Origin of the sequence: Rheinheimera sp. WS51 (assembly GCF_050936095.1) — a bacterium.
GTDB lineage: Bacteria > Pseudomonadota > Gammaproteobacteria > Enterobacterales > Alteromonadaceae > Alishewanella.
The window spans coordinates 115,343-173,013 of the sequence record NZ_JBOTRC010000005.1; the positions used below are offsets into that span (position 1 = coordinate 115,343).

Sequence of the window (57,671 nt, forward strand, 5' to 3'; positions counted from 1 at the left end):
TAAAGGTATAGCTACAACAATATCCCGCCGTGCGGCGGTTAACGCATCTGCCACTTTTACCTGATCGGTCGGCCACTTTTGAGCTGCACTCGCTGCGTGCAAAAATAACGAATATGGCACTACACTAGTGCCAATTAAAGCCGCAACCGTTAAAGTGGCGCCGGTTGGGATATTTGGAATTAATGCACCTTGTAATAGACCTAAAATATCAGGCTTAGTTAGTAACATAGTACTGATAAAAGCCAGGCTCATTAAGAGTACTAAGCCAATTAAAAAACGTTCAATTATTTTATATTTACCAAACCATAAAACCGAGGCTGCAATACTACCTAAAATCATTGCCCACGGGTTCAGCGACGTTATCATTGACCAACTTTGTATCCAGTCACTTTCTCCCCAAAGCGTTTCAGCGCCCATAGAAGCGCCAGTTATATTGCCGCCCTGATAAGCACTATTACCTATAACAATGGCAGCGGTAACTAACAGCAGTAATGGCCAGCGCAATAAAGGGTGCTGCACTAGAGTACGTAAGTTCTCACCTAGCCCTTTACCCGTTACTATGCCTAATCTTGCAGCCATTTCTTGTAACACCATAGTGGCACAAACCGATAACACTAACGCCCATAGCAAAGCATAACCAAAATTAGCCCCTGCTAATGAAGCAGAAACAACAGTACCAGGCCCAATAAAGGCAGCTGTTACTAAAACGGCAGGGCCTAAAAACGTTGTTTTATTAGCTGAATTTTTTGCCATTTTCATTACCCTATTTAGCTGCTATTGTTTATTAGCTTAAAACTTTAAATTTACGTTACTTTAGCACAGGTTTTTCAGTTTATATTTGATAGTTTAAGTAGCAGTTGCTAGGACGCTTTCTCGCGATTAAATGCTATGATTAGCAAATATTAGAACAATGCTCTCTAGGACTTTACATGTGCTTTTCTCGATTTTTATGGTTAGTTACAATACTTACTACCACTAGCCTTAGTGCCGCTGAAGGCAGTCGGTTATTACGGCAACCTGATATTTCGGCCGATAAATTAACCTTTGTTTATGGTGGCGATATCTGGTTAGCCGAACGCGATGGCCAAAACCCTAGGCAACTTACTAGTCACCCAGCTGATGAATTTGCTCCACACTTCTCTCCTGATGGTAAGTGGATCGCTTTTTCTGCCAGCTATGACAAAAATACCGATGTTTATGTTATGCCAAGCACAGGCGGCACGGCTCAACGTTTAACCTGGCACCCGTCAGCAGATACCGTTAATGGTTGGAGCCCAGACGGCAAAAAAGTGTTATTTGCCTCTAATCGCGAAGTGGCCAATAGTCGGAGCAATCAATTATATGAAGTTGCCATTACTGGCGGCTATGAGCAAAAAGTTATGCCAGCCGTAGCCTTTGAAGGTAAATGGTCTGCTGATGGTAAAAAATTAGCCTATCGTCCTAATAATATGGCTTATAGTGGTACTAGTGGTTGGCGGTTACATCGCGGTGGTAGCACTCCTCCAGTATGGATAATTGATATAGCCAAGCAAAAGCTAGAGAAAATCCCTCACCCTAATGCGAATGAATTTAATCCATTTTGGCTTGGTGATACGGTATATTTTTTATCTGATCGCGATAACCAAGCCGTCAATTTATTTAGCTATTCGGCCAAGACTGTCAACCAGCTTACTCAACTTACAGAGTGGGATATAGATTCTGCAGCGGGTTATGGTAATGATATTATTTACGCTGCTGGGGGCTACTTATATCAGTTAAATATCACAAACGGCCAAAGCCAGCCAATACCTGTTACTATTAATAGCCAATCTGCACAGCGCCGTCCGCAATGGAAAGACGCAAGCAAAACTATCACTTCCGCACAATTATCTAGTACTGGCCAACGATTAATAATCAGCGCTCGTGGTGATATTTTTACTGTGCCGGTAGATGAAGGTTCAACCCGCAACCTTACTCAAACCTCAGGTATTCGGGAGTTTTCAGGCTTGTGGAGTCCAGATGGCAGTCAGGTAGCTTATATTTCAGATCAGGGTAATAAGCATCAACTTATTATCCGTAGCCAAGACGGCTTAAGCGCTGGCAAAACTTATGATTTAAACAATAATGGCTATTTAACTTTGCTAAGCTGGTCACCTAATGGTCAAAAATTGGTATACCAAGACAATCATTTAAACCTTTATGCCTTTGATATAAAAGCTAAAAACACTCAAAAGCTAGATACATCTTTGCGCAGAGCTGATTTTAAAGTTAGCTTTTCTGCTGATAGCCGCTACTTGGCTTATACCGTTTCTGGTGAAAACTATTTTAGTCAAATTAAGCTATTCGACTTTAGCAATAATAACAGCACTTTAATTACTGACGGCATGAGCCATGTTGATGATCCGGTTTTCGCTCAAGATTATTTATACTTTACCGCTTCAGTTAATACAGGTCCTTCTCAAGTTGGCTTAGACTTATCTACCCGTGAAAGACCTATACGCCAAGGTATTTATGTTGCGGTACTAGCCGCAGATGGTAAATCGCCTTTATTAGCAAAAACAGGTGATGAACCCAAAACAGCAGCAAAAGCCAAAGAGACAGCTAAAACCAATGCAGCAGTTAAAGCTGTAAAAATAGACTTAGCTGGTTTGAGCAATCGTATCGTGGCGCTACCGATAGCAGAGCGTAATTACGACAGCTTAGCCATTGCAGATGATGGTGCATTATTTTACTTACAACACAGTCAACCAGGCAGCAGTAACGAATTACCTCAGGTTCACGCTAACAAGGGCGCTAGTTTATATCGGTTTGATTTTAAAGATAAAACCAGCAATAAAGTTCAAGATGATTTAGCTAGCTTTAGTTTAAGTGCCGATGGTAAAAAAATATTACTGGTTGCTACTGATAACAGCTATAAGGTTGCAGATGCCGTAGCCGAGCCAAAACCGGAAGTTATTAGTTTGGCTGACGTTAAAAGCTTTATTGATCCGATGCAAGAATGGCAGCAAATTTTCAATGATGCTTGGCGGATGCAAAAAGAGTATTTTTATGATGCCAATATGCACGGTATTAACTGGCAATCTATTTACGATAAATACCAACCAATGCTTGCCCATGTCCAGCGCCGTGAAGACTTAAATGATGTTTTAGTGGCAATGATTGCTGAACTACAAGTTGGCCACAACCGTATTGGTGGTGGCGACACCCATCAAGAAAAATCTAGCCAAGTTGGATTATTAGGCGCTGACTTTACCATTAGTAATAACCGTTACCAATTTAGTACAGTTTACCAAGGTGATCGCTGGGCGCCTTTTGTAATTGCTCCTTTGGCCGTTCCTGGTACTGCTGTTAAAGCTGGTGAATATTTATTAGCCATTAATGGCAAAGAATTATTTGCTGAGCAAAATATTTATCAATTATTAGAAAACACTGTTGGTAAACAAGTCGTGCTAACCATTGCCGACAACAGCAAAGGTAAAAACAGCCGTAATATCACAGTTGAGCCCATTGCTAATGAAAGCCAGTTACGTTTATGGCATTGGGTAGAGCAAAATAGACAATTAGTTGCCAAAAAATCAAATGGTAAACTGGCTTATGTGTATTTACCCAATACAGCAGATGGCGGTTTTTACTACTTTAACCGAATGTTTTTTGCTCAGGTAGATAAAGCCGCATTAATTATTGATGAGCGTAAAAATGGTGGTGGCCAAGCGGCTAACTATATTACTGAGATCTTAAGTCGGCCATTTTTATCTGGCTGGAAAGACAGAGATGGCTTAGGCTTCACTACGCCAGGTGGCGCTATTTATGGCCCTAAAACAATGCTTATTGATCAAGATGCCGGCTCTGGTGGTGACTTTTTACCTTGGGCATTTAAGCGCTTAAACTTGGGCAAAACTATAGGCACTAGAACTTGGGGGGGGTTAATAGGTATTTCTGCCAACCCAAGCATGATAGATGGCGGCTTTCATGTTGTACCTTTCTTCCGTTTTTATACCCCTGATGGCGAGTGGCGCATAGAAAACGAAGGCGTCAGCCCTGACATTGAAGTTGAGCTTGACCCTATAGCCGTAAATAAAGGTATAGATGTGCAATTAGAACGGGCAATTGAGCATACCTTACAACAATTAAACGCTAACCCACCAGCGGATCATAGCCAAGCCCCAGCTATGCCAAAACAACTAGGCCTATAGTATTAACCAAACAAAGGCTGCTTAATGCAGCCTTTGTTTAATCTAAAAATTCACATATAAAATAGTTAATAAGACCATACTATAAATAACTGTAGCAATTAACACCGCAGCAGAACCAAGATCTTTAGCTAAGCCAGATAAGGGGTTTATTTCATAGCTAATTCTGTCTATTGTCACTTCAATGGCAGTATTAATCACTTCGGCAAAAAGTAAAAATAACACGGCACAAAGCAAAAGTAACTTTTCATAAACACTAATAGACCAGATACTAATTAATACTATATTTATAACTAACAAAATAATTTCTTGCCTAACAGCCGCTTCATTTTTTATTAGCCAATTAAAAGCACGACAAGAGTTTTTAAACGCTAACAAAATTCGGCTTAAACCTATCGGTTTTTTACTAGGTTCAAAATTCATTACTACCTCTTTTTATGATTATCCTTGTGCCACTAAAGCTCTCTGGCAAGGTTGCAAAATATCTAACTCAGGACGATACAGCTTAGAATCAACGTGACTAAGACCTAGTAAAGTATCAAAGATATTATCATGCGAAAAAGATAACGCAGTTTGCTGAACTACGCAGTCATTGTAAGTATTATTCGTTAGCAAATTGCTCCAAAATATCATCGGAACCTGGGTTTGCTCTTTAGGCGCTAACCGATAAGGAAAGCCATGCAAATATAAACCGTTCTCGCCTAAAGATTCACCATGATCAGAAATATATAGCATATTGATATCCTCAATAGGTTGCTTTTTTAGCACATCAATAACCCTGCTTAAAATATAATCGGTATAACTGATGGTATTGTCATAACTATTTTCTAGCTCTAGTGCTGAGCAGTTCTGAATATCGCTGCGTGAGCAATCAGGTGAAAAGAGTCGATGGCTAGTTGGGTAGCGGCGATAATATGTAGGGCCATGTGAACCTATCATATGTAGCACAACTAATTTATGTGGACCTTGCAGGTTATTTAATTTTGCTGCTAATTGTTCCACTAATATTTCATCATAACAAAATTGGCCATCACATAATGGCTGTTCGCGGTTTGTTGGAATGTTAATGCTCTCTACCCGTGCGCATACACCTTTACAACTAGAATTGTTATCAAGCCATAACACCTCTACTCCAGCACGATGAATAATATCTAACACATTCTCTTGGCTTTGAGCCAAACGCTGATTAAATTGCAAACGGCTTAAGCGTGAAAACATACAAGGCACTGATACCGCTGTTGCTGTGCCACAAGCGCTAACATTAGGAAAATATTTCACCCCTAAAGCAGGAGTATAAGTATTAGTTTGCTTTGTATAGCCGCCAAGAGAAAAGTTTTGTGCTCTGGCCGTTTCTCCGACAATCAAAACCGTTAGAGCGCTGTGTTCCGCCTGTAATAATTGCGGCTTTTTATCTAAAAGTTGAAAAGGTAATGGTGGTAAAAAATATTTATCTCGTAAGAATTTATAACTAGAAGTATAAAATGCAAAGGGGGTAATATAACTAGTTAGCTGCCTGTGATTGCGGCCTACAGTAACATAATCTTGATAAAAGCTAGCTAAAATAGCACTACTGATAACAATGCAGCTTATAGTAAGTACCACACAGCTTTTAAGCCTAGCTTTAAAGCTGTGTTTTATCTGTGCTCGAGATAATATCAAACTAGGAATAACACCAAGCAACACAAAATATAATATTACTGAATAATTAAGATAACCCAAGGCTTCGCCTGTATCTGTTTCGATAATATTACGTAGCATATCTCTGTCAAAAATAGCGCCATAATTGATGGTTGCATAAAATAGTACTGCAGAAACTAATACACTAATGACAGCTAAAGGCTTTATAAAACTAATTAACGAACAACAACTTAAAAATATACAGCTAAGCAAAAATAATAATAGCGGAACAGACAGTAAAAATAGAACATGGCCAAAACCGGTTTCCACTACAGCGCTATAGGTTTTATATAAAAACAAGCTATTAAAAACCAAGGTTATATAGGCCGCCGTTACCATCACCAGGCTAACGTAAGATTTTGGCGCCAGTTTATCTAACAACTTAAACATTTTAGTGTTCCACTCTGTTTTAGAACGCTAATGTTAAAATCTAAACCTTTAGATGAACTGAAGATAAACTGACCTTTGTTTTTTACAAAACAGAGCGTCGAAATAACTGTTGTTGATAAGCCATAGAGCTAAATAAAACATGCGCTAAGGCTTTATCTTTTAACTTTATAAGGTCGGCATTTTTGCCTAGCTCACTTTGATCTTGTTCACGCTGTACTTTATGCTTAGCATCATAGTAACCGTAACTTACTTTCCCACCCGGCATTAATATCACTACCTGCTCATTTTCAATATAAGCAAAGTTATCATAATACTGCATCATGGCGCGCTGTATCGGATACTGCTTGGTTAAATCTAGACCTGTCATCGGTGTTGCTGCTGAACTACCAATTAACGATAATAAAGTAACAGGTAAATCAATTTGACTAACTAAACGCTGATCTAACCTATGATCAAAATCTGAATTAAGGATAACTGCAGGAATATGGAATGATTTAATAGGCACAGGCTCAGAGCCATAGACTCGTACATCATGATCAGCCACGATCAAAAACACTGTATCCTGCCAATAAGGTTGGGTTTTAGCCTTAGCAATAAACTTTCCTAATGCATAATCAGCATAGTTAATTGCCTTATCCCGCTTAACGTTATCAGAGCTATAATCTTTTGCCAAACTAGATGGATAAGACGGGATATCAAAAGGATCATGATTGCTAGAGCTAAATATTAAACTAAAAAAAGGGTGTTTTTGCTGTTGTAATGCTACTAGTTCTTTATCGGCCTGATTAAATAAATCTTCATCACTTGCCCCCCAAGAGGCAACATAGCTTGGATTTTCAATATCCTTAAAATCAACAATATCAGTAAAACCATTGCCTAAAAAAAAGCTTTTCATATTGTCAAAATGGCTTTCACCGCCATAAATAAATTGAGTATTATAGCCTTCAGCCGCTAAGACATCTGCTAAGGTAAAAAACTGTTGCTGTGATTTAGACAACTTAACCACCGACCGAGACGGTGATGGTAGAAACCCGGTTATAACCGCTTCAATACCACGTACAGAGCGAGTGCCTGTTGCGTATAACTGAGTAAAACCCCAGCCTTGCTCGTAAAGTTTGTCTAATTCAGGTGTAATGCCTACTCCATTTAACTTACCTACAAAACGGGCACCTAAACTTTCTTCTAAGATAATAACGAGATTCTTTCGCTTGTCGGTATTATAAGCAGGGTTTATCGCTAAAGTAGGTAAAGCGTCATTATCAAACTGATTACGAAAGCTAGCGGCCCTAATTAAGTTGATAATTTGCTGCTTGTCTAAATTACCATATAAGCTTGCTGCACTTTTTTCATTAGCCATATTTTTTGCGGCAAAAGCTACGCTATATGTGGAATTAAGCACTAGCGAATTAATTAAAGTATCGTTAGAAAAATAAACTAAAGCAGGGTTTAAAGGCCGATGACTAAAAGTGCCTCTTGCTGCAATAAATAAAATTAAAACACTCAATAGTATGGCTACATTCGTTACGACACCGCTTGCGTCTGCACTAGCATTATTTGTCTTAGGGTAAAAGCGTAATAAACAATAAAAGGTAGCTGCAGCACTAAATAAGGTTATTATTAATGTGAATAAATGGCCACTTAACAGCATTGAAAAAACCTCTTGTGGGTAAGTTATATATTCAATAAATAACCTATTCGGTCTAACGTCATATTGGTTAATAAATGCCGGAGTTGCCGCTTCCACTAACACAGCGAGGCTAATAATACTAATGCTGTAAGCGCGGCTTAATGTTTTGAGCCATGCCTTACATTTTGTACTACCCCATATTGCACTATAAGTAACTATGCACAATGGTAGCGTTAGGTAGGCAGCCGTACTTAAATCAATTCTGATGCCGCCTAATAATAAATGCCCTACTTTATTTAAGGGTAATCGCTCTATTTGCCAAGCAGCTAAACCTAAACGGCTTAGCGTAAAAATAATTAGCAGTAAGCTAAAAAAGGTGATTATCGATTTAAACTGATTAAAGTATTGGCTGAATACACGCATTAGCTAGCCTTATTGCAACGCAAATAAGCTAACTTATGCCAGAAAACTTAAGAAAGACTTAAGAAAAACTGAATTTAGGCCTCAATACATTATATTCAGTAGATCTAAAGCTAATCTTAAGATTATATTTTTATACTCTTACTTCTAAAGTATAACTAGGCAGTATTTAATGAATTTATTATTAATAGAAGATTCCGTTTCATTAAGACGCAGCCTTAAAGTAGGCTTAGAAAACCTTGGCTACACAGTTGATGATACAGGTGATGGCTCTGATGGTTTAAGCATGGCCTTACTGGGCGATTATGACTTATTAATTTTAGATATTATGCTACCTAGCTTAGACGGTTTGACCTTATTAAAAACACTTCGTAAACAAAACAAAGATATTAGGGTGATACTGCTATCTGCAAAAGTACAACCTGATGATCGCGTACTCGGTTTATTATCAGGTGCAGATGATTACCTAACAAAACCTTTTTCATTTGATGAGCTACATGCGCGTTTGCTGTGCCTTATGCGCCGAGGTAGCCTAACTGCAAATGAAGATATTATAGAGTTGGCTAACTTATCTCTTAACTTACAACTTAAAACGTTAATGGCAGCTAATATCAGCATCGATTTGACCCCTAACGAATATAAAATAATAGAGTGTTTATTTATCAATCAAAATAAAGTGATTACTGCAGATAAACTAAGTACTTATTTAAGTGGTCAATATGATGCGGTGTCAAAAAATGCCATTGAAGCACATTTATCATCAGCTAGAAAAAAAGTACGTGCAGCAGGTTATGAGCTTCCTATTCATACCAAACGCGGCTTTGGTTACGTTGTAAAGCCTACCCTATGATATCAATTCAGAAAAAGCTAGTTCGTACTTTATCTATTAGTATCACTGCCGTTGTACTTATTATTTTGTTAGCTATTGATATTGCCGTCGATACTTGGATAGATAATCAATTTAATCGTGCAATGCAGGCAAAAGCGGGCATGTTAATGACACTAGTAAGCGTTGATCAACAGCAAATTGACTTTCATTTCTCTAGTCGTTTTCTTCCCGAATTTGATGGCAGTGCAGAGCCTGAATATTTCCAGCTTTGGAGTAATGGCACTGCTTTACAACGCTCTAAAAGCTTAGATTTATTTACCACCGCCACCCTGCCTTTTCGCAATGTTAAAATAGCTGAGCCAATGATTGAAGAAATTACTCTGCCAGATGGTAGAGCAGGCCGAGTTATTTATAACCGCTTTATGCCACAAAATAACAACCAAACCCAGCAAAGTACTAGCATAGATAATAATGATAACCCGTCTTTAGTGCTGGCTTTTGCTACCTCAGCAGAAAGCATTAATTTTGTTCTTTGGTTTATCGATATCGTATTTATTATTACAACCATCAGTGTCATTATTTTTATTCGTTTATTTGTTCGAAAAGCCGTTGAACATGGTCTTTCTCCTTTAAATAAACTAAATGAGCAAATTAATAACTTAAGCTTAACCGCTGATAGCCAACCGATTAAACTTGATGAGCCAGTACAAGAGCTAATGGCTGTTAAAGCCAGTTTAAATAGCTTTATTAAAGAAAATAGAGACTTATATTTTAGAGAGAAACGCTTAACCTCTGATATTGCTCACGAGCTCAGAACGCCTGTTGCCGAATTAATTAATTTAACTGAGGTAATACAAAAGTTTCCAGATAACGAACTAAAGCAAGATTACTTACCGAATGTACTAAAAATAAGTAAACGGTTAAAAGATATTGTCGATAATATTTTGCTGCTACATAAATACCAACATACTAAACTTAGTAAAAATGATGTTTTTGATTTAAACCAAGTTATTCAGCGTTTGCTAAGCCATAAAACTGATCACAACATTCAGTTTGCTGCAGACGAATCAGTGCCTATGCTAGTGTCAAACTTATCTGCTGTAGAGTCTATTATTACTAACCTTATTAGTAACGCTATAACCCATAGCCCAGCTAATACGCCTATTTTTATTTCTTTACATAGCACTGATTCAAACGCAATTAAATTAGATATTAGCAATACTTGCGCAACAAAACTTAGCAACGACGATTTAAAGCAATTATTTGAACCTTTGTGGCAAAAAGACTCAGCCAGAAGTGCAAGTGGTAACTATGGGTTAGGTCTTTCCATCGCGGATACTTTTGCTAAAGCTATAAATAGTACATTAACCGCTCAGCTGCATCAGCAACAGATCACGCTAACTCTGCTTATTCCTTTAAAAAATAAAACAACTTAGCTTGTTCAAGGCGGTTAATAAAACCTTTTTTATTTAACCAACTAAGGTTTTAATCGCCTGATTAATACCATTTAAGGTTAATGGATACATTCTATTTTCCATTAGCCTCTGCATAATACTAATGGAATGATAATGCGGCCAATACGGCTCTGGCTGTGGGTTTAACCAAACAGCTTTAGGGTAATGGCTTAATAGCCGTTGCATCCATACTTTGCCTGGCTCAGGGTTCCAATGCTCGACACTACCTCCTGGGTATTCAATTTCATAGGGCCCCATAGTCGCATCCCCTACCAGTATTAATTTATAATCACTGCCGTACGTATGAATAATATCGTTAACGCTAATCAGTTCGTTATGGCGGCGTTTATTGTTTTGCCACACCGCTTCGTATACACAGTTATGAAAATAGTAAAAAGCTAAATGTTTAAATTCAGATTTAACAGCGGCAAATAACTGCTGACATTGCACAATATGGTCGTCCATAGAGCCACCAACATCAAACAGTACTAATAGCTTAATGGCATTATGCCGCTCGCGTATAAAATGTAAGTCTAACCAACCGGCTTGAGCCGAAGTTGCTTGAATGGTAGTGGGTAAATCAAGCTCAGTTTCAGCGCCTGTTCTGGCAAATTTTCTTAGCTGCTTTAGGGCTAATTTAATACTGCGATTATTCAGCTCGGTATCAGTGTCGAGATCTTTAAACTCGCGCTTATCCCATACCTTAACGGCCCGTCTAGCCCCACTGCCTTGCTGACCAATACGAATACCTTCAGGGTTAAAACCATAAGCACCAAAAGGCGAAGTGCCGCCAGTGCCTATCCATTTATTACCACCACTATGCTTTTTTTGTTGCTCGGCTAAGCGCTGTTGAAATTGTTCTAGTAACTTATCTAAACCGCCTAAAGCTTGTAACTTAGCTCTTTCTTCATCCGTGAGCTGTTTAAGAATACTTGGCACTAGCCACTCAGGAGGAATACTAGCGGCAATATCCACTTCGGCTACGCCTGTAAAATACTCGGTAAAAGCGCGATCAAACTTATCGTACTGAGTTTCATCTTTAACTAAACATAGCCGCGATAAGTGATAAAAGGCGTCAATATCAGCAAAGACCACTTGTTGTTTAAGCGCATTAAGTAAATCAAGTAGCTCGGTAATACTGACTTTTAAGCCATAGTTCCTAAGAGTGAAAAAAAACGCAATCAGCATTACGCTACCTGCCCTGCCGCTTAGCCATAAAGGCTAACTTTTCGACTAGCTCAACATCTTGTTCATTCTTTAATAAAGCCCCAAACATGGGCATTAAACCGTTTTGATGATTTTTATCATGCAATGCTTCTGGCGAAATATCTTCAGCTAATAATAACTTTAACCAATCAAGTAATTCTGAAGTTGAAGGCTTTTTCTTCAGTCCTGGCATTTGGCGTAAATTAAAAAATATCTCTAAAGCTGTATTTAATAACTGCGCTTGGATTTGTGGGTAATGTACAGCGACAATGTCTCTTAAGGTATCAGCATCAGGAAAGCGAATATAGTGAAAGAAACAACGGCGTAAAAAAGCATCCGGGAGTTCTTTGTCATTATTCGATGTAATAATAACAATAGGCCTTTGCTTGGCTTTAATTTGTTCGCCAGTTTCATAAACATGAAATGCCATTTGATCTAGTTCATGCAGCAAATCATTGGGGAACTCAATATCCGCTTTATCAATTTCATCTATTAATAACACCGGTCGTTTTTCAGCCGTAAAGGCTTGCCATAATTTACCAGGGCGAATGTAGTTGGCAATATCTTGCACTTTATCACTACCTAGCTGGCTATCACGCAAACGTGATACTGCATCGTACTCATATAAACCATGCTGAGCCTTAGTGGTTGACTTTACATGCCATTGAATTAAATCGGTGCCTAGGCTTGCGGCTAATTCTTCTGCTAAGCGAGTTTTCCCTGTACCTGGCTCACCTTTAATTAATAACGGTTTTTCTAGTGTAACCGCAGCATTAACAGCTAAGGCTAATTCATCTGATACGATATAGTGTTCTGTACTTACAAATGCCATTGTATCCTCTTTGTTTGTAGTAAAACGGAATATGATATAGCTAAAAATTTGGGTGTTTTAGGCTTAAGTGGCGTATTCTTATAATAATTTATATTTTATGGAGCGCATTTAAATGGCAAACGTTTACGCTGATAACTCATTGTCCATTGGCAACACCCCTTTGGTCAAACTAAACCGTACTATTGCAGGCACCAACAAGGGTGGTGCTAATGTTTACGCTAAAATTGAATCTCGCAACCCCAGCTTCAGTGTTAAATGTCGTTTAGGCGCCGCGTTAATTTGGGATGCCGAGAAACAAGGTAAACTAACAGCTGAGCAAGAGATTGTCGAACCAACATCTGGCAATACGGGTATTGCTTTAGCCTTTGTTGCTGCCAGTCGTGGTTATAAGTTAACCCTAACCATGCCAGAAAGCATGAGTTTAGAGCGGCGTAAATTATTAAAAGCTCTAGGCGCTAATTTAGTGTTAACTGAAGCGGCCAAAGGCATGAATGGTGCTATTGCTAAAGCCAAAGAAATTGCGGCTTCAAATCCCACTAAATATATTTTATTAGGCCAATTTGATAACCCTGCTAACCCACAAATTCACTTTGATACCACAGGGCCGGAAATTTATACCGCCTTAGAAGGTAAAGTTGATGTATTTATTGCCGGCGTAGGTACTGGCGGCACTATTACGGGTGTAAGCCGTTATTTAAAACACGAGAAAAATTTAGATGTAGTAACCGTTGCGGTTGAACCAACAGAATCACCTGTTATTAGCCAAGCGAAAAAAGGCGAAACATTAACTCCTGGACCACATAAAATTCAAGGAATAGGAGCAGGCTTTATTCCAGGTAATTTAGACTTAAGCGTTATTGATCAAGTTGAAACCGTATCCAGTGAAGACGCCTTTGCTGCAACGCATCGCTTAATGCGTGAAGAAGGTATTCTAGCTGGTATTTCTTCAGGAGCCGCTTTAGTTGCAGCCCAGCGTTTAGCTGAACAACCAGAATATGCAGGTAAAAATATCGTTATTATTTTACCCAGTGCCGCTGAGCGTTACTTATCAAGTGCCTTATTTACTGATGTCTTTACCGAGCAAGAACTGAGTGTTTAAATTCAATAACAGCTTATAGCTAAACGGAACTTGTCTGTTGTTAAACATGCAAAGGGCGGTTTTTACCGCCCTTTTGCTTTACTTCATGCCGCACTAAAGTCACACTAAGTCGTAAAAATCCTATTGGTATATATTTTAATGTTAAGTTGGAAACCTTATCTGCTTCTCTTTTTATTACTTGCTCTTAATGCCTGTAATGAACCAGCACCCGCAATAGCCACTCAGTGGGGAACCCCAGAAGCTATAGCTACAGAGTTTTTTGATGCTTTATATAATGCAGATGACCTAGAAAAAGCAAAGAGTTTTAGCACCGAAAGTTACGCCAAACTACTAGATAGCTATGGCACAACTCGCCAAGTCAGCCGTATTTTAATTAATGTGTCTTTTGATGAGGTTGTTATTACGATAAATCCGAGTAGTCGTAATGTTCGCCAGCAGTATGATAATGAGGCTGTGATCTCGGTGGTACTTACCGGCCTACATCGTGGTAAAAAAATAGCAGAACTGCGCTCTGTCACACTGATAAAGCAAGGTGGTCGCTGGTTAGTTAAAGCTGTGAAAACCGAAAGTTTTAAAAGCCCAGCCCCTGAATAATAGAAGCTAACTAGGCTTTAACTTGACACAGTGATATCTGGCTACCCGACTATATTTAGCGCTTTTTTCGTCTAGACTTTTAGCTAAGAGACTGTAATGACCGTTTTCAGCTCGTTTTGCGGCTAAAAAAGTTATTAATTCGTTGCTGGCAATCTTCACTGGCTAAAAGCTGCTCAAACGCCGCCAGCTCTGTTGCTATCGTTTCTAAAGTAATAGGCTCTGGCTGTTTTCGAAGTAGCTTCTTCGTTTGTTGAACCGCAGCACTAGGCAGTTTAGCCAATGCCTGTGCTTTTTCTGCTGCTAATGCCTGTAAATTATCTGTTGTTGTGATCTGATTGATCATCCCCATTTGCAAAGCCTCGTTAGCACCAAACGCTTCACCTAGCATTAAATACTGCGCAGCACGTTGATAGCCAGCTAATTGTGGTAGTAGTACACTAGAGCCAGCCTCAGGGCATAAGCCTAGAGCAGTAAAAGGTAACTGAAATCTTACCTTTTCAGTGGCGTAAACTAAATCACAATGCAGTAAGGCTGTTGTGCCTATGCCTATGGCTAAGCCATCAACCGCAGCAATAATCGGCTTAGAAAAGCGTGCTAATTGATATAAAAAGATCACTGTTGGATGCTGTTTATTTAACTCTCCAGCCCCTAAAAAATTTTGTAAATCATTTCCTGATGAAAAACACTCGCTAGTGCTACCCAGTAGCACGACCTTTATCTCATCGTCTGCCTCAGCGTCTTGCAACGCAGAAACTAAATCTCGATACATTTGCTGGCTAAGGGCATTTTTTTTGTCAGGCCGGTGCAATCTAATCGTTAGCACACCTTGATTACGTTCAGTTAAAATCATCAGAGTCACCTTTATTTGTCTATCCTATTAACCTAATAGCCATCCGCTCGCCCTTCACGACGAGGGTCAGCTGCGCCTTGTAAGCCCTGCTCTGTCAGCATAATACCATGTAAACCACTATTTAAATCTTGCACCTTAACCTGATACCCCAACTGCTCTAATTCTGCTTTATAGTTCTGTAAAACGGTGCCTTTTTCTAAAGCCAAATAATCATTACGATGGGTAAACTTAGGTAAAGCAATCGCATCAAGCATATTCATTCGCCAGTCTAAAACGGCAATAATGGTTTGGGCAACATAGTTAATAATTCGACTACCACCGGGTGAGCCAATCACAAGCACTAAGTTATTATCTTGATCAAATACCATCATAGGTGCCATAGATGAGCGAGGTCTTTTATTGCCTTGCACCCTATTCGCGACAGGCTTCCCATCTACTTTAGGCTGTAAACTGAAATCGGTTAGCTGATTATTCAATAAAAACCCAGCAGCCATTAAGCCAGATCCAAATACATTTTCAATACTGGTTGTCATGCTAACAGCATTGCCCTTTGCATCAACAATAGATAAGTGGCTTGTATTAGCAAATTCAATAGCCTCACTAGAAGCTAAATTAGGAGCTTGCTTGGGTACACCTGCTTGCGCTTTGTCACTAGGCTTATTTACACTAATTAATTTGCCACGCTGTGCTAGGTACTGTTTATCAATTAAGCCCTGCAGCGGAATAGCAACAAAATCGGGATCAGCCATATAACGCTCGCGATCAGCAAAAGCTAATTTAGCCGCACCACTTAATAATTCAATGGCTGGCAAGCTATTAGGCGCCAATTGAGCTAAATCATATTGCTCTAACATGCCTAATATTTGTAACACAGCAACACCACCTGAACTGGGCGGCGCCATACCACAAACTTTATATTCGCGATAATCCATGCAGACAGCATCACGCTCTACTGCCTGATAATTAGCAAGATCACTCAATTGTAACTGACTTGGGTTAATACTCGCTTCTTGCACCGTTTGTACAATTTGTTGCGCTATTTCACCACTATAAAAACCAGCTGCGCCTTTATTAGCAATAATTTGCAGTGTCTTAGCATAAGCTGGGTTTGTTAACCGCTCCCCTTGCTGTACAGCTTGGCCTTGTGGATAGAAGTAGTGACGGCTTTGGCTAAATTCAGTTATCCCCTTATTCCAGCCTTTAGCCAATTGCCCAGCTGTGCGCGATGAAACAATAAAGCCATTGTTGGCTGTTTCAATAGTCTCGGTGAATAAATCAGCCCAAGCTAATTTGCCAAATTGCTGATGCGCCTTCTCCATCATAGCCACTACACCTGGCACACCAACCGACTTACCACCAACATAAGCACTACGCCAATCCATCACTTTATCATGCTGAAAAAACAGCTTTTCTGTTGCGGCTGCAGGAGCTTTTTCACGGCCATCAAAGGTGGTTAACTGTTGATTGTCAGCTTGCCAATGCAGCATAAAAGCCCCACCGCCTAAACCTGAGCTTTGCGGTTCAACCAAACCGAGCATTAATTGGGTAGCAATAGCGGCATCAACAGCACTGCCCCCTTTAGCTAATATGTTTTTGCCTGCCTGCACAGCTAAAGGATGCGCAGCAGACACCATATATTGCTCAGCGCTAACGAGTTGCTGCTGATAAAGGCCGGTAGCCGCTTCGGGCTCGCGAGATTCTTGCGATGACATCGCAATATCTGGGCTACAAGCGCTAGAAATAAGCAAGCCTAAGACTAAAATGGAGGTTTTAAAGCTAGCTGACATTGGGTTAAGTCTCATGTTAATTAATCATCACACCCTACCGAGTTAGCCACTGAATATCAATACGATTTTCGCTTATAGCCTAACTGATAAGTTAGGTTATCATAGCCGCTGGCTGCTTATTTATAGTAAGCTTAGTGCTTAAACAAATAAGCCACGATCTAGCACTAGGCGATGATACTTTCTTACCCTAATTAGGATTTCTTTTGTTAAAGCACAAACTATGGCAACGGCCAAATGGGTTAGCTAAAAGCTGGCCTGGATTTATACTTTTAACTGTTCTTATGGCTGTAATTGCATTACTACCTGAACAGATCCAACAACAATTAGCCTACCAAGCCACGGTTATTATTGACGCTGATTACTGGCGTTTAATTACTGGTCATCTGGTTCATTCTAATTATTGGCATTTAGGAATGAACCTTGGCGGATTAAGCTTAGTCTTGCTGTTACATGGCAGATACTACAGCTCAAGTGTATTTCTTTTATATGTTGCTTGTTCAGCTTTAATGATTAGCTATATGATTTTGTTTTGCTCAAGTGACATTCAAGTTTATGTTGGTTTATCTGGGGTTTTACATGCTGTTTTATGTATAGGGGCAATTAAAGATATCCAGTATAAGGAGCCAACCGGAAAAATTTTACTTCTAGGTTTAGTATTTAAAGTGGGCTATGAGCAATACCAAGGCCCTAATGCTGAATTAGGGCAATTAATAGATGCTAATGTGGCTATTGATGCCCATTTATATGGTGTTATTTCAGGCTTTATATTAGCCTTTATACTAAGCAGCACAGGTTTTATCCAAGCGTTAAATACCGCGACAAACCCTAGGTAACAGCCAAACTATATTAAAAGTCTGGCGCTGCATTAATATTAAGGCTTTTCCCTGTCAGTGGGTGGGTAAACTGTATTTGCTCGGCGTGTAACAATAGACGTGGACTGGCTTCGGCTATTGCCTTTGTTCCATATAAGCTATCACCTAAAATGGTATGCCCTAGAGCTTGCATATGCACCCGTAACTGATGCGAGCGACCAGTAATAGGGTTTAATTGCACTCGCGTTTGCTGCAGCTGTAAATCGCGGCTTATTACTTTCATATCAGTAACTGAGGGTTTACCACTTTGCTGGCACACTTTATAACAAGGCCTATTTTCCAGATCCGCCGCTAAAGGTAAATCAATTCGCTGTGAGTCAGCTTTAATAATACCGTCAACAACCGCTATATATTGTTTAACAACGGTTCTAGCTTGAAATTGCTTACTAATATCAGATAAAGCCCGCTTAGTTAACGGAATAATCAGAAGACCAGAAGTATCATAGTCTAATCGATGCACAATACTGGCGCTTAAAAACTCTCGCTGTAGCCGACTAATTAAACAATCTGCATTATCAGGGTGTCTACCCGGTACTGTTAATAACTTGGCTGGTTTATTAACCACTAACACAATATCGTCTTGATATAAAATGTCATAATTCTCACTGCTGGCTTGTAACTTCGCCAGGGTTTCTATTGCATCCGCCATGCTTATCTCGATAAAAACTAATACTGTGCCATTATGCCGCAAAAACAACTTTCACAAAAGCGATGGCGCAAAGGACTAGTTGCTCTTAGTAAAATCCGTTAAGCTGCGCTTTTTGCTAAGTCGATTTAATTGATATGCCTTCAGCTTTTAATTACCTGCCCCCTGTCACACCTTGGCTTGATATTGTTTTTGCTGATAAAGATTTATTAGTTTTAAATAAACCCAGTGGCTTACTTAGTGTCCCAGGTCGTGGCGAGCATCTAGCCGATAGTCTATTAAGCCGAGTGCAAGCAGAGTATGGCTTTGCTCAAATAGTTAACCGCCTAGACTTAGCAACGTCAGGTCTTGTTGTTATTGCACTTAGACGCAAAGCCGAGCGACACTTAAAACAACAATTTGCCAAGCGACAAGTACATAAACGCTACTTAGCCGTTATTTGGGGCCAATTACTGCATCAATATGGCACTGTCGATTTACCTTTAGCCTCAGCCGGTGGTGATCCGCCAAAAAATTATGTTTGTTACCAACAAGGTAAAGCCGCCATCACCCACTATAGGCTATTGCAACAATTCAAGGATAGCGCCTTAGTAGAACTAACGCCTATTACAGGTCGCTCCCATCAATTACGCGTGCATATGCAGGCTTTAGGTTTACCTATTGTAGGGGATCGTTTCTATGCTTCAGAGCAAGCTTGCGCTGCTGCCCCTAGATTATTACTGCACGCTGCCCATCTGCAATTACAGCAACCCTATACTGGTCAAGTACTCAACTTCAGTGCCGATAGCGATTTTGTAACTGCGGCAGGGTGTTTAATCGCTAAATAACTTATATTAATTGTTAAATTTTGCTTTTACTGCTTATATTACTTTAGCTAACTGGCGTATCTATTTTTTGCTGTGATAACAACAGTAGCCAACCTAATAATTAAGGAGTAGATATGAGCATGTTACAAGAATTTAAAACCTTTGCCTTACGGGGTAATGTGGTTGATATGGCTGTTGGTATTATTATCGGAGCCGCTTTTGGTAAAATTGTGACTTCTTTCGTTAATGACGTCATTATGCCACCAATAGGTGTCTTGTTAGGTGGCGTAAACTTTAGAGATTTAGCTATTGTTATCCAGCAAGCGACGGAAACTCAAGCTGAAGTATTAATTAAATACGGCGCTTTTGTTCAAACCATAATAGACTTTATCATTATTGCAATAGCCGTTTTTGTTGGAATTAAAGCTATAACCTCCATGAAAAAGAAAGAAGAAGCCAAACCTAATACCCCGCCACCGGTGCCTGAAGAGGTTATTTTATTAAGAGAGATTAGAGACGCAATGAAGAAGTGAACTTTTAAACCAAGTGTTTAGTGTTTAGTGTTTAGTGTTTAGATAAAACTATCGCAATAAAAAAGCCGCTACTTTAAAGGTAGCGGCTTTTTTTATTATAAATTTTGTTCAAATAATTTAAAGATCCGGCGGTACTCATCTAGCCAGCTACTTGGTTGTCTAAAACCATGAGCTTCTACTGGGTAGAGCGCAATCTCAAAGTCAGGCTTTTCTTGCTCAATTAAGCGCTGAACTAAACGAACGCTGTCCTGGAAAAACACATTATCATCTACCATAGGCGCATTAATTAATAATGGTTTAGTTAAGCCCTGACTAAAATAAATAGGTGAACTGCGCTCGTAAGCGATAGGATCTATGCTAGGCATATTTAAAATATTAGCCGTGTAAGGTTGATTGTAATATGCCCAGTCTGTTACAGGCCGTAAGGCTGCACCGGCTTGGAATAAATCAGGCTGCGTAAATAAAGCCATAAAGGTCATAAAGCCACCATAAGATCCACCATAGGTGCCGATACGCTGACGATCAACATTGGCATTTTTCACTAACCAGTCCACACCGTCGGCTAAATCTTCAATCTCAGGTTTCCCCATATGACGGTAAATAGCGGTACGCCAATCACGGCCGTAACCTTTAGATGCACGGTAATCCATATCCATAACAACATAGCCGTGTTGTACTAATAGATTATGGAATAAAAACTCACGGAAATAACCTGACCAGCCCATATCGCTATTTTGTAAATAGCCCGCACCATGGTTAAAAATAACAGCACGACGCTTTTCAGCCTGCTCAGAGGCATTATTTTCTGGTAGATACACTTTACTAAAAATAGGCTGAGATTGATGTGTTGATTCAACCGCAACTATGGTTGGCGCTATTAAAGGTAAGGCTTTAAATTGCTCTGACACTGTATCGGTTAAACGAACAACTTGTTTTGCCGGTGCCGCCTGAGCTAGATATAACTCTTCTGGCAATAAGTTTGTTGAATGGCGCAGCAACAACTTGGTTTCATCAGGTGATAAAATAAAGTCTGTGCTTCCCACTAAATGGGTAACTTGTTCTATCTCATTACTTGTTAAGTTAGCACGATAAACATCATACTGACCTGGATGCGCCATATTCGCTTTAAAGTAAATATAATTATCATCCAGCGTTAACGTCGGATCGCTAACTTCAAAAGTACCTTTAGTTAGCTTTTTAGCTTTACCTGTTAACGTTTTTAAATATAAATGGGCATAACCAGATTCTTCAGATAAATAATAAAGTGCTTGGCTATTATTCAACCAACCAAAATCATTAAAGGCATAGTTTACCCAAGCCGTGTCATGCAAGCGATGCTGTGGTACTAAACGCATTTTTTTTAAGTCTACTGTTGCTAACCAACGATCTTTATTATCAAAGGCTTTTAGCATTACAGCAACTTGCTCACCCGAGACATGCCAGCGAATTGCACCTTGACTCCAATACCAGTCATTCATTAAGCCAATATCACGGATCACTTTTTCGCTTTTATATTTCTCACCTTTGGCTTTAGCGTTTTCAGCTTTAACACTTGCTAGCACATCTTCGTTATAACCCGGTAAGGTGTTATAGCTCAGCTCACTTCGCTCGCCATTAGTTAAGTTAATTAACCATAGTTGTTGTGGCTCAGGGCTAACATCATTCACTCTTGCTCTAACTGGCTGCGCGGCTACATCACCATTAGCCGTTATATAGTTAGGCATAATATCTTTATCGTTACGCTTTGTTGCCTTACGCACAGCTAAAACAATATAGTCAGCCGTAGGCGACATACTCGCTTCAACAATACGTAAACCTTTGCCTAAATAAATTGGCTGTGGGCTAAGCGTATTATTTTGTTGCTGCAGCTGAGTTTTAGCTTGCTGTCTATCTAGCTTATTTTTATGGGTTAAGGCAACGTAACTAATTAGTTTATGTTGCTCTTGGGCTAAATAACCTTTACCTATTGCAGGCGCTTCAGGTGCATCTTCGGTTTTTAAATTGACTAATTCACTGCGAAAACCGGTATTAAGATCAACTGCAAAAAATTGCCAACCTTGACGATAAGCAAGACGACCATCTAATAAAAATTGTGCCGCGCTTTGCTTGGCACTGTCTTGTGTAATTTGGCGTAACTCACCTGTGACCATATCGCGAACAAACAAGTTATCCGCAAATATATAAGCTTGTAAGGTTTTACTCTGATTATAAACAGCATCAGCTGCGCCCATAGTATGGGCTTCATTTAAGCCAACTCGTTGGCCATTATCACTGCCATCAAGTGGTCTGGCATACCAGTCTCGGTTCTCATTACCCTGCTGTTTACGCTGATAATAGATAGTTTTACTGTCTGCAGACCAAAAAGCTCGCTCTGGTTGTCGGCCTAACCAGTCTGGATCAGCCATAATTTGTTCTAGCGTTAACTTTAAGCTTGGATCAGCGTTAAAAACGCTAGCTACGCTAACCGGATCAGTATGATAAGTTTGTGGCTCAGATTTTTTCGCTTCTACTGAATGAACCGTCAGTAACAAGCTACAAAGAGCAACACTCAGTGTTGATTTAAGTAGAAATTTCATAATAGTGTGCTTATTTAAATAAAAGTCATGTTGTTATACAAAGCTTAAACGGTTTGCGCAACCTTGAGCCTCTTAGATGCGGCTACTTGTCAGGCAAATACGACTATTTGAATTCACTAGCCATAATAATTAGCTCGACGGTTTTAAGTTCCAAGCTAATAACACCTGTGAAAGCTCGCTATTGCCCGTTAACTTAATAAAGCCGTACCGCCTTTTAAGTTATACACCTGCTTGAACCCCATACGTGATAACACCTTACAAGCAACTAAACTTCGGTTACCTGAGCGACAAACCAGTAATAATCTTTGCTGTTGTTGTAAAGTGTGATTAATTAATGCATCGGCTAATTTAGACAGCGGCAACTCTAAAATCTCAACATCATTGGGCAAATATAAACTTAATGCACCAGCACTTTGTTCATGAGGTTCTCGCACATCTATCACTTTAGTATTGGGCTCTTGTTGCAAAAATGCACTTAAGTTTTCAGGTAAAATCACATCAGTGGCGTCGGCGTAGCTCACTTCAACTAAACCACAATAATACGTACTTACTTGCTGTAATTTAATGGCTTGAGCGCGTAATTCCGCTTGCCAGTGTTCCATCGGTAACTCTTGCAATAACTCCGCTAATAACGGCTGTTCGGCACAAGCTTGCGAAAAAGTTGTAAAGAACCCTTGGCCATAGTCATGACTAGATAATAACAAGCAGTCTGGTCCTAATTGCTTAGCTAACAGCCTAATACTGTCTGCTAGCGCAACCATACTGCCACCTTCTAAGTCAGTACGGCCAATGCCTCCAGGCAAAATGACATCGCCAACAAAAGCGGCTTCTAGCTGCTGCTCTTTATATAATAAAATGCTAATTGCTTCTGGGGTATGACCTGGGGTATTAAGTTTTTCTAAGCGGTAATTACCTGCAACTAAGGTATTTTGTTGCAATGGCCAGCCAAGTTCATCAACCTTGTTTTTCTGCTCGACTAAGCCCGCTAACATTAATAACGCACAGCGAGCTGACTGATGATCTTGATGTTGATGCGTATCTATCACCGCAACTAACTCTAAACCCTGCCCTAGCACAATATTGGCAATGCGACTTGCTAAAGGCAGCACAGGATCAATCACTACTGCCTGCCTAGTGTCAGCACAAATAATAATATAACTACATAAAGCTTCATGCTTTAATTGAATTAGGCCTTGGGCATGCAACTCTAATGTCGGTGTAGCGTCAGTTAATACTAAACAGTGCTTACAAACCACATCGGCTAGTTTTCTAATTCTCTGGCAAGCCTGCTCGCATTCTTGTGTTGTCATGGCAGGACCAAAAGATAACCGAATAGCGCCTTGGCTACGCCAGTCTTCTAATCCCATGGCGTCTAATACAAAGCTAGTTGGCACTTTTGAGCTGCAAGCTGAGCCTGAGCTAACACGAATACCGGCGGCATCAAATAAATCCATAATATCTTTACTATAAAAGCCCGGCACTGAAAAATTAATTGTGGTTGGCACTATATAGGGCTTATCACTATTTAATACTAAGCTTGGAAAAACAGTCCGCAAGGCATCAAGTAGCTGCTGCCGATATTGCCATAAGGTAGCTTCATCATAAAAAGCAGAGCCGTTACTTTTGGCTAGCTCTGAAAAAATTGCATGCAAAGCGGCAATACCTGGCAAATTCTCTGTGCCAGATCGCAGGCCGCTTTCTTGACCACCGCCAGCGATAAAAGGCTGATACGGCGCACCATCTCTAACATACAAAAAACCAATGCCTTTAGGTGCATAGAGTTTATGACCACTAAAAGGCGCATAATCGATACTGGTGTTTGCAATATCTAAGGTCATTTTGCCTAAGGCTTGCACACAGTCGACCATCCAATATACATCTGGGTTAACCGAGCGGATCAACGTCTCAAGTGCCACTAAATCTTGTTTTACCCCTGTTTCATTATTCGCAGCCATAGTGCAAACCATAACCGCTTGAGGTAAGGTTTTACGTAAAAAGTCGTAATCTACAATACCGTTTTTATCAACTGGTATGGCTTGTATAGTGGCATTTACCTGCAACACCTGATTCCAATGTTTTAAACTTTCAGGCACCGCTTTATGTTCTGTAGATCCATATAACAATAAAGTATCGGCGCCAACCTTGCCATTAGACCGTGCAGCAAGTAAGGCCGAGACAATAGAGGTTTGAATACCTTCTGTTGCCCCAGAGGTAAAAACAATATCACCACTTGAGGCACCGATAAGTTTACGTGCCAACGAACGAGTGACTTCAAGCTCGGCCTTTGCTTTAATTCCTGTTGCATGGCTGCTGCTTGGGTTACCAAAACTACTTTGCATTGCATGCATCGCTGCTGCTGCTGCAACCGGCAAAACAGGCGTAGTCGCATTATTATCTAAATACACTTCGCTTAATGAAGACACCATTTCAATGGATGACATGAGGATACCTTTAGGCTTATAACTATTTCGAATAACTTATATCGGCTTATCATAACTGGCTTACACCATCAGCTCAAGGCTCGATTTCGCAAGTTTTGGCTTAAGTAACTCAGGTTTTGAAAACAAAAAACCGCCACGCGGCGGTTTTAAATTTTCTCATTAAATAACGCTAACTATTCAATTAAGTCTTTTGGAATTTCTGGTCTTAATTCAGCCCAGACTAAGCCACTTTCACGGCCATATTTACGCACGGCAAATACCACCTCATCAAACTTACCATTTTCAGCATGAAGCTTTAATTGATGATAATAATTACGCGCCAATTCTCTGGCTTTAGGATGCGAAAAGTAAAAACGAGCAATTTTGTTATATAAGCCCCGAAAGCCATTTAAAATTAAAACATAAATACGATTGGCTGAATGCAGTGCTAATTCATGATTTAAATTATAATCGAATTCAGCAAAGGCTTCGGCCGTATCTTCTAACTGTTCTGCTCCAGCAAACACATCAACAACTTGCTGAGCATTGTTTTTTATCGCACCACGAATGTAAATTGCGCTGATATTCGTTCTTGCAGATAGCAGCTCATCTACTAAATCAGGCATATGATCTTCGTCTAAACGGGCTAATGTTTCTAAAATATTTAAGCCTGATGTTTCCCAAAAATTATTAACTTTAGTGGGTTTACCATGTTTAATAGTTAGCCAGCCATCACGAGCTAAACGCTGTAATACTTCACGTAAAGTAGTGCGAGTGACACCAATCAACTCCGACAGTTCGCGCTCTGCGGGTAAAATGGAGCCAGGTGCAAATTTGCCGTTCCAAATTGAATCGACAATATATTCTTCTGCGAAACCGGCTGGGCTTTGCGCTTTTATCAGGTTTGTCATGCGGATCTATCCGTCTACTTAGCCAATGAAATTACACTGATTGTACCAGAGCTTATTCAGTTAACAAGACACAGACTTAAAATACCTATTTTAAGTCCTAATTGTGCAAAGTTTAAAAATGCCGTAAATTAAGCCTTATCTGGTAACACCCTACTATATAAGGCTATTTAATGTTACATAAAATCAAGTCTTTATCGACTAAACGCAGCAGTTGGTTGCTGTTAATTGTTACTATCTCTGCCTTGCTAGGAGCAGCATTATATTTTCAGCACGCAATGAATATTCAACCTTGTATCAAATGTGTTTATATTCGTGCTGCTTTTACTGCCATGCTGCTTGCTGCTATTCTTGGTCTGCTGCTAGCTAAAGTAACTCTATTACGCAGTATCGCTTTGTTAGCTGTTATTGCCGGTGCAGTGTTTGGCCTTATCCAAGCCAATGAGTTACTTGAAATTGAGCAGATAATTGCCTCAGGCGGCTTTTCAACCTGTTCATTTTTTGCTGAATACCCAAGCTGGTTACCCTTAGAGAAGTGGCTGCCGGCTGTATTTGAACCTACAGCAAGTTGTGGTGAAGACAGCTGGCGTTTTCTTGATCAAAGCATGGCTTTTTGGACCCGCATAACTTTAATTGCATATATTGCTGTTTTAAGTGTTATTTTACTTTGCCAAGGGGCTAACTTAAGCAACCATAAAAGCTAAGGCCTTATAAATTAAAGAAGCGCTAAGCAAAATTTACCCAATAAAAAAGCCCTGATGCAACAGGGCTTTTTTTAACAATGTTAATTAACTTAGCAAAGTTAATTAAGCTTAAACAATAGCTAATAGCTCAACATCAAACACTAAGGTACTAAACGGCGCAATAGCATTACCGGCACCGCGCTCACCATAAGCTAAGTTATGTGGTACATATAAACGTAATTTAGTACCTGGCGTCATTAATTGTAACGCTTCTGTCCAGCCGGCAATAACGCCTGATACTGGGAATTCAGCTGGCTCGCCACGCTGATATGAACTATCAAATACAGTACCATCGATTAAAGTACCGTGATAATGAGTACGTACTGTTGATTCAGCTGTTGGCTTAGCACCGTTAGCGTCACCTGCAACTAAAACTTCATATTGTAAGCCTGATTCAGTCACTGTTACTTCAGCACGCTTAGCATTTTCAGCTAAAAATTGATCGCCAGCTTCTGCTAACAACTTCGCTTTTTCAGCTTGCTCTGCTTGCATACGCTCGCTAATCACACCAAAAGCGGCACGAATTTGCTCATCTGTAACTTCTGGCTCCTGCTCAGTAAAAGCGGCTTTAACACCTGCAGCTACTGCTTCAATATCTAAACCTTCAAATGGATTATCAGCTAACTGCTGCCCCATTTGTAAACCAATACCGTAACTTGCGTGTTGTTCTAATGTTGTATATTTATCTGACATGAGTTCCACTTTATTTATTTTGACGACTAACGCCAAGGTTAATATCGCCACGCAGTCTAGCGTAAACCGACACTAAAGTCTTGTTTAGCACAAAATCAAGCTGCGATTTGTTGAACGCGTTGCCAAATACTTTGTACTGTTGCTTGGTCTGTTTCGCTAAGCTCACCTTGACTAATCGCTTGCTGTAAGCTGGTATTAACTTGCTCTATAACCTGCTCTTTAGCAAAGTTATCGCCTGCCACTTGTAAAGTCCCTACCACTAAATCAAAGTGGCCGCGTAAATAACCAGAAGCGAATAATTCATCATCGCTAGCCACCGGAACTAACTGGTCAAAAAAGTTGGCTACATTTTGAATATAAGCCTCAGGGATATTTGTTAGGGTACTGTTCATGCTATTCCTCTTCTTCCCAACCTAAACGATACATCACGTAGTCGTTATAACCGGTAAGTATATTAATTAAACCTGCTAATTCTTGATCAAGCGCGGCATCACCGGTGTCGGCTAACAAAGGACGACCTTGTAATTGTTCTAATTTACCTTTACTGGCAATAATTTGAATATTATTACGGCCTAAGCTGCGGATTACTTTAGGTGATAATTGTTGATTGCCACGACCAAACACATGGCCTTGGCCACCAATTAGCGTAATAATGAGCTGACTTGGATAGCCGTCAATTAAGCTAAAAAGCTGCTCTGCAGTAACATCTTTTGCCAACAACTGGCCGTTTTCTACTACATCGACCCCCAGTAAGGTATTATCTAAACCTAGCTCTTGCATAACCGCCGCCACGGTTGAGCCCGATCCCATAATATAGCGAACGTTATCTTCCATTTGGTCAGTAACATAAGCGGCTAAATCAGCTAAGACTAATTCATCAGATTCTTGGCCACCGGCTTTTACGCTTTGTACATAGCGTAATTGAGCAGGTATACGCATCTCACCGAAGCGTCTTGCTTTAACCACGCCTAGACGAAAAGCCTCTTCGTCAATATCCATCACATCTGCGCTGTCTAACGACACTAGCTCACCAGCAATTAGCTTTGCCACCAGCTTGCCCGCAGCTGTGGGTGAAATAGCATAAACACCAGAGTGAATTTTTACACCCGCAGGTATACCTAAAACGGTTGTATCATCACCTACAACGCGACAAATATTTCTTGCTGTACCATCACCGCCGGCAAATAAAATTAAATCTACCTTAGCCTCAACTAAGGCTTTGACAGCACGCTCTGTATCTTCAGCTGTCGTGATATTTGCTGCAGGTGAATAAACTAGTGAATAGGCTAAATCTAGCTGTTTACAGCTATTCTCCCCCATATCGCCGGTAACAGTGTACAGTTCACATTGCGACTTAAACTGAATAATTTCCGCTAACGCCGTTTGCGCTCTGTTCATTGCTTGGGGTTTAGCGCCTAAAGCAAGCGCTTGCTCTGCCTGATGATCCGAGCCTTTTAAACCAACACTACCGCCAAGCCCAGCTAAGGGGTTTATAATTAAACCTAAACGAAACTTTGCTGCCATATCACTACCTCGTCAATTTCAGACAAGCCAACGCTAAAAATGGCGGCTATTGTATAACCTTAAACAGAAATTGCCCAGTAAAGCCGTTAGTCTAGTTCAGTAAAAGCAAGCATCAGTAGCGCTTGTATAACTGATCTGACTACTTTAGAGTGCATAAGATTACATGGTCATTGCAACCACAGGGTAGGATTAAAAGCGAATGAAACAGCAATTAGCACAACTTAAACAGCAATATAGTCAACAGCCCTATCCTGATGCTGCAAAGCGGATCCAATGGTTGCAGGCTTTAGATAAAGCAATCCGGCAATATAGTGATAAATTATGCCAAGCAATTAGCATTGATTTTAGTCATAGAAGCTTAGATGAAAGCAGGCTACTAGAGGTTATGCCAAGTTTAAGTGGTATAGCTTATCAAATTAAACATGTTAAGCGCTGGATGAAGCTTAAAAAACGCAAAGTTCATTATAGTTATTTACCCGCTAGCAATTATATTTTGCCTCAGCCTTTGGGCGTAGTGGGCATTATTGTTCCTTGGAATTACCCTCTGTTTTTAGCCGTTGGCCCGCTGATGGCAGCTTTAGCAGCCGGTAATAAAGCGATGTTAAAGCTCTCTGAGTTTACCCCGGCCACCAACAAAGTGATTAAGGAAATGCTAGCTCACTTTTTGCCAGATCAGGTCATTGTTATTGAAGGTGATGCTCAAGTTGCTGCTGACTTTTCAAGTTTAGCCTTTGATCATTTGTTGTTTACCGGTTCAAGCCATATTGGCAAAAAAGTCATGCAAGCTGCTGCAGCTAATTTAACCCCAGTTACGCTAGAACTTGGCGGCAAGTCACCCGCTATTATCAGCAAAGACGCTAATATAGTCTCAGCCGTACAACGCTTACTCTTTGGCAAAACCGCCAATGCCGGCCAAACTTGTGTTGCGCCAGATTATGTTTTATTACCTCGTCAACAACTCGATACCTTTATTCAGCAGGCACAGCGCTGTTTTGAGCAGTTTTATCCAAGGGGCGTGCGAGGGGAAGATTATTCAGCGGTTATCAACCAACAGCAGTTTTCACGTTTACAGGCTTATTTAACCGAAGCGGCAAACAAACAAGCTGAAATTATTTCATTAGATAAACAAAATTGGCAGCAAGCCAGTCAGCAAAAACTAGCACCACAATTGGTGATTAATGCTCCTTTAGACTGTGCAGTTTGGCAACAAGAGATCTTTGGCCCTATTTTACCCATTATGCTGTACGACACTATTGAGCAAGCCATTGAGTTTATTAATCAGCAGCCTCGTCCGCTGGCATTATATCTATTTAGCTCCAACAAAACCTTGCAGCAGCAAATTATGCAGCAAACACATGCCGGTGGTGTTTGTATCAACGATACGCTAATGCATGTTGGCCAAGATGATTTGCCCTTTGGAGGCATAGGTCCATCAGGTATGGGCGCTTATCATGGTGAAGCAGGATTTTTAACTTTTTCTCATCAAAAAGCCATCCACAAAAAAGGCCGCTTTAGTAGTGGTAGCTTTATTTATCCGCCGTTTAAGCGGGGTTTATTTCAGCTTATTATGAAGTGGTTATTGCGTTAGGGATCACCTTAGGCAGTGTTACTGCTAAAATAGTCGCAACTAACGCAAGTCCGGCGGCAGCAAGAAAAGTAAAGCTTGATCCTGCGCCGTCTTGCCATAACAACCCCGACATATAAGCCCCAATAGCGCCACCACCGCCATAGATAATCCCGGCATAAAAAGCCTGGCCACGACTACGCAGTTGTTTCGGAAAAAACTGTTGAATAAACTGCATAGCGCAGCAATGTGCAATAGCAAAGCTGCCTGCATGCAACATCATACTAAATGCTAATAACCAAGCGTTATCAGCCACGGTTGCCACTAAGGTCCAGCGTAATACAGTTAAGCCATAGCAAATACTTAGCAGCACTTTATAGCTGCGATTGCGCATAATTTTGCCGGCAAAATAAAAAGCGACAATCTCAGCTGCAACGGCAACGCCTATAAATAGCCCTGTTTCAGTGCCACTGTAGCCAATATCGCGGCTATATAAAGTAAAAAAGCCATAAAAGGGCGCAAAGCTCATTTGTATTAACAAAGCAGCGCACATAAAGCGCAACAATAACGGATTTTTTAACAGATCGGTAAACCGCTCTGTTACGTTTTTCGTATTCAGATTTAAACTAACCGCAGGCAGTAAAAATAGACTTACCAGTAATAGCATTAAAAACAATAACGCTGAAACCGGTAAAAATTCACTGCCAAACAATTCAAATAACCAGCCACCAAACATAACAAGCACAATATAACCAACACTACCAAAACTCCGCACTCGGCTATAGGCTTGGGTATCATCATTTAAAAAGTGAAAAGCAGATACTTCTAGCTGTGGTAAAATGGCCGTCCAAAAAAAACTAAACAAAGTAAAGCCAATTAATAACGGCCAAAAGCCGATATTAGCAAAGCTGCTGCACCAGCCTAAAATAGCGAGAAAAGCGCCAGTACGCATAATTAACAAAGGCTTACCCGTGCGCTCCGATAAGGCTGCCCAGATATTTGGTCCAATAATACGACTGCCGGTAACAATAGCCAGTAATAAGCCTATTTCGGCAGAATCTAAACCTCGACCATCTAAAAATAAGCCAAAATAAGGCACAAAGACGCCCAAGACACCAAAATATGTAAAATAGGCCAACATTAGCGCTGGCCGGGCTGAAACCGCAGACATGGGATACCTAATTTACGTTGCTAAGCTGATATTATTTGTGCGCTATATCAGGGGTTGCTACCTGTACATGGGGATTCTGCGCTCGGTGGCGTAAAAAATGATCCATTAAGACAATCGCTATCATGGCTTCAGCAATAGGAACGGCTCGGATACCGACACAAGGATCATGCCGGCCCTTAGTGCTGATTTCAATTTCCTCACCTTGGCTACTAATACTCTTACCCGGCACGCTAATGCTAGAAGTCGGTTTTAGTGCCATACTGACAGTAATATCTTGGCCAGACGAAATACCACCCAAAATTCCTCCTGCATGGTTAGCACTAAATCCTTGTTGGCTTAGTTCATCACGATGCGTAGAACCGCGCTGCTCTACAACAGCGAAACCATCCCCTATTTCCACTGCTTTAACAGCATTAATGCTCATAATGGCATGGGCAATATCCGCATCTAATCGATCAAAAACGGGCTCCCCCCAACCAACAGGTAAATTAGAGGCAACCACGTTAATGCGCGCGCCAACAGAGTCGCCAGCCTTCTTTAAATCACGCATATACTGATCTAGCTCGGTAATTTTATCCGCATCAGGGGCAAAAAAAGCGTTATTACTCACTTGGTCCCAGTCTAGTTTAGCCATTTTTATTGGTCCTAACTGAGCTAAATAACCGCGAATTTGTACACCACATTGTTCAAAGAGATATTTTTTTGCAATAGCACCCGCAGCAACTCGAACGGCTGTTTCCCGAGCGGAAGCTCTGCCACCGCCACGGTAATCTCGAATGCCATATTTATGCCAGTAAGTATAGTCAGCATGACCTGGACGAAAGACATCTTTAATCGCTGAATAATCTTGCGAACGTTGATCCGTGTTTTCAATCAATAAGCCGATACTTGTGCCTGTGGTTGTATCATTAAAAACGCCAGACAATATTTTCACACTATCTTGCTCTCGTCTGGCTGTGGTATAACGAGAGGTGCCCGGTTTACGTCGATCTAAATCAAACTGTAAGTCTTCAACAGTGAGTCGCATACCAGGCGGGCAGCCATCAATAATGCCGCCAATAGCTGGGCCATGACTTTCGCCAAAAGTAGTTACTTTAAATAACTGTCCTATACTATTACCGGCCATTACCGCTCCCTAAAGTCTTTATAGTGTAAATAAGTGTTGGCAACGCTCTAGTTCGGCTTTAGTTATAGCAAAAACCCCTATACCGCCATGTTTAAAATCTAGCCATGTAAAATCAACCTCAGGTAATTGCTGTTGTAACTGCACCATGCTATTGCCCACTTCACAAATTAGTACCCCACCGTCATTTAGATGCGCAGCAGCTTGGGCTAAAATGCGACGGGTTAATGCTAAGCCGTCTTCCCCTGAAGCTAAGCCAAGCTCAGGCTCATGGTGATACTCTTGGGGTAAATCGGCCATATCTTCGGCATCGACATAAGGCGGATTGGTTACAATAAGATCATACTTAGCCCCTGCTAAGCCGTCATAGCCATCTGATAAAATAGGATAAACTCTATGCTCTAAGCCGTGCTGCTCAATATTAAACTGAGCAATTTCTAAAGCATCAGAGCTAATATCAACCGCATCGACTTCTGCATCTGGAAAAGCATAAGCACAAGCAATAGCAATACAACCTGAGCCGGTGCATAAATCTAAAATACTCTGAGCACTGTGACCTTGTAACTGATTAACAAATTTCTCAGCAATTAATTCAGCAATTGGCGAACGTGGCACTAACACCCGCTCATCAACATAAAAAGCTAAACCGGCAAAATAAGCCTGATTAGTTAAGTAAGCCGCAGGCACTCGTTGGCTGATCCTTTGTTGTAATAAATTAATAAAGTCTTCACGCTCTTGTTTAATTAAGCGAACATTAAATAGTTTTTCATCCGTCAATGGCGGTAGATGCAACACATAACTTAGCAATAATGCGGCCTCATCCCAAGGGTTATCTGTGCCATGTCCTAAGTACACCTGGGCTTTATTTAATTGGCTAACGGCAAAGCGTAGCCAATCATGTACTGTTACTAACTCAGAAGTCGCGTCAGCTATGCACTGGGCAGTTAAAAATAATTCACTTGATTCAGCCATGTTTAAGGTAAGCTCTTTTTGTAAAAATCGATAAGATTAAGTAGACTTGCACGATGCAAAATAAAAACTCTAAATTAGCCAGCCTAGCCTCTAGTATTGCTTCATCAAGTGATGTTACAGAAGAAGATAGCCAACTGTTTCGCCAGTCGATAGCAGGCGCTAAGCCTATGACACAAGATAAGATACCGCCAGTTGCTGTTGTGAGCAAGCAAAAAAGACGTGCAGACGTCCCGCTAAACAACCTAACAAACGATTTATTTTATTTTTCAGATCAATACGAAGGTTATGTTCATCAAGGTGGCAGCCATAGCTATGTACAAAGCGGTGATGATGCCCATTTAAGCGGTCGGTTAAAGCGTGGTGAGTTTCAACCGCAAGTAATATTAGACTTACATGGTTTAACCTCAGCAGAGGCTAAAGTAGAGCTAGCAGGCCTATTGGCCTACTGTGAGCAAAAACATATAAATTGCGCCTGTGTCGTTCATGGTAAAGGCTTAGGCATATTAGCCCGTAAGGTACCCAATTGGCTTATACAGCATCCTAATGTCCGAGCCTTTCACACTGCGCCTAAAAGCTGGGGTAAACATGGGGCTTTATTAATTTTACTTAAAGTTAAAACTTAACAAAACCCACTTTGCTCACAGTACATTGTCAGCTTAATAAAGCTAACTTGTCGGTACTGACCGACTGCACTAGCTGTCCATTATGCTCTGGCTTATAGTCGATGCACACTAATTGTGCAGGCGTAAAAACAGGCGCATGATCAGTTTGGGTAAACTGTGCGACTAAAAAACTGACTAAGGGCATATGTGAAACCAATAAAATGCGCGCATCGGGTTTAGACGCTAAACATACATCTAAAAAAGACTGAAAACTTGCAGCATCGGCATCTGGCGTTAAATCTGGTACTAACTCTAACTGACAAGAATCAGTCTGCTTAGCTAACATTAACTCTGCAGTTTGTTGGGTTCGTAAATACGGGCTAGACCAAATCCAATCAAAATGGCCATATTGCTGAACCAGCCAAGTTGCCATTTGATTAACGTCATTAACCCCTTTTGAGGTTAAAGATCTTAACTGATCTGAAGCAGCCATTGGCTCAGCTTCACCGTGACGCATAATAACAAGATTTACCATTGATAAAGTACCATACTACTTAATAAGTCCTGTTGTTGAGGTAATCGCTTAAAACAATATGCAAGCTATACCTTACCAAGTCAAAATAGTGCGCTATGATAAAGAAAGTTAACACTAAGCGTAACTGTTAATAAAGCATAAGAACAACTCTAGTTATTACTTATAGCTATGATAGAGGCTTCTTATATAAAAGCCCTACTATGACAACGTATTCAGGGCCTATACGCAAGTTAAAATCTAATAAAGACACAAAAGGGATATCGCTTGGAAAATACCCAGCTATTGCAGAGTATAAACGATCATAGAAGTTATCAGCATATCGTACTTAAAAACGGCCTTTCAGTGCTTCTTACCCAGCAAGTCGATGCAAATAAGAGCGCAGCGGCCTTAACTGTGAATGTAGGTCACTTTGATGATCCTATTGAACGCCAAGGCTTAGCACACTTTCTTGAGCATATGTTGTTTTTAGGCTCAGCTAATTACCCACAAGCCGGTGAATATCAACAATTTATTAGCCGACACGGTGGTAGCCATAACGCTTGGACGGGCACCGAGCATAGTAGTTTCTTTTTTGATATTAATAATGACTTTTTTCACCAAGCTCTGGCCCGTTTTGCCGATATGTTTAGCCAGCCTTTATTAAGTTCGGATTATATTGAAAAAGAACGCCATGCAATTGAAGCTGAATTTAGCTTAAAACTAAAAGACGATGGTCGCCGTATCTACCAAGTACATAAAGAAACGGTAAACCCTAAACACCCTTTTGCTAAGTTTTCTGTAGGCAATTTAACAACGCTAGCTGATTTACCTGGCGATAGTTTAAGTCAGGCTTTAACACGTTTTTTTAAGCATAATTATAGCGCTAACCGGATGACTCTTGCTGTTGTTTCACCTATGCCCTTAGCGAAACAACGACAATATGTAGAGCAATATTTTAACGCCATTGCCAATACCCAGCCCAATAAGGCCAAGTTAACGGAGCCGCTTTACTTAGCTAACCAGCAAGGTATTCAATTAAATATTCAGCCCCATAGGAATAGCCAAAAATTGATCGTTAGCTTTGCCCTGCCGGATATTCAGGTTTGGTATAAACATAAAATCATTAGCTTTTTAGCTCACCTTATTGGCGATGAAGGAGAAGGCTCTTTATTAAGTTATTTAAAACAACGAGGCTGGGTTAACCAACTTAGCGCAGGTGGTGGCATTGATGGCAGTAACTATAAAGATTTCACCATTGCCTTTGAACTTACAGATCTTGGTTTAAATCAGCGTGATGCGATTTTACAAAGCTTATTTAGTTATTTAGCCTTACTTAAATCACGTCCATTCCCATTATCTTTATATAAAGAAAAACAAATACTTTTAGAGTGGGCTTATCTGTACCAAGAGCCAACAGATGAACTTGAAACGGCCAACCATTTATCTATTAATATGCAGCACTACCCTGTGGCCGATATTATCTTTGGCGATTACCGAATGGAGCCACCAACTGACAGTTTGTATCAACATATTTTGCAGTTTTTTTGCAGCAGCAATATGCGTTTGATGCTAATAAGCCCTGATGCGCCTGTTAACCTTAAGGCCCGCTGGTATGAAACCCCATATAGTATTGAGACCATTTCACCTAAGTTGCTACAAAAGCTAGATCAAGCACCTTTACTAGAAGTATTTCGCTTACCAAAACAGAACCCATATTTAAGCGATAATCTGAGCTTATTAGCTGAAAACGCACATATGACTATACCTAAAAAAGTGGCTGATACAGAGTCATTAACAGTTTGGTATAAAGCTGATACCAACTTTAATAGCCCGAAAGGCCATATTTTTGTGCAATTAAGCTTGGCTAATAGTCAACATAATTGTCAGCAGCTTGCCGCAATCCGATTATGGGTTGAGTTATTTCTAGATAATGTTAATCAGCAGTTCTACCCTGCTACAGCAATAGACTTAGTTTATAATGTCCATGTTCATCGCCAAGGCCTAAGTATTCACACTAGCGGTTTGGCGGCCAATCAGCTGTTATTGTTAACTAATATTCTAAACGAAATGCCACAGCAGCAATTTAGCCAACAGCGATTTAATGAAATTAAGCGTCAACTGATTAGGCACTGGCAAAATAGCCGTAAAAGTAAACCCGTTCCTAAATTGTTTGCTCAGCTTTCAGCTATTTTACAACCGGCTAATCCAGAGATCATCCAACTTGCAGATGCCTTAGAGACGTTAAATTTCCAAGACTTTTTATGTTTTCACCAACAATTATTTTCTGCCGTTCATATTGAAAGCTTAATAATAGGCAACTGGACCCAAGAGCATGCCAACAAGTTAAGCACTCAATTAACTCATTGGCAGCAGAGTCTAGGCAATGCAGCGCCAGCAGTAGCAAATCCGACCTATAGACTTCAAGGCCAAGGACCGGTTTGGCTTCAGGTTGACACTGAACACAACGATCATGCTTTAGTTATTTATTTACCTGCGCAGCACACTACGCCTAAAACCATGGCCTTATTTATGTTAGCTAACCATGTATTATCAGCAGAATATTTCCATCAGTTGCGTACTGAGCAACAACTTGGCTACTTAGTAGGTACCGGTTATGCTCCTATAAACACTTTGCCGGGTATTGCTTTTTATGTGCAATCTCCTAACGCTAGCTGCAAAGAGCTATACCAAGCAACAGTGACATTTTTTAAGGGCTTTCTTGATGAAACAAAAAACTTAGCCGAAACCGATTTTGTAGAAATGAAGCAAGGGCTACAAGCACAGCTAAATCAACCCGATGGTAGCTTAGGCGCGAGAGCAAAGCGTTTTTGGCTTGCTTTAGGCCAGCACGATTACAGCTTTAATCTTAGTCAAAACATTATTAAAGCACTGAGTGATTTATCTTTAAGTGAGTTTATACAGTATTTACATCAACTGCTGTTACCAGAGTATGATGCCTTGTTTTTAGCCACGGATCCTAAACCTGAATTTGCCCATATTAAAGCCAGCAGCTCTGAATTATTAAAACAGAAATTACAACAAGTTGATCTTGAATATAGCTCATTAAATGAATTAGGTTAGTTTGGCCTTGATTATAAAAAAAACAGCGCCTGAAGGCGCTGTTTTTTTAATCGATATCTGTGTCTACATAAGATAAATCGTCACTACCATCAGCAATTTTCTTTTTACCGAATACAGTATGAAATTTGCGTTTTTCAGCTAGCCGATTTTTATATTTAAGCCAGGTTTTTTCATAAACCGTTGTTGCAGGCTCTTCACCTTTACAAACCAAGACAAAACGCTGCTCTTCTTCATTTACTGGCGCTCTTGTTCCTTGCTCCAGCTCAAACATTGCTAAGCCATGCTTCTCGAGGACATTACCTTCATTAAGGGTAAAACGCCCTGATCGTGTAAACCCTTTGGGGAAATTTCGATCATCGAAAAAGCGACGGTGACTAACAAAACTTTGCTGCATCACTTTTTTCCTCTCTTTTCATAGGAACTTTGTCCCTACCAGTTGAAACTGTGCGGAGTATGGTTAACAATAATCCTATCGTAAAACAAAAATTTTTTATCGACACCATAAATATTTTCTAGGATATAAATTGGACACCGAACTACTCAAAACCTTTATTGAAGTTCAGCGCACTCGCCATTTTGGTAATGCTGCAGAAAACTTATACTTAACTCAGTCTGCAGTCAGTTTTAGGATCCGTCAACTAGAACAATACTTAGGTGTTAATTTATTTAGCAGACATCGCAACAATATTCAATTAACAGCGGCCGGCGAACGATTACTCCCCCATGCCGAGGCGATGTTAAACGCCTTACAACGGGCTAAGCAAGATGTGGCAGTGAGTGCCGAATTGGCTCAGCCGTTTTCTATTGCCGGCACCGCTAATGTTTGGGATGCCTTTTTATTGCAAGGTTTTGTTAATAGTCAGCATTTATTTCCTAACCTCTGCTGGCGAGCTGACTCTTTAGGTCGCGAGCAAATAGTGAGGCAAATTCAAGAAAGAGGCTTAGATTTAGCTATTTTATATGACGCGCCTAAAGTTGATGATATTCAAGTAGAAAAATTAGGTGATATTCAACTTGTACCCGTTAGCAGCAACCCTGGCGCAAGCGTAGAAAATTGGCAAAAAGATCATATTTATATTGATTGGGGCAGCAGTTTTAATTTGCAGCACAGCCGTCTCTATTCAGAGTCAGTAGCAATAAAACACCGCACCACAAGCGCTAAAATCGCTTTAGAGATGATGCTACACTCAGGTGGTAGCGCTTATTTACCCAAAGCAATGCTGCAGCCACATTTAGCTGAACAGCGATTACATCTAGTTGCTAAAGCGGCAATGATAACCAAAGAGGTCTATGCTGCTTTTTTACCCAAGGCCGCAAACTTAAATCATATAATTGTCATTACTAGTCATTTGAAACAATTGCTACAAAGTTAAGCATTAAGCCCGATAACAAATAACCTTAGCGCCTCGACCTCGAAGTAAATTAAGCCTTTTATGGCTGCTAAAAAGAGGAATTAATAGCGGGCCTAAACACAGTGCAGCGACTGCCCAGCGTATTGCTGCCATTCCACAACGTAATGCAGCAACATAAATGCCAGCTGCTGTGCATAGCCATATAACGGGTAAAAATAACACTTATCGACTCCATTAAATTTGTTCTTTAATTATACACATGCCAAGGAACCATGACTGTTAACTTTTCGTTATTTCTGCTTAAGTTTTAAATAAAAAAGGCATGTTTATAAACATGCCTTTTTGCTTAAGCTTTATTGACTATGGATAAAAAGTTTCTTGCTGCTCAGCCATTTTTAACAGTAGCGGTGCTGGCGTAAAGCGATCGCCAAAGCGGCTTTCTAAGCTACGCAACTGAGCAATTAAGGTTGTAACACCTATGCTATCGATATAACGGAATGGGCCACCTAAGAATGGCGGGAAACCAATACCAAATATGGCACCAATATCACCATCTCTTGCGCTGTTAATAACGCCTTCATCTAAGCAGCGAACCGCTTCATTTAGCATTTGCACCACACAGCGACTGCTTATATCTTCTTGGCTTAAACGTGATGCTGGCGTAACAGCAAGTAAATTATAAACTGTGCTATCTACTTGTTTTTTCGCTTTCTTGTTTTTGCCATTATATAAATAAAAGCCTTTGCCATTCTTCTTACCTTTGCGATCATCCGCTAATAGCTTGTCAAAAGCCGCAGGAGCAACAAAACGCTCACCTAAAGCGTCACTTAAAATAGGTGAGATCTTAGCGCCTACATCAATACCTACTTCATCTAATAGCGCAATAGGGCCCACGGGGAAACCAAACTTAACTAAAGATTTATCAATGCTTTCTATTGATTCACCCTCAAGTAAGATATTAGCCGCTTCATTCATATATAAAGCTAAAATACGATTGACATAAAAACCCGCGCCATCTTTAACTACTATAGGTGTTTTGCCTTGTTTTTTAGCAAAAGCAACGGTAGTTGCAATAGTTTCAGGCGATGTTTTGTCATGGGCTATTACCTCAACCAGTGGCATTTTATCAACCGGTGAGAAGTAATGTAGGCCAATAACATTTTCTGGTCGTTTAGCGTTTTCAGCTATCTGACTTATAGGTAATGAACTAGTATTACTAGCAAAAATGGTGTTTTCACTCGTGTGCTCTTCAATATCTGCAACCATTTTCTGCTTTAAGCTTAAGTCTTCAAATACCGCTTCAACTACAATATCAAGATCATGAAAACCGGTATAATCGGTTGTACCGCTAATTAGCATCATCTGCTTTTGCAGGTCGGCTTGAGTAATAAAACGACGATCACGCTTTTTCTTTAATAATGAATAACTATATTGTAAAGCGTTAGCGATGCCTTGCGGGTTAATATCTTTTAACCTAACAGGAATACCGGCTTTAGTTGCTGTTACATTAGCAATGCCTCCGCCCATTAAGCCTCCACCTAAAATACCCGCTTTATGGATCTGTTGTGGTTTAATATCACCGGCGCCGGTTTCTTTTTTCATTTCTGTTGTTGCAAAGAAAATACTACGCAAGGCCGCTGATTCTTTAGTCATACATAACTGACCAAAAGCTTCGGCTTCTGCGGCTAAACCAGCCAGACGACCTTGCTCTATCCCTGTTTGAATAACCTCTAAAATTTTAATAGGCGCAGGATAATTACCCTGTGTTTTACTTAGCGTTTGTTTACGTGCTTGATTAAATACAACATTGCGACCAACGCTAGTTTGCTCTAAAAACTTATCCATTAAACTCAGTTTTCGATCAGCTCGCTGTGGCTTACCTTTTAATGCCAGCTTCACTGCAGCTTCAAGTAAAATAGACTCAGGAACCACATCATCAACTAAGCCATATTTCTTAGCTTGAGCAGCACGAAGTTGCTTACCGGTTAACATCATATCTAGGGCTTTTTGTAACCCAACCAGCTTAGGTAAACGCTGAGTCCCGCCACTTCCCGGTAATAAACCTAATTGCACTTCAGGTAAGCCAAGTACTGTTTTAGGGTTAGTTGTTGCCACACGAGCATGACAGGCCATAGCAAGCTCTAAACCGCCGCCTAAACAAGGGCCATTAATCGCTGCAACTAAAGGAATACTGAGCTGTTCAAGTTGATTGAACATATCTTGGCCCATAGTTGCAATCGTTTGTGCTTCTGTGGCCGTTTCGCAGTTATCTAACATTGAAATATCAGCACCCGCAATAAATGAGCCAGGCTTGCCGCTAATAAACACTAAACCTTTTAATTGCTTATTGGCTTTAATCTCTGATAATAAAGCGCTAATTTCATCTGCGAATGAAGCTTTTAACACGTTCATAGATTCGCCAACGATGTCCATGGTAATTACACCTATTTGGTCATCACGAACCGCTAAACTAAAACTATTGCTTGATGTCATTATTCTGTCTCCACTATCATAGCCGCACCAAGTCCACCTGCAGCACAAGCTGTTGTTAAGCCTACACCACCACCGCGACGATTTAATTCATTTAATGTTTGCACAATTAAGCGGGTACCTGTAGCAGCAAATGGATGGCCATAAGCTAAAGATCCGCCATTAACATTAAATTTATCCATGTCTATTTCACCAATGGCTTCACTGCGACCTAGCTTTTCAGCTGCAAACTTCTTGCTAGCGAACATTTTTACATTAGCTAAGGTTTGCGCAGCAAAAGCTTCATGCATTTCAATTAAGGTTAAGTCAGCTAAGGTCATGCCTGCGCGATCTAAGGCTAACGGTGTCGCATAAGATGGGCTCATTAACATATCTTGTTTAACGTCAATCGCAGCAAAAGCATAACTACGAATATAGCCTAATGGCTTATAACCTAGGGCTTTAGCTCTACTTTCTGTCATCATTAATACGGCTGAAGCCCCATCTGTTAATGGGGTACTATTGGCCGCAGTAACAGTGCCATGTGCACGATCAAAGGCAGGCTTTAATTTAGCGTAAGACTCTAATTTAGAGTCTTGACGAATATTATTATCCATCTCTAAGAAGCGCGAATACGGCTCTGGATAAGCGGCCATCACCTCTTGTTGCATAACACCACTTTGCCACGCCGCCGTTGCTAAAGTGTGTGAGCGATGCGCTAAAGCATCTTGCTCTTGACGACTAATATTATGGCTTTTCGCCATTTGCTCGGCAGTATCGCCCATAGATAAACCGGTACTGTATTCGGCAACGGCTGGCGGTACAGGTAATAAATCTTTTAATTTTAGGCGACGAAAGATAGCGATACGCTGACTCAAGGTACGCGCCTTGTTTAAATCAACAAGGGCGCGCGCCAAGGCTTTACTAACACCAATAGGTAACACTGAGCTAGAATCGGCGCCACCGGCAATAGCAATTTCTGATGTGCCTGCCATCATGTTTTCTAATACATTTGCTACTGATTGGAAGCTTGTTGCACACGCACGGCTAACACTGAACGCATCCGTATGTATACTCATATTGGTGCCCAATACAATTTCCCGAGCAATATTAGGTGCTTCAGGCATTTGCACTACTTGGCCATAGACAACTTGTTCAATTAACTTAGGGTCAATTTCAGTACGAATAAGTAGTTCATTAACTACCATTTTACCTAAATCTAAAGCTGAAACCCCATGAAACTCTGTTGCTTGCTTAGCAAAAGGGGTACGTAAACCTGAAACAATGGCTATTCTATCGCCACCGCGAGTTGTGAGTTGTATTGGCGTCTTCATCGTATTCCTCAATCTAAATTACAGGTCTGACCTGTATTCTGTTATCGATTGTAACCACTGTTGGCGAAAATTAAAACACTTGTTTTAATACAAACTGAACCTTATATAAGATATAACGTCATAGCCTAGCTTGAAATTTCATGTTTTGGGTAAAAAGTAATCATTAAATCTAATTAAGACTCTACATTAGGGTAAGCGCATTATGGTAAACGCATTTTCCGGTTTAAAAGCCTATCTTGACAGCCAAGTACTAGGACAGCCTGAACTCACTGAAGGTATTTTATTAGCCCTCTTAGCTAATGGGCACTTGCTTGTAGAAGGCCCTCCTGGTCTTGCAAAAACCCGAGCAGTTAATGCACTTGCTGATGGTGTCGAAGGCGAGTTTCACCGCATTCAGTTCACGCCCGACTTACTACCAGCAGATTTAACCGGCACAGACATTTATCGCCCAGAAACGGGACAATTTGAGTTTCAGTCTGGCCCTCTTTTTCATCATATAATCTTAGCAGATGAAATTAACCGTGCACCGGCAAAGGTGCAATCGGCATTATTAGAAGCAATGGCCGAAAAACAGGTGACTGTAGGTCGCAATACCTACCCGCTACCTGAATTATTTTTGGTAATGGCAACGCAAAACCCATTAGAGCAAGAAGGAACTTACCCCTTACCTGAAGCCCAACTTGACCGGTTTTTATTACATTTAAAAGTAGATTACCCAGATGCTGCAACCGAGTTAGCCATTTTGCAATTAACTCGCAATGAAGCTTTATCTAGCGAAAGCGCAGCGGTAACCAGCATAAGCCAAGCTGATATTTTTGCCGCTCGCAAAGAAATATTAAAGTTACATATGGCCGATGGCCTAGAGCAATATATAGTTCAGCTAATTATGGCGACGCGTAAACCTGCCGCTTATAGCGAAAAGTTAGCCAGTTGGATTGCTTATGGTGCCAGCCCACGTGCCACTATTGCCATTGAGCGCTGTGCTCGAGCTAAAGCTTGGCTTAGTGACAGAGATTATGTCACACCCGATGATATCCAAGCTGTATTTCATAATACCCTACGTCATCGAATTATATTAACCTATACCGCTGAAGCAGAAGGTATTACAACTGATGATGTTTTAGCTGAAATTTTACGTTTGGTGCCTTCAGCCTAATGATAAATTCAGCCTTATCTAGCCAACAGTGGCTGCATCAAGTTCATGCTAACGGCAGTACCTTAGGCTTGCCTGAACTACTGTGGTATCAACGCTATACGAAGGTGTTAGACTTAAGCCCGAAAATGGCTATTCAAAGTAAACTGGCGGGCACCTACTTGGCTAAAAGTAAAGGCCGAGGTATGGAGTTTGACGAGGTACGTCATTACCAAAATGGGGATGATGTTCGCACGATAGATTGGCGGGTAACTGCGCGCACCGGCAAGATGCATACTAAGCTTTTTCGTGAAGAAAAAGAGCGGCCTGTGTTTATTCTTACCGATCTAAGCAGCAGTATGCACTTTGGCTCAACGTTATTATTTAAGTCGGTTCAAGCGGCTCATTTAGCCTCGCTTATTGCTTGGCATGTAAAAAAGCGCGGTGACAAGCTCGGTGGCATTGTCTTTAGCCAACAACAACATCGCGAATTAAAACCTCATAGTCGCAGCCATGGCGTATTACGCTATTTTCATGCTCTGACTGAAATACATAATAGCTTGCAACTTGCCGAGGCTAGCGCGTCACCTGAAGTCGCCAATTTAGCCCCAAACAGCTTAAAAACTGGTATAAATTTTACGACAGCGCTTGCTCAGCTACGTCGTTTAGTGCACCCAGGTAGCTTGGTTTATATCTTATCTGATTTTAGCCAATTTAATGCTGATGCATTGCGACATATTCGCGCCATTCGACAGCATAATGAAGTTAGCTGTTGTGCTATAAGCGATCCGCTAGAGCTCAATATCCCTGTTAGCAGCTCAGGCCAAGCTGCAGTAACCGATGGCCAACATAGTGGTGTTGTTGAATTAGGCAATAAAAACCTACAGCAGCGTTATGCCCAGCAACAAGCGCTGCAACAACAGCAACTTCAACAACAGTTATCAATTTTAGGCTGTAAATGGCTGCCAATCTCTGCTGCTGAGCCGGTTTTGAGCCAACTAGAGAGAAGCTGGCATGGCTAACACAGACATTACTCCTGCTATGAATACACAAACAATAAACCCAAACCCTGCCTTAGCGTCTTTGGCTGATATTGTTGAGCCAGAATTTAGTCATAGCTTTGGCTTAGCGCCTATTTACTGGCTGTTAATCCTCGGCGGTTTAACCGCATTGGTTTTTAGTGTTTATAAATTAATTCAGCGCCACCATTATTGGTTAGCTAAGCGCCAAGCGCTAGCTCAGCTTAATCAGCTAGAGCAGCAACCTAATGCTGGCCAACAAATTAATCAGTTATTAAAACGCGTGCTACAGCATTATCAACCTAATCACCCGGCACTATCTGCTAACACTGAGCAGTGGCAGCTTTGGTTAGCAAAGCACTCTAGCCAAGCCTTACCTAATTTAAACCAGCTGCTTTATAGCAAAACCAGTTCAGAGACTGAACTTAACCAGTTTTATATTTTTGCTAAGCACTGGTTAAAGCAATACCAAGGCCAAGATAGCGATGTGCTGCCTAGTGCTGCATCTGCAAGCTCCGTCGCAGCCTCTGATAAGAAGGAGCAACAACATGCTTGATGTTACTTATCCTTGGTTGGCACTGTTGGTTTTTCTGCCGTTGCTTTTTCATCCGAAAAACAGAAAAAGCCAAAGCACTAAATTATATTTACCGCCATTAGCCAAGTTAGCGGATACAAGTCAAGCGCAATCGCACCGCTGGTACAGTGCTAACACACTGTTATTTATTATTATGTGGTTAGCGCTTGTTATCGCTAGCATGCAACCGCGTTGGTTAGGCGATAGTCAAACAATTCCACAGCAAGGGCGCGATTTAATGCTTGCACTGGATTTATCAGGCTCAATGGAAGTACCTGATATGGTCACGCAAGGCAATAACATTAACCGACTTGAAGCGGTTAAACTCGTTGTTAATGAGTTTATTCAACAGCGCCAAGGTGACAGAATTGGTTTAATTTTATTTGCCGATGCGGCCTATCAGCAAACGCCACTCACCTTTGATTTAACAACCGTAAAAAAAATGCTTAACGACAGTGTATTAGGACTCGTTGGTAACCGCACAGCTATAGGTGAAGCTATCGGCTTAGCGGTAAAACGACTAAATAGTTATGAAAGCTCAAATAAAGTATTAATTTTATTAAGTGATGGCGCGAATACCGCTGGCAATATTCAACCGCTAGAAGCTTTAACGTTAGCTAAAGCCGCAGGGGTGAAAATTTACACTGTTGGCGTTGGTGCCGAAAGAATGATCCAGCAGAGTCTGTTTGGTCAGCGTGTCGTCAATCCATCTCAAGACTTAGATGAAACACTACTGACTCGCTTAGCCGAAGAAACGGGTGGCCGTTATTTTCGTGCCAAAGATTTAAGCGAGCTACAAGAAATATACCAATTACTAGATCAGCTAGAGCCTATTACCCGCGACAATCTGACATACCGGCCGCAAATAAGCCTAATCCATTGGCCTTTAGCACTAGCCCTATTCTGTTGGTTTATATTAGCTGCTAGGCAAATTAATTGGTGGAGAATAACCCAATATGTTCGCTGAGTTTCATTTTTTACGCCCCTTATGGCTGCTAACAATCGTCCCTGCAATTATTCTTATATTTTTGCTGTACTTCTATCGGCGCGATCAAAGCCCATGGCATAATTTAATCGCGCCCCACTTACAGCCATTATTACTCAGTACCAAGCAGGTTTTTAAATCTCAACCTTTGCTATTACCCAGCCTATTAGTCTGTTGGCTAATTACTTCTATTGCCCTTGCTGGGCCAAGTTGGCAAAAACTACCACAACCGGCTTTTGCCTTAAAAAAAGCCACGGTATTAGTATTAGATATGTCAATGTCAATGCGCGCGACTGACATGAGCCCTGACAGATTAACTCAGCAACGTTTTTTAGCTTTAGACTTTACTGAACAACTTAAAGAAGGTGAGTTAGGCTTACTCAGTTTCGCCGGTGATGCCTTTACTATTGCCCCTTTAACCCCTGATCATAATAATATTAGTTTGTTAATTCCGGATCTTCAGCCGGAAATCATGCCAGAGCAAGGCTCAAATTTATTAGCCGCCTTACAACAAGCCGATAAACTGTTGACCCAAGCCGGCTACCCAAGTGGCGATGTGGTCGTATTTACCGACGGTTTTGATAACAATAGTTATATAGACATCCAAAAAACGCTCAATAACTGGCCTCACCGTTTATCCATTTTAGGCTTTGGTACCAGCGAAGGTGCGCCGATTAAATTAGCTAATGGTGAGCTGTTAAAAAACAGCCAAGGTAGCGTAATTATGCCTAAATTGCCGCAGCTGCAACTCGCCAGCTTAGCTAGGCGAAATCAAGGAGTTTATGCTAACGCCACTATAGACGGTAAAGGCATTAAGCAAATTTTAAAGCAAGCTCCCTTAACCTCATTAAACTCAGCTGATGAATTACAGCAAATTAAAGGCGACCAATGGCAAGATAGTGCCGTTTATCTAGTATGGCTATTAATTCCCTTAGTGCTATGGCAGCGCCGAATGGGTGCAATATTAGCTATATTGCTAGTGGTATTGCCCAGCCAGCAAGCTCAGGCAGCTCAAAGCATAGAATGGCGTGATTTATGGCAGACTAAGCAACAGCAAGCAGAGCAAGACTACAAAGCGGGAGACTTTCAAGCGGCGAAAGATAAGTTTACCGATCCATTGTGGCAAGGCAATGCGGCCTATAGAGCCGGCGATTATAAAACGGCAGAGCAAGCTTTTCGTCAAGCAACCACTAGCGAGAATAGCAGCCAGTCTTGGCATAATTTAGGAAATAGCTTAGCCCAGCAATCCCGCTATGCTGATGCAGAAAAAGCTTATCAGCAGGCATTATCCTTAAACCCAAACCTAGCTGCTGCGGAAAAAAATGCGAAGTTAATGCAAAAATTGTTAGAGCAACAAAAGCAGCAACAGCAGTCTGACAATGAAAATTCAACATCAGATCAAGACAAACAACAGTCTGATCAACAAGATAAACAGCAACAAGAGTCGAATCAAGAACAAGACAATAACGATAACGATAACGATAGCAGCAACGAAAACTCAGCGGAAAACCAGCAATCTGAAAACACATCTACAGAGCAAGATGGCGCCAATAAACAAACCCCAAATGATGCTAAAGCTGAGCAGCAAAAACAAGCTGAAGAAAATAAACAACAAGAAGCTGAAATGGATAAAGCAGAACAAACTGAAAATGAACAGCAGCAACAACAGGCTGCAATAACTGAAGCTTGGCCAGATGCCAGCCCCGAAGAACAACAACAACTGAATAATTTACTGCGTAAAGTGCAAGATGATCCCGCGTTATTATTACGCAATAAAATGTATCTTGAATATCAAAAGCGGAAACATCAACGTTTACCAAAAGGAGTCGATCAGCAATGGTAACCCGCATCCTATTGTTTTTTAGTCTGTGTATCTCTATTTCTATTCAGGCGGCTACGCAAATAAGCGCTAGCGTTGATAAAAATCCAGCTTTGCTTAATGAGTCGATAACACTCACCATTAACCTTGATGCTCGTGTTGAGGCAGGTGCCATAGATTTTACTGTTTTAAAATCTGACTTTACAGTAATGATGCCTTCGGTAAGTCAAAGTACCCGTATGATTAATGGCACTACAACTCAAAGCACACAATGGAAAGTTGTGCTACTAGCCAAACAAGCCGGTAATATCACCATACCAAGTTTTAGCTACCAGAGCCTCAGCACGGCCCCTATTGAGTTAACCATACTCGCAGCCAACAATAAGACAACGACCAGCTCAGCTGACAAAGAACTCTTTTTACAAAGCGAAATTGAAACCCAAGCTCCCTATGTTCAGCAGTTAAGTTATTATAAATTAACCATCTACTCTAAAGACAGCTTTCAAAATGCGTCATTAACTGAACCAAGTTTAGAAGGCGCTATTATCAGTCAAGTTGGTCAAGATGTTGAAGGTTCAGAATTAGTCAATGGTATCCGTTATCGTACTTTTAGCCGGCGCTACGCCATTACTCCCCAACAAAGTGGCCATTTTACGATTCAGCCACCTGTTTTTAGTGGCGAAGTGCTAGACCGTGAAAGTCAGCAATATGGCTATTACTCTAGAACCAAAAGAATAACCGAACAAGCGCAAACAATTGAGATTGAAGTTAAACCTGTACCTGACAATTTCCCATCGCAAACGGCTGACTGGTTAGTTGCAGGTTTAGTTACCTTAACAGAAGAATGGTCACCTAATGTATCAGAGCTTACTGTAGGTGAACCTATCACCCGCACTATTACACTATCTGCCGTTGATGTTGCTGATAATCAACTGCCTGAAATAACACTTAACTTCCCAAGCTCATTGCGTTTATATCAAGAGCAACCTCAAACTAAAAGTGCCCAACGTAATGGTCATGTTATTGCCCAAAAAACCTTCACGACTGCGGTCGTTGCCACTACAGATGGCACCGTCACCTTGCCTGAAGTTAGCCTGCCTTGGTGGAACAGCAAAACTAATCAATTAGCGAAAGCAACATTGCCGGAAAAAACCTTCAAGGTAATTCCAACCGCAACAACTAAAACACCTAATGTCGATACACCAGCACTGTCCTCTCAAAGTTCGAATGCAGTACCTGCCTCACAAAACACAAACTATTCAGCCCCTATAAGTAACTGGGCATGGACCTATAGCACCAGCATCATTATGGTTTTATGGTTATTAAGCTTAGCGGCATTTTATTTTTTCTGGCAATGGCGTAAACCAATGGCTCAAATACCCGATAGCACTAGTATTGCTAAGTTCAATAGCCATGCCCTTAAGCAAGCCTGTAAAAATAATCAACCCAACATCGCTAAGCAGGAATTATTACGCTGGGGACATAGGCACTTTGATCAAAAAGTTATTTCATTAAGCCAGTTAAATAATTTTATTACCTCTGCAGAGTTAAGAAAAGAAGTTAGCCAGTTAAATGCCGTTTTATATTCGGCTAAGCAGAATGCTAATAATGATGTTACAACTAACTTATGGTCTGGTGACGCTCTATGGCAAAAATGGAAACAATACAAACCCAAAACACCTTTTAATAAAACTGAATCTGGTTTAACCAGCTTATATCCAAAGGATATTTAGGCCATTAACTGTGACCTAAGAAGTTAAATCTGCTTCGTTTAAACACAAGTACTAGTATATAAACCAGCATCTTGTTAGCATAAAAACAGTATATAGACCTAAAGCTAAAATTAGGCCTTTGTGAATTGTTTTGATTTGCTGAAATTCATTCGGCACAAGGAGAATTGGGTTTGGAAATAGGCACCATTATATCACTAGCACTTTATTTTATCGTGATGCTTGGCATCGGACTTTATGCATATAAAACCTCAACTGATGATGTATCAGGTTATATGCTGGGCGGCAGAAAATTAGGCCCAGCAGTAACAGCCTTATCCGCCGGCGCATCGGATATGAGTGGCTGGATGTTAATGGGCATACCTGGTGCTATGTATATATCTGGTGTTAGTAGTGGTTGGATAGCAGTAGGCCTACTTATTGGCGCCTTCTTAAACTATATTATCGTTGCACCAAGATTACGGGTTTATACCGAGCTTGCAAATGACTCCATAACCATACCAGATTACTTCGAAAATAGATTCGAAGATAAAACCCGCATTTTACGTATTGTCTCTTCTATCGTTATTGTTATCTTTTTCACTTTATATACATCATCAGGCGTCGTTGGTGGTGGTAAGCTTTTTGAAAGCTCATTTAATTTAAGCTACGAGCTTGGGCTTTATGTTACAGCCGGCGTTGTAGTAGCCTACACCTTATTTGGTGGTTTCTTAGCCGTGAGCATGACCGACTTTGTTCAAGGCTGTATAATGTTTATCTCATTAATTTTGGTCCCTATAGTGGCAGTCGATCACTTAGGTGGAGTAAATGCCGTAGCACAAAGTGTTAATGCCATTAACCCTAATTTTTTTGCATTTTTTGTCGATGCTAAAACTGGCATGGCTTTATCTGCCATAAGTATTGTTTCATTATTATCTTGGGGTTTTGGTTACTTTGGCCAGCCACATATCATAGTACGCTTTATGGCTATCCGCTCTGTTAAAGATATTAAAACCGCCCGTCGCATAGGTATGAGTTGGATGCTAATTACTTTAATCGGCGCTATGGTAACAGGCTTAGTCGGTATTGCTTATGTCGCTAAAACCCAAATGACCTTGTCTGATCCAGAAACAATATTTATTGTCTTTTCTCAATTTTTATTTCACCCGTTAATTTCAGGTTTCTTATTAGCTGCCATATTAGCTGCTATTATGAGTACTATTTCTTCACAGCTACTGGTTACCTCAAGCTCACTAACTGAAGATTTTTATAAAGTATTTATCCACCGCGATGCTAGTCAAAAAGAACTAGTACTTGTTGGTCGCCTTTCGGTGCTAGTGGTTGCATTAGTCGCTATAGCCTTAGCCTATGATAGAGAAAGCTCTATATTAACCTTAGTGAGCAATGCCTGGGCTGGTTTTGGTGCTGCTTTTGGCCCCTTAGTGATTCTAAGCTTGTTTTGGAAGCGTATGACCTTTGCTGGCGCTCTAGCCGGTATGGTGAGTGGTGCTGTAACAGTCCTATTTTGGATTTATGCCCCAGTATTAGAAAACGGTGCTAAATTAAGTAGTCTTGTCTATGAAATTTTACCGGGTGTCATTATTAGTACCTTAACTATTATCATTGTTAGTAAGTTAACAAAGACACCAGCACCTTCTGTACTTCAGGTATTTGATAAAATGCAACATGAAGTTAAACAGGCATAAATAATCAAATACAGTTAGGTAGAATTTATAACTACCTAACTGTATGCTTTTTGGTTATATTTGCTTTAGCTATATCATTTAGAGAATAAATTTCTATGTATTTTTATGCTGCACGTCAACCCATATTGACTAGGGATAAAGAGCTTTACGCTTACGAGTTGTTATTTCGCGATGGCATCACTAATGCTTTTCCTGATATTGACGGAAACGAAGCGACATCACGCATGATTGAGGGCAGCCAATTCAGTTATGGTTTAGAAGACTTTCTAGGCGATAAGCTCGGCTTTATTAATTTTACGTTGCCTACTCTACAAAAAAAGTTTCCAAGTATGCTGCCACAAGAGCAAGTAGTGATAGAGATACTTGAAACAGTTCAACCTAGCAAAGTTTTATTAGCAGAATGCGTAGAATTAAAAAACAATGGTTATATTATCGCACTTGATGATTACGTACATAAATCTGTATGGCGCCATTTTTATCCCTATATAGATATAATTAAAATTGATTTTCGCACTTCTAGCATTGAACAAATGAATGAAGTAAAAGAAGCGATTAGCGATTTTCCCCATATAAAATTATTAGCTGAAAAAGTCGAAACCATAGAAGAATATAACACTGCTATGGAGATGGGTTTCGCTTACTTTCAGGGATATTTCTTTGCTAAACCTGAAATGCTTCAAGCTAAAGCGTTATCACCAGCACAAACTACCCTAGTTGAGCTGTTATATGAAACGTCTCGCCCTGAAATAGACTTGCGAAAAATAACTCAAGTATTTGAACGCGATGTAAACTTATCTTATAAATTACTTCGCTATAGTAATTCAGCTATATTTAAACGCAGAGCTGAAGTAGAGACTATTAAACATGCGTTAGTTGTGCTTGGCCAAGCTGAATTAAAGAAATTCCTCTCATTACTTTTTGCCTCGCAAATTAACAGTGATAAACCCGCAGAGCTAATGCGAATGTCAATGACCCGTGCTCGTTTTTGTGAGGAACTAGCGGCTATTCAGGGTAAAACTGATAGCTCTAAAGCGTTTCTAACCGGGTTAATGTCTTTAATGGATGCGATCTTAGATGAGTCTATTGAATCAGTAATGGAAAAATTACCTTTAGCCTCTGAAATTAAACAAGCATTAACCGAGAAAAAAGGCATATTAGCTGGTTTTATTGCGCTAATTGAAGCTTATGAATCTGCGCATTGGAAAAATGCCAATATCATCATTGAAAAGTTAGGCCTTGAGAAAGACAAAGTTCCAACGGCTTACCATACTGCTGTACAGTGGGCTAATGAACAAATGAAAGCTCTGGCAAATTAACCAGAGCTTTTTTATCATTAATTATAACTGAGATAAGGGGTTAGTTTAGCTGCTAATTTATTACCTATGCCTTTAACCTTAGTTAGCTCTTCACTGTTTTTAATAGCGCCATTATTAGCAATATAATCTATTACCGCTTGAGCTTTACTTTTGCCAAGCCCTGGTAAAGCTTCAAGCTGCTCTAAACTGGCTTTGTTAATATTTACTTTTTGCATTTTATGCTCGGTTGCAGTTGCTTTAGTCAACTGATTACCTGGCGCTGTATTAGCAAAGCTAGTCGAAGCTATTATGGTTAATAAGGTTAATGAAGCTGCAATAATAATATTTTTCATGGACTTATCCTTTTGTCTATTAATAAATTTGTTATCCTCAAGCACAACATTTAGAATAACTTCTTGGCTATTTTCTATGCTAAAACGACAGCTAACAACACAACATGTTAAAGCCAACATATTTAAAATAGACATAAAATTAACCTTTGCAAACTTTAATTTACCATTAATTGTTATTTTAGTTAAAACTATTCAGCGGTAATTAATGCTGTTTTGTTTATGCTAGCGCTAAGAGTTTTAAAAGTACTTACTCGTTCTATTATCTGCGCTAACCTCTGTTGAGGATTGCTGTGGTATTAATAGTTCGATACAGTACAAATAGATTTATGGAGAGTGTAATGACTGGTCTAAGAGTAATATTGTTGTCGATCACACTACTGCTCACTCCCCTAGTCAATGCGTCAACACCTATAACTAAAGCATTGATTAGTAAAGAACAAGCTGTATCATTAGTACAACAACAATATCAAGGTAAAATAATGAAACTGAGATCTGAGAAGCGTTATTATCGGATCCGGTTGTTACAACATGACGGACGTGTCATTACAATTTTGGTTGATAACCAAACCGGCAAAATGCATAAGGATAGAAATTAATGCGTGTATTGGTTGTAGAAGATGAGAATTTATTAGCCCAACAAGTAAAAAAACAATTACAACAACAGCAGTTTAGTGTTGATATTGCTGCTGATGGTGAAGAGGGCTGGTTTAAATTATCAGAATATCCTTATGATTTAGCAATTATCGATATTGGTTTGCCAAAACTAGATGGTTTAGCTTTGATTCGTAAAGCCAGAGAAGATGCCCTAAAAACACCTATTATCATTCTAACAGCACGTGGTAGTTGGCAGGAGAAAGTTGAAGGTTTAGATGCCGGCGCAGATGACTATTTAACTAAGCCCTTTCACTCTGAAGAATTACTGGCTCGCTGCAATGCATTAATTCGCCGCGCTGCAGGCCAACCAGAACCAACCTTATCGGCAGGGCCTATTGCTTTAAACAGTAGAACCCAGCAAGTTTGGCTAAACGATAACGAGGTGAGCCTAACCGCATATGAATATAAAGTTCTTGAATATTTTATGCTTAATCCAAACAAAGTAATTTCAAAAACAGAGCTAACAGAACATATTTATGATCAAGATTTTGATTTAGATAGCAATGTTATTGAAGTATTTGTACTTCGTCTACGTAAAAAACTTGACCCTGAAGGGGATTTAAAGCCAATAGAGACGTTACGTGGTCGCGGTTATCGCTTTACTTTAGCTGTAGCATAACTATGCCTTTATCTCTCAAGCTGCGACAGTTATTAATCAGCATACTATTAATGCTGTTGCTGCTACCAAGTTCTTTTTTAGCTATCGATCAAGCTTTTTTTACTCAGCTATTAACCAACGCCGAGCAAAAACTTGAAGTAAATATGTACGCAATTTTATCTGAGATTAATATCTCAAATGGTAAAATTGAAGTATCTAATAGTACGCTCGCTCCCGATTTTTATCGACCTGACTCAGGATTAAGTGCGTATATTACTGATAACGATAAATTAGTTTGGCAATCAGACTCATCGTTAAATCAACACTTTACCCCTCCGAACTTCACCTTGCCACCAGGCGAGCATCTGTTTACTGAAGTTACTCAGCACGATGAAGATTTCTGGGTGCTTTCTATCGCTTTATTGTTTGATGCACAAGACAACACGCATCCACTAACTGTACATATTGTACAAAGTGATAAACGGCTTAGTGCGCCTCATATCAGTTTTAGAAATACGTTAGCAAGATGGTTTATAGGTATTGCCATTGTTCTGTTATTACTGATGCTATTAGCTTATTATTGGACCACTAAACCATTATCTCGTCTAGATAATGAAATACGTCGGGTTGAAAATGGTAGCCAAGAACAGTTAAACGGACGTTACCCCGCAGAGCTTGCTGTTATTAAGGAAGATTTAAACCTGCTATTAGCCAATCAAAATAGACAAAAACAACGCTATAGACATCACCTTAGTGATCTTGCCCATGCCCTTAAAACGCCAGTCGCGGTTTTACAAACGTCAGAATTAAGCCAGCAACCCGAGTTAAAAGAGCAGCTCGACAGAATAACAGGCATGATTGAACACCAATTAAAACGTGCCAGTAGTTCCGGTCAAGATGTTTGGAAAAAACAAATTTTAATTAAGCCTTTACTGAGAAAGCTAGTTTCTGCACTAGAGAAAATATATAAAGATAAAGATTTAATTATTAATATTGAATGTACTGATAGCGACGTTTTCAAAGGTGATGAAACTGACTTAATGGAAGTGCTAGGGAATTTACTGGATAATGCCAGTAAAGCATGTAAAAGTTTAGTGTCAGTGACTATTAATATGCACCCTCTGAAAATCATTATAGAAGACGATGGCCCTGGCATTCCAGCGGATAAACATCACCAGCTATTCCAACGAGGCTCTCGTTTAGATACCTACAGTGAAGGACATGGCGTTGGTTTAGCCATAGTCGCTGAGCTAGTTGAATCTTACTCGGGCAATCTAGCCTTAGATAATAGCCCTTATGGTGGTGCCCGTTTCACTATTAGTTTTCCAGATTAATTCTTGCCGCAGCTTAGCGCGCAGCTAACATTTATAGTTAAGGACGCTACATAATGCAATTAAATAATAGTGCAATAATTAAAATTAAAAACTTACGTTTGCGTACCTATATAGGTATTAATGAAGAGGAAGTTAATAATAAGCAAGATATTATTATTAATGCCAAAATTCATTATTGTGCCAAGAATGCATCAATATCAGATAATATGAATGACGCCCTTAACTACCGTACTATTACCAAAAAAATTATTGATTTAGTTGAGAGCCAACGCTTCTCTTTATTAGAAAAACTCACTGCAGATATTCTGCATATTGCTTCAGAGCATGACAGCGTTAGCTTCGCTGAGGTTGAAGTTGATAAACCTTATGCATTACGTTTTGCCGACTCTGTTTCGTTAACCTTATCCATTTCTAAATAAGTTCTATACTGATATAAAGTTAATTAATATAGAGTGCTAAATGAAAATTTTAATTACTGGCGCGAGTGGTTTAATTGGTTCTGCACTAATTCAACATTGGCATCAACAGCATGAAATTATTGCCCTAACACGGAGCAATAAAAAGGCTAAGCAGTTTGTTGCATCGGCAATTAATGCGGTAACAAATTTAGCACAAGTTGACTTTAATGCAGTTGATGCAGTAGTTAATCTTGCCGGAGAACCTATTTTTGGTAAGCGTTGGACTAATAAGCAAAAACAACGCTTATGCCAAAGTCGCTGGCAATTAACTGAACAACTCTCTGCCTCTATTATTGAAGCAAAGTCGCCCCCTAAAGTTTTTATTAGCGGTTCAGCTATTGGTTTTTATGGCGCGCAGCAGCAACAAGTTATTGATGAGGACTTCGCTCATCTACATCCAGACTTTAGCCACACTTTGTGTCACCGTTGGGAACAAATTGCTTTACAAGCTTCAACTGAGCAAACTCGGGTATGCTTACTAAGAACCGGCATTGTACTTGCAAAACATGGCGGTGCCTTACAGCGTATGCTATTGCCATTTAAACTAGGGTTGGGGGGCCGCATTGGCTCTGGTAAGCAATATATGTCTTGGATCCAGTTAAACGATATGGTTCGTCTAATTGATTTTTTATTGTTACACCCTACTTTGCAAGGCGCCTTTAACGCAACAGCGCCATATCCTGTCACTAATGCTGAATTTACAACAAAGTTAGCTTCTGCGCTACAGCGTCCAGCTTGCTTGCCTTTACCCAGCCCATTATTAAGACTTCTTATGGGAGAAATGGCTGATTTAGTGTTAAATAGTCAACGGGTGATACCGGCACGTTTGGTAGCAGCCAACTTTCAGTTTAAAACGCCTCAACTTGCTGAGGCGTTAAAAGCAACCTTAACTTGTTAAAACTTTTCGTACTAGCTCACCACTGGGCGTTGCTAGTAAGCGTTTAAGTTGCAACCAACCTAATAGAGTTACCATGCCTACCCCTACTGTAGGCCCCAACCACCATAACGACCAGTGTGGTTGGAAGGGTAAATCAAAGACTCGACTTTGTAGTGCAAATAGCAATACTTCAGCTAATAAGGTAGCAAAAATCCCTGCTAATGCGCCTAATAAGGCAAACTCTAGTAATAACGCATTACGCAAAAAAGCATATTGCGCACCTAAGGTACGTAAAATAGCCAGCTCTTGCTCTCGTTGCTC

At 40.3% G+C, this 57,671-nt stretch carries 50 protein-coding genes (2 of these 50 running past the window's edge); 26 read left to right on the forward strand and 24 right to left on the reverse strand.

Annotated elements, in window-relative coordinates; translation table 11 throughout:
- Positions 1 to 753 carry the 5' portion of an Nramp family divalent metal transporter gene (locus ACRCA4_RS08440; RefSeq protein WP_433186879.1) on the reverse strand. Its footprint begins 513 nt before the window's first position, so only the first 753 of its 1,266 coding nucleotides appear in the window; its start codon is at positions 751 to 753; the stop codon falls past the left edge of the window.
- A gap of 176 nt (positions 754 to 929) precedes the next feature.
- Here ACRCA4_RS08440 and ACRCA4_RS08445 point away from each other — a divergent pair, with 176 nt between their 5' ends.
- The gene (locus tag ACRCA4_RS08445; protein WP_433186882.1) at positions 930 to 4,172 is read left to right on the forward strand and encodes a S41 family peptidase; all 3,243 of its coding nucleotides are present in this window, start codon (positions 930 to 932) and stop codon (positions 4,170 to 4,172) included.
- Positions 4,173 to 4,214: 42 nt separating this feature from the next.
- Here ACRCA4_RS08445 and ACRCA4_RS08450 read toward each other — a convergent pair whose 3' ends face one another.
- From ACRCA4_RS08450 to ACRCA4_RS08460, 3 genes are all read right to left on the reverse strand, one after another.
- Complete coding sequence (locus ACRCA4_RS08450; RefSeq protein ID WP_433186885.1) at positions 4,215 to 4,592, reverse strand: diacylglycerol kinase; 378 nt, start codon at positions 4,590 to 4,592, stop codon at positions 4,215 to 4,217.
- A gap of 18 nt (positions 4,593 to 4,610) precedes the next feature.
- The gene (locus ACRCA4_RS08455) at positions 4,611 to 6,236 is read right to left on the reverse strand and encodes a phosphoethanolamine transferase (protein ID WP_433186888.1); all 1,626 of its coding nucleotides are present in this window, start codon (positions 6,234 to 6,236) and stop codon (positions 4,611 to 4,613) included.
- Between the two features lie 82 nt (positions 6,237 to 6,318).
- A complete protein-coding gene (locus tag ACRCA4_RS08460) occupies positions 6,319 to 8,286 on the reverse strand; it encodes an LTA synthase family protein (protein WP_433186891.1) in 1,968 nt (655 codons plus the stop codon).
- A gap of 169 nt (positions 8,287 to 8,455) precedes the next feature.
- Here ACRCA4_RS08460 and ACRCA4_RS08465 point away from each other — a divergent pair, with 169 nt between their 5' ends.
- On the forward strand, positions 8,456 to 9,133 hold the full coding sequence (locus ACRCA4_RS08465; protein WP_433186893.1) for a response regulator transcription factor: 678 nt from the start codon (positions 8,456 to 8,458) through the stop codon (positions 9,131 to 9,133).
- A complete protein-coding gene (locus ACRCA4_RS08470) occupies positions 9,130 to 10,548 on the forward strand; it encodes a sensor histidine kinase (RefSeq protein WP_433186896.1) in 1,419 nt (472 codons plus the stop codon). Before ACRCA4_RS08465 ends, ACRCA4_RS08470 begins: the two co-directional genes overlap by 4 nt.
- A 33-nt stretch (positions 10,549 to 10,581) precedes the next feature.
- On the opposite strand, the gene ACRCA4_RS08475 is transcribed toward ACRCA4_RS08470, so the two are convergent.
- Both ACRCA4_RS08475 and ACRCA4_RS08480 read right to left on the reverse strand, forming a co-directional pair.
- The gene (locus ACRCA4_RS08475) at positions 10,582 to 11,754 is read right to left on the reverse strand and encodes a vWA domain-containing protein (RefSeq protein ID WP_433186899.1); all 1,173 of its coding nucleotides are present in this window, start codon (positions 11,752 to 11,754) and stop codon (positions 10,582 to 10,584) included.
- Between the two features lie 4 nt (positions 11,755 to 11,758).
- Complete coding sequence (locus ACRCA4_RS08480; protein ID WP_433186902.1) at positions 11,759 to 12,604, reverse strand: AAA family ATPase; 846 nt, start codon at positions 12,602 to 12,604, stop codon at positions 11,759 to 11,761.
- Positions 12,605 to 12,716: 112 nt separating this feature from the next.
- Between ACRCA4_RS08480 and cysK the strand changes: the two genes are divergently transcribed.
- Together cysK and ACRCA4_RS08490 are read left to right on the forward strand one after the other, a co-directional pair.
- The gene (gene cysK / locus ACRCA4_RS08485; RefSeq protein WP_433186905.1) at positions 12,717 to 13,703 is read left to right on the forward strand and encodes a cysteine synthase A; all 987 of its coding nucleotides are present in this window, start codon (positions 12,717 to 12,719) and stop codon (positions 13,701 to 13,703) included.
- 138 nt (positions 13,704 to 13,841) lie between these two features.
- Complete coding sequence (locus ACRCA4_RS08490; RefSeq protein ID WP_433186908.1) at positions 13,842 to 14,297, forward strand: hypothetical protein; 456 nt, start codon at positions 13,842 to 13,844, stop codon at positions 14,295 to 14,297.
- 106 nt (positions 14,298 to 14,403) lie between these two features.
- On the opposite strand, the gene ACRCA4_RS08495 is transcribed toward ACRCA4_RS08490, so the two are convergent.
- Together ACRCA4_RS08495 and ggt are read right to left on the reverse strand one after the other, a co-directional pair.
- Entirely contained in the window at positions 14,404 to 15,147 is a 744-nt protein-coding gene (locus ACRCA4_RS08495) for an enoyl-CoA hydratase-related protein (protein ID WP_433186911.1), read from the reverse strand.
- A gap of 32 nt (positions 15,148 to 15,179) precedes the next feature.
- Entirely contained in the window at positions 15,180 to 16,934 is a 1,755-nt protein-coding gene (gene ggt, locus ACRCA4_RS08500) for a gamma-glutamyltransferase (protein ID WP_433186914.1), read from the reverse strand.
- Between the two features lie 281 nt (positions 16,935 to 17,215).
- Here ggt and rrtA point away from each other — a divergent pair, with 281 nt between their 5' ends.
- A complete protein-coding gene (rrtA, locus tag ACRCA4_RS08505) occupies positions 17,216 to 17,767 on the forward strand; it encodes a rhombosortase (RefSeq protein WP_433186917.1) in 552 nt (183 codons plus the stop codon).
- Positions 17,768 to 17,780: 13 nt separating this feature from the next.
- On the opposite strand, the gene ACRCA4_RS08510 is transcribed toward rrtA, so the two are convergent.
- Entirely contained in the window at positions 17,781 to 18,455 is a 675-nt protein-coding gene (locus ACRCA4_RS08510) for an RluA family pseudouridine synthase (protein ID WP_433186920.1), read from the reverse strand.
- A gap of 134 nt (positions 18,456 to 18,589) precedes the next feature.
- Here ACRCA4_RS08510 and ACRCA4_RS08515 point away from each other — a divergent pair, with 134 nt between their 5' ends.
- Both ACRCA4_RS08515 and mscL read left to right on the forward strand, forming a co-directional pair.
- A complete protein-coding gene (locus tag ACRCA4_RS08515) occupies positions 18,590 to 19,279 on the forward strand; it encodes an RluA family pseudouridine synthase (protein WP_433186923.1) in 690 nt (229 codons plus the stop codon).
- Positions 19,280 to 19,392: 113 nt separating this feature from the next.
- Complete coding sequence (mscL, locus tag ACRCA4_RS08520; RefSeq protein WP_433186925.1) at positions 19,393 to 19,791, forward strand: large-conductance mechanosensitive channel protein MscL; 399 nt, start codon at positions 19,393 to 19,395, stop codon at positions 19,789 to 19,791.
- A 95-nt stretch (positions 19,792 to 19,886) separates the two neighbouring features.
- Here the strand turns inward: mscL and ACRCA4_RS08525 are convergent, their stop codons facing one another.
- The 3 genes from ACRCA4_RS08525 to fadR form a co-directional block, all read right to left on the reverse strand.
- Entirely contained in the window at positions 19,887 to 22,367 is a 2,481-nt protein-coding gene (locus ACRCA4_RS08525) for a prolyl oligopeptidase family serine peptidase (protein WP_433186928.1), read from the reverse strand.
- 188 nt (positions 22,368 to 22,555) lie between these two features.
- Positions 22,556 to 24,808, reverse strand: coding sequence for an aminotransferase class V-fold PLP-dependent enzyme (locus tag ACRCA4_RS08530; protein ID WP_433186931.1), 2,253 nt, complete (start codon positions 24,806 to 24,808; stop codon positions 22,556 to 22,558).
- Positions 24,809 to 24,981: 173 nt separating this feature from the next.
- A complete protein-coding gene (gene fadR / locus ACRCA4_RS08535) occupies positions 24,982 to 25,698 on the reverse strand; it encodes a fatty acid metabolism transcriptional regulator FadR (RefSeq protein ID WP_433186934.1) in 717 nt (238 codons plus the stop codon).
- 170 nt (positions 25,699 to 25,868) lie between these two features.
- Between fadR and ACRCA4_RS08540 the strand changes: the two genes are divergently transcribed.
- The gene (locus ACRCA4_RS08540) at positions 25,869 to 26,399 is read left to right on the forward strand and encodes a disulfide bond formation protein B (RefSeq protein ID WP_433186936.1); all 531 of its coding nucleotides are present in this window, start codon (positions 25,869 to 25,871) and stop codon (positions 26,397 to 26,399) included.
- A 108-nt stretch (positions 26,400 to 26,507) separates the two neighbouring features.
- Here ACRCA4_RS08540 and ACRCA4_RS08545 read toward each other — a convergent pair whose 3' ends face one another.
- The 3 genes from ACRCA4_RS08545 to ACRCA4_RS08555 all read right to left on the reverse strand — a co-directional run bounded on the left by ACRCA4_RS08545 (position 26,508) and on the right by ACRCA4_RS08555 (position 28,655).
- Positions 26,508 to 27,131, reverse strand: coding sequence for an FKBP-type peptidyl-prolyl cis-trans isomerase (locus ACRCA4_RS08545; protein ID WP_433186939.1), 624 nt, complete (start codon positions 27,129 to 27,131; stop codon positions 26,508 to 26,510).
- A gap of 95 nt (positions 27,132 to 27,226) precedes the next feature.
- Entirely contained in the window at positions 27,227 to 27,523 is a 297-nt protein-coding gene (locus ACRCA4_RS08550) for a YfcL family protein (protein ID WP_433186942.1), read from the reverse strand.
- A 1-nt stretch (position 27,524) separates the two neighbouring features.
- Positions 27,525 to 28,655, reverse strand: a complete 1,131-nt coding sequence (locus ACRCA4_RS08555) for an ATP-NAD kinase family protein (protein ID WP_433186944.1) — start codon at positions 28,653 to 28,655, stop codon at positions 27,525 to 27,527.
- A 199-nt stretch (positions 28,656 to 28,854) separates the two neighbouring features.
- Between ACRCA4_RS08555 and ACRCA4_RS08560 the strand changes: the two genes are divergently transcribed.
- On the forward strand, positions 28,855 to 30,243 hold the full coding sequence (locus ACRCA4_RS08560) for a coniferyl aldehyde dehydrogenase (RefSeq protein ID WP_433186947.1): 1,389 nt from the start codon (positions 28,855 to 28,857) through the stop codon (positions 30,241 to 30,243).
- Here the strand turns inward: ACRCA4_RS08560 and ACRCA4_RS08565 are convergent.
- The 3 genes from ACRCA4_RS08565 to prmB are packed head-to-tail and all read right to left on the reverse strand — an operon-like array spanning position 30,221 to position 33,485.
- The gene (locus ACRCA4_RS08565) at positions 30,221 to 31,390 is read right to left on the reverse strand and encodes an MFS transporter (protein ID WP_433186950.1); all 1,170 of its coding nucleotides are present in this window, start codon (positions 31,388 to 31,390) and stop codon (positions 30,221 to 30,223) included. The two genes, ACRCA4_RS08560 and ACRCA4_RS08565, sit on opposite strands and share 23 nt — an antisense overlap.
- Before the next feature lie 31 nt (positions 31,391 to 31,421).
- On the reverse strand, positions 31,422 to 32,516 hold the full coding sequence (gene aroC / locus ACRCA4_RS08570; protein ID WP_433186953.1) for a chorismate synthase: 1,095 nt from the start codon (positions 32,514 to 32,516) through the stop codon (positions 31,422 to 31,424).
- 18 nt (positions 32,517 to 32,534) lie between these two features.
- Positions 32,535 to 33,485 (reverse strand): 50S ribosomal protein L3 N(5)-glutamine methyltransferase, encoded by a 951-nt coding sequence (gene prmB / locus ACRCA4_RS08575; RefSeq protein WP_433186956.1) that lies wholly within the window; start codon positions 33,483 to 33,485, stop codon positions 32,535 to 32,537.
- 53 nt (positions 33,486 to 33,538) lie between these two features.
- On the opposite strand from prmB, the gene smrB reads away from it, so the two are divergent.
- Positions 33,539 to 34,108: an endonuclease SmrB gene (smrB, locus tag ACRCA4_RS08580; protein ID WP_433186959.1), complete on the forward strand. Its 570-nt coding sequence runs from the start codon at positions 33,539 to 33,541 to the stop codon at positions 34,106 to 34,108.
- A gap of 28 nt (positions 34,109 to 34,136) precedes the next feature.
- Here smrB and sixA read toward each other — a convergent pair whose 3' ends face one another.
- Positions 34,137 to 34,622, reverse strand: a complete 486-nt coding sequence (gene sixA / locus ACRCA4_RS08585; protein WP_433186962.1) for a phosphohistidine phosphatase SixA — start codon at positions 34,620 to 34,622, stop codon at positions 34,137 to 34,139.
- Positions 34,623 to 34,886: 264 nt separating this feature from the next.
- Between sixA and ACRCA4_RS08590 the strand changes: the two genes are divergently transcribed.
- Positions 34,887 to 37,682 carry an insulinase family protein gene (locus ACRCA4_RS08590; protein ID WP_433186965.1) on the forward strand — a complete coding sequence of 932 codons (2,796 nt, stop codon included), beginning with the start codon at positions 34,887 to 34,889 and terminating at the stop codon, positions 37,680 to 37,682.
- Between the two features lie 46 nt (positions 37,683 to 37,728).
- On the opposite strand, the gene maoP is transcribed toward ACRCA4_RS08590, so the two are convergent.
- Complete coding sequence (maoP, locus tag ACRCA4_RS08595) at positions 37,729 to 38,076, reverse strand: DUF413 domain-containing protein (RefSeq protein ID WP_433186968.1); 348 nt, start codon at positions 38,074 to 38,076, stop codon at positions 37,729 to 37,731.
- Positions 38,077 to 38,206: 130 nt separating this feature from the next.
- Here maoP and hdfR point away from each other — a divergent pair, with 130 nt between their 5' ends.
- A complete protein-coding gene (hdfR, locus tag ACRCA4_RS08600) occupies positions 38,207 to 39,055 on the forward strand; it encodes an HTH-type transcriptional regulator HdfR (protein ID WP_433186970.1) in 849 nt (282 codons plus the stop codon).
- Between the two features lie 339 nt (positions 39,056 to 39,394).
- Here hdfR and fadJ read toward each other — a convergent pair whose 3' ends face one another.
- Positions 39,395 to 41,527: a fatty acid oxidation complex subunit alpha FadJ gene (gene fadJ / locus ACRCA4_RS08605; RefSeq protein ID WP_433186973.1), complete on the reverse strand. Its 2,133-nt coding sequence runs from the start codon at positions 41,525 to 41,527 to the stop codon at positions 39,395 to 39,397.
- The gene (gene fadI / locus ACRCA4_RS08610) at positions 41,527 to 42,837 is read right to left on the reverse strand and encodes an acetyl-CoA C-acyltransferase FadI (protein WP_433186976.1); all 1,311 of its coding nucleotides are present in this window, start codon (positions 42,835 to 42,837) and stop codon (positions 41,527 to 41,529) included. The genes fadJ and fadI overlap by 1 nt, the downstream gene beginning before the upstream one ends.
- A 202-nt stretch (positions 42,838 to 43,039) precedes the next feature.
- On the opposite strand from fadI, the gene ACRCA4_RS08615 reads away from it, so the two are divergent.
- The 8 genes from ACRCA4_RS08615 (at position 43,040) to ACRCA4_RS08650 (ending at position 53,097) form a co-directional block, all read left to right on the forward strand.
- A complete protein-coding gene (locus ACRCA4_RS08615; protein WP_433186979.1) occupies positions 43,040 to 43,993 on the forward strand; it encodes an AAA family ATPase in 954 nt (317 codons plus the stop codon).
- Complete coding sequence (locus ACRCA4_RS08620) at positions 43,993 to 44,991, forward strand: DUF58 domain-containing protein (protein WP_433186982.1); 999 nt, start codon at positions 43,993 to 43,995, stop codon at positions 44,989 to 44,991. Before ACRCA4_RS08615 ends, ACRCA4_RS08620 begins: the two co-directional genes overlap by 1 nt.
- On the forward strand, positions 44,984 to 45,544 hold the full coding sequence (locus tag ACRCA4_RS08625) for a DUF4381 domain-containing protein (protein ID WP_433186986.1): 561 nt from the start codon (positions 44,984 to 44,986) through the stop codon (positions 45,542 to 45,544). The genes ACRCA4_RS08620 and ACRCA4_RS08625 overlap by 8 nt, the downstream gene beginning before the upstream one ends.
- Positions 45,537 to 46,529 carry a vWA domain-containing protein gene (locus tag ACRCA4_RS08630; protein ID WP_433186989.1) on the forward strand — a complete coding sequence of 331 codons (993 nt, stop codon included), beginning with the start codon at positions 45,537 to 45,539 and terminating at the stop codon, positions 46,527 to 46,529. The genes ACRCA4_RS08625 and ACRCA4_RS08630 overlap by 8 nt, the downstream gene beginning before the upstream one ends.
- A complete protein-coding gene (locus tag ACRCA4_RS08635; protein WP_433186992.1) occupies positions 46,519 to 48,390 on the forward strand; it encodes a VWA domain-containing protein in 1,872 nt (623 codons plus the stop codon). The genes ACRCA4_RS08630 and ACRCA4_RS08635 overlap by 11 nt, the downstream gene beginning before the upstream one ends.
- Positions 48,384 to 50,099, forward strand: coding sequence for a BatD family protein (locus tag ACRCA4_RS08640; protein ID WP_433186995.1), 1,716 nt, complete (start codon positions 48,384 to 48,386; stop codon positions 50,097 to 50,099). Before ACRCA4_RS08635 ends, ACRCA4_RS08640 begins: the two co-directional genes overlap by 7 nt.
- 170 nt (positions 50,100 to 50,269) lie before the next feature.
- Complete coding sequence (putP, locus tag ACRCA4_RS08645; RefSeq protein WP_433186998.1) at positions 50,270 to 51,781, forward strand: sodium/proline symporter PutP; 1,512 nt, start codon at positions 50,270 to 50,272, stop codon at positions 51,779 to 51,781.
- Between the two features lie 95 nt (positions 51,782 to 51,876).
- A complete protein-coding gene (locus ACRCA4_RS08650) occupies positions 51,877 to 53,097 on the forward strand; it encodes an EAL and HDOD domain-containing protein (RefSeq protein WP_433187001.1) in 1,221 nt (406 codons plus the stop codon).
- A gap of 17 nt (positions 53,098 to 53,114) precedes the next feature.
- Here the strand turns inward: ACRCA4_RS08650 and ACRCA4_RS08655 are convergent, their stop codons facing one another.
- A complete protein-coding gene (locus tag ACRCA4_RS08655; RefSeq protein WP_433187004.1) occupies positions 53,115 to 53,564 on the reverse strand; it encodes a ComEA family DNA-binding protein in 450 nt (149 codons plus the stop codon).
- A 203-nt stretch (positions 53,565 to 53,767) separates the two neighbouring features.
- Here ACRCA4_RS08655 and ACRCA4_RS08660 point away from each other — a divergent pair, with 203 nt between their 5' ends.
- The 5 genes from ACRCA4_RS08660 to ACRCA4_RS08680 are packed head-to-tail and all read left to right on the forward strand — an operon-like array spanning position 53,768 to position 57,371.
- Positions 53,768 to 54,025, forward strand: coding sequence for a PepSY domain-containing protein (locus tag ACRCA4_RS08660; RefSeq protein ID WP_433187007.1), 258 nt, complete (start codon positions 53,768 to 53,770; stop codon positions 54,023 to 54,025).
- Positions 54,025 to 54,702, forward strand: coding sequence for a response regulator transcription factor (locus ACRCA4_RS08665; RefSeq protein WP_433187010.1), 678 nt, complete (start codon positions 54,025 to 54,027; stop codon positions 54,700 to 54,702). The genes ACRCA4_RS08660 and ACRCA4_RS08665 overlap by 1 nt, the downstream gene beginning before the upstream one ends.
- Before the next feature lie 2 nt (positions 54,703 to 54,704).
- Positions 54,705 to 56,015 (forward strand): ATP-binding protein, encoded by a 1,311-nt coding sequence (locus tag ACRCA4_RS08670; RefSeq protein ID WP_433187013.1) that lies wholly within the window; start codon positions 54,705 to 54,707, stop codon positions 56,013 to 56,015.
- 53 nt (positions 56,016 to 56,068) lie between these two features.
- Entirely contained in the window at positions 56,069 to 56,434 is a 366-nt protein-coding gene (folX, locus tag ACRCA4_RS08675) for a dihydroneopterin triphosphate 2'-epimerase (RefSeq protein WP_433187016.1), read from the forward strand.
- Between the two features lie 40 nt (positions 56,435 to 56,474).
- Positions 56,475 to 57,371, forward strand: a complete 897-nt coding sequence (locus ACRCA4_RS08680; protein WP_433187019.1) for a TIGR01777 family oxidoreductase — start codon at positions 56,475 to 56,477, stop codon at positions 57,369 to 57,371.
- On the opposite strand, the gene ACRCA4_RS08685 is transcribed toward ACRCA4_RS08680, so the two are convergent.
- On the reverse strand, positions 57,360 to 57,671 hold the final stretch of the coding sequence (locus tag ACRCA4_RS08685; protein WP_433187022.1) for an ABC transporter permease. Its footprint extends 2,178 nt past the window's final position; the window shows 312 of its 2,490 coding nt (coding positions 2,179-2,490); its start codon lies beyond the right edge, outside the window — the gene reads right to left on this strand; the stop codon is at positions 57,360 to 57,362. The two genes, ACRCA4_RS08680 and ACRCA4_RS08685, sit on opposite strands and share 12 nt — an antisense overlap.

Bases quoted from the DNA above. Each gene is read 5' to 3' on its own strand.
- ACRCA4_RS08525 (WP_433186928.1), bottom strand. From the start codon at position 22,367: ATGAAATTTCTACTTAAATCAACACTGAGTGTTGCTCTTTGTAGCTTG.
- ACRCA4_RS08615 (WP_433186979.1), top strand. From the start codon at position 43,040: ATGGTAAACGCATTTTCCGGTTTAAAAGCCTATCTTGACAGCCAAGTA.
- ACRCA4_RS08475 (WP_433186899.1), bottom strand. From the start codon at position 11,754: ATGCTGATTGCGTTTTTTTTCACTCTTAGGAACTATGGCTTAAAAGTC.
- smrB (WP_433186959.1), top strand. From the start codon at position 33,539: ATGCAAAATAAAAACTCTAAATTAGCCAGCCTAGCCTCTAGTATTGCT.
- ACRCA4_RS08445 (WP_433186882.1), top strand. From the start codon at position 930: ATGTGCTTTTCTCGATTTTTATGGTTAGTTACAATACTTACTACCACT.
- ACRCA4_RS08455 (WP_433186888.1), bottom strand. From the start codon at position 6,236: ATGTTTAAGTTGTTAGATAAACTGGCGCCAAAATCTTACGTTAGCCTG.
- rrtA (WP_433186917.1), top strand. From the start codon at position 17,216: ATGGCTGTAATTGCATTACTACCTGAACAGATCCAACAACAATTAGCC.
- maoP (WP_433186968.1), bottom strand. From the start codon at position 38,076: ATGCAGCAAAGTTTTGTTAGTCACCGTCGCTTTTTCGATGATCGAAAT.
- ACRCA4_RS08530 (WP_433186931.1), bottom strand. From the start codon at position 24,808: ATGTCATCCATTGAAATGGTGTCTTCATTAAGCGAAGTGTATTTAGAT.
- ACRCA4_RS08635 (WP_433186992.1), top strand. From the start codon at position 46,519: ATGTTCGCTGAGTTTCATTTTTTACGCCCCTTATGGCTGCTAACAATC.
- cysK (WP_433186905.1), top strand. From the start codon at position 12,717: ATGGCAAACGTTTACGCTGATAACTCATTGTCCATTGGCAACACCCCT.
- ACRCA4_RS08480 (WP_433186902.1), bottom strand. From the start codon at position 12,604: ATGGCATTTGTAAGTACAGAACACTATATCGTATCAGATGAATTAGCC.
- ACRCA4_RS08460 (WP_433186891.1), bottom strand. From the start codon at position 8,286: ATGCGTGTATTCAGCCAATACTTTAATCAGTTTAAATCGATAATCACC.
- ACRCA4_RS08515 (WP_433186923.1), top strand. From the start codon at position 18,590: ATGCCTTCAGCTTTTAATTACCTGCCCCCTGTCACACCTTGGCTTGAT.
- ACRCA4_RS08630 (WP_433186989.1), top strand. From the start codon at position 45,537: ATGCTTGATGTTACTTATCCTTGGTTGGCACTGTTGGTTTTTCTGCCG.
- ACRCA4_RS08665 (WP_433187010.1), top strand. From the start codon at position 54,025: ATGCGTGTATTGGTTGTAGAAGATGAGAATTTATTAGCCCAACAAGTA.
- fadR (WP_433186934.1), bottom strand. From the start codon at position 25,698: ATGACAAACCTGATAAAAGCGCAAAGCCCAGCCGGTTTCGCAGAAGAA.
- folX (WP_433187016.1), top strand. From the start codon at position 56,069: ATGCAATTAAATAATAGTGCAATAATTAAAATTAAAAACTTACGTTTG.
- sixA (WP_433186962.1), bottom strand. From the start codon at position 34,622: ATGGTAAATCTTGTTATTATGCGTCACGGTGAAGCTGAGCCAATGGCT.
- ACRCA4_RS08625 (WP_433186986.1), top strand. From the start codon at position 44,984: ATGGCTAACACAGACATTACTCCTGCTATGAATACACAAACAATAAAC.
- ggt (WP_433186914.1), bottom strand. From the start codon at position 16,934: ATGTCAGCTAGCTTTAAAACCTCCATTTTAGTCTTAGGCTTGCTTATT.
- ACRCA4_RS08650 (WP_433187001.1), top strand. From the start codon at position 51,877: ATGTATTTTTATGCTGCACGTCAACCCATATTGACTAGGGATAAAGAG.
- ACRCA4_RS08680 (WP_433187019.1), top strand. From the start codon at position 56,475: ATGAAAATTTTAATTACTGGCGCGAGTGGTTTAATTGGTTCTGCACTA.
- ACRCA4_RS08545 (WP_433186939.1), bottom strand. From the start codon at position 27,131: ATGTCAGATAAATATACAACATTAGAACAACACGCAAGTTACGGTATT.
- ACRCA4_RS08540 (WP_433186936.1), top strand. From the start codon at position 25,869: ATGTTACATAAAATCAAGTCTTTATCGACTAAACGCAGCAGTTGGTTG.
- ACRCA4_RS08450 (WP_433186885.1), bottom strand. From the start codon at position 4,592: ATGAATTTTGAACCTAGTAAAAAACCGATAGGTTTAAGCCGAATTTTG.
- ACRCA4_RS08495 (WP_433186911.1), bottom strand. From the start codon at position 15,147: ATGATTTTAACTGAACGTAATCAAGGTGTGCTAACGATTAGATTGCAC.
- fadI (WP_433186976.1), bottom strand. From the start codon at position 42,837: ATGAAGACGCCAATACAACTCACAACTCGCGGTGGCGATAGAATAGCC.
- ACRCA4_RS08510 (WP_433186920.1), bottom strand. From the start codon at position 18,455: ATGGCGGATGCAATAGAAACCCTGGCGAAGTTACAAGCCAGCAGTGAG.
- fadJ (WP_433186973.1), bottom strand. From the start codon at position 41,527: ATGACATCAAGCAATAGTTTTAGTTTAGCGGTTCGTGATGACCAAATA.
- mscL (WP_433186925.1), top strand. From the start codon at position 19,393: ATGAGCATGTTACAAGAATTTAAAACCTTTGCCTTACGGGGTAATGTG.
- ACRCA4_RS08555 (WP_433186944.1), bottom strand. From the start codon at position 28,655: ATGGCAGCAAAGTTTCGTTTAGGTTTAATTATAAACCCCTTAGCTGGG.
- ACRCA4_RS08490 (WP_433186908.1), top strand. From the start codon at position 13,842: ATGTTAAGTTGGAAACCTTATCTGCTTCTCTTTTTATTACTTGCTCTT.
- ACRCA4_RS08465 (WP_433186893.1), top strand. From the start codon at position 8,456: ATGAATTTATTATTAATAGAAGATTCCGTTTCATTAAGACGCAGCCTT.
- ACRCA4_RS08470 (WP_433186896.1), top strand. From the start codon at position 9,130: ATGATATCAATTCAGAAAAAGCTAGTTCGTACTTTATCTATTAGTATC.
- aroC (WP_433186953.1), bottom strand. From the start codon at position 32,516: ATGGCCGGTAATAGTATAGGACAGTTATTTAAAGTAACTACTTTTGGC.
- ACRCA4_RS08655 (WP_433187004.1), bottom strand. From the start codon at position 53,564: ATGTCTATTTTAAATATGTTGGCTTTAACATGTTGTGTTGTTAGCTGT.
- ACRCA4_RS08560 (WP_433186947.1), top strand. From the start codon at position 28,855: ATGAAACAGCAATTAGCACAACTTAAACAGCAATATAGTCAACAGCCC.
- ACRCA4_RS08670 (WP_433187013.1), top strand. From the start codon at position 54,705: ATGCCTTTATCTCTCAAGCTGCGACAGTTATTAATCAGCATACTATTA.
- ACRCA4_RS08640 (WP_433186995.1), top strand. From the start codon at position 48,384: ATGGTAACCCGCATCCTATTGTTTTTTAGTCTGTGTATCTCTATTTCT.
- ACRCA4_RS08565 (WP_433186950.1), bottom strand. From the start codon at position 31,390: ATGTCTGCGGTTTCAGCCCGGCCAGCGCTAATGTTGGCCTATTTTACA.
- prmB (WP_433186956.1), bottom strand. From the start codon at position 33,485: ATGGCTGAATCAAGTGAATTATTTTTAACTGCCCAGTGCATAGCTGAC.
- ACRCA4_RS08620 (WP_433186982.1), top strand. From the start codon at position 43,993: ATGATAAATTCAGCCTTATCTAGCCAACAGTGGCTGCATCAAGTTCAT.
- ACRCA4_RS08550 (WP_433186942.1), bottom strand. From the start codon at position 27,523: ATGAACAGTACCCTAACAAATATCCCTGAGGCTTATATTCAAAATGTA.
- ACRCA4_RS08660 (WP_433187007.1), top strand. From the start codon at position 53,768: ATGACTGGTCTAAGAGTAATATTGTTGTCGATCACACTACTGCTCACT.